34 protein-coding genes, 1 tRNA gene and 2 pseudogenes are annotated in these 43,734 nt (G+C 63.9%); 21 read left to right on the forward strand and 16 right to left on the reverse strand.

Going from position 1 to position 43,734, the window contains the following annotated elements; genetic code table 11:
* The 3 genes from YWC_RS32435 to YWC_RS0124690 form a co-directional block, all read right to left on the reverse strand.
* A partial coding sequence (locus YWC_RS32435) for a helix-turn-helix domain-containing protein (protein ID WP_156923885.1) occupies positions 1-188 on the reverse strand: 188 nt, incomplete at its 3' end.
* A 207-nt stretch (positions 189-395) separates the two neighbouring features.
* Entirely contained in the window at positions 396-1,802 is a 1,407-nt protein-coding gene (locus tag YWC_RS0124685) for a class I adenylate-forming enzyme family protein (RefSeq protein WP_027867774.1), read from the reverse strand.
* A 39-nt stretch (positions 1,803-1,841) separates the two neighbouring features.
* Complete coding sequence (locus tag YWC_RS0124690) at positions 1,842-2,921, reverse strand: substrate-binding domain-containing protein (RefSeq protein WP_027867775.1); 1,080 nt, start codon at positions 2,919-2,921, stop codon at positions 1,842-1,844.
* Between the two features lie 122 nt (positions 2,922-3,043).
* On the opposite strand from YWC_RS0124690, the pseudogene YWC_RS30760 reads away from it, so the two are divergent.
* From YWC_RS30760 to YWC_RS30770, 7 genes and pseudogenes are all read left to right on the forward strand, one after another.
* Positions 3,044-4,680 (forward strand): annotated as a pseudogene (locus tag YWC_RS30760) (OFA family MFS transporter).
* 83 nt (positions 4,681-4,763) lie between these two features.
* Entirely contained in the window at positions 4,764-6,467 is a 1,704-nt protein-coding gene (locus tag YWC_RS0124700) for an NAD(P)H-dependent oxidoreductase subunit E (protein WP_027867776.1), read from the forward strand.
* Positions 6,464-9,265, forward strand: coding sequence for a formate dehydrogenase subunit alpha (gene fdhF, locus YWC_RS0124705; RefSeq protein ID WP_027867777.1), 2,802 nt, complete (start codon positions 6,464-6,466; stop codon positions 9,263-9,265). The genes YWC_RS0124700 and fdhF overlap by 4 nt, the downstream gene beginning before the upstream one ends.
* Positions 9,262-10,152, forward strand: a complete 891-nt coding sequence (locus YWC_RS30765) for a formate dehydrogenase accessory sulfurtransferase FdhD (RefSeq protein WP_051306736.1) — start codon at positions 9,262-9,264, stop codon at positions 10,150-10,152. The genes fdhF and YWC_RS30765 overlap by 4 nt, the downstream gene beginning before the upstream one ends.
* On the forward strand, positions 10,152-10,859 hold the full coding sequence (locus YWC_RS0124715) for an ABC transporter permease (RefSeq protein WP_027867778.1): 708 nt from the start codon (positions 10,152-10,154) through the stop codon (positions 10,857-10,859). The genes YWC_RS30765 and YWC_RS0124715 overlap by 1 nt, the downstream gene beginning before the upstream one ends.
* Complete coding sequence (locus YWC_RS0124720) at positions 10,856-11,509, forward strand: energy-coupling factor ABC transporter ATP-binding protein (RefSeq protein WP_027867779.1); 654 nt, start codon at positions 10,856-10,858, stop codon at positions 11,507-11,509. The genes YWC_RS0124715 and YWC_RS0124720 overlap by 4 nt, the downstream gene beginning before the upstream one ends.
* Before the next feature lie 60 nt (positions 11,510-11,569).
* Positions 11,570-13,660, forward strand: a complete 2,091-nt coding sequence (locus tag YWC_RS30770; protein WP_051306737.1) for a putative bifunctional diguanylate cyclase/phosphodiesterase — start codon at positions 11,570-11,572, stop codon at positions 13,658-13,660.
* An 81-nt stretch (positions 13,661-13,741) separates the two neighbouring features.
* Here YWC_RS30770 and YWC_RS30775 read toward each other — a convergent pair whose 3' ends face one another.
* From YWC_RS30775 to YWC_RS30780, 10 genes are all read right to left on the reverse strand, one after another.
* Complete coding sequence (locus tag YWC_RS30775) at positions 13,742-14,662, reverse strand: CHAD domain-containing protein (RefSeq protein ID WP_051306738.1); 921 nt, start codon at positions 14,660-14,662, stop codon at positions 13,742-13,744.
* Between the two features lie 66 nt (positions 14,663-14,728).
* Positions 14,729-16,201 carry a ribonuclease G gene (gene rng, locus YWC_RS0124735; protein WP_027867780.1) on the reverse strand — a complete coding sequence of 491 codons (1,473 nt, stop codon included), beginning with the start codon at positions 16,199-16,201 and terminating at the stop codon, positions 14,729-14,731.
* A gap of 97 nt (positions 16,202-16,298) precedes the next feature.
* Positions 16,299-16,916, reverse strand: a complete 618-nt coding sequence (locus YWC_RS0124740) for a Maf family protein (protein WP_027867781.1) — start codon at positions 16,914-16,916, stop codon at positions 16,299-16,301.
* 2 nt (positions 16,917-16,918) lie between these two features.
* Positions 16,919-17,389: a 23S rRNA (pseudouridine(1915)-N(3))-methyltransferase RlmH gene (rlmH, locus tag YWC_RS0124745; RefSeq protein ID WP_027867782.1), complete on the reverse strand. Its 471-nt coding sequence runs from the start codon at positions 17,387-17,389 to the stop codon at positions 16,919-16,921.
* A 7-nt stretch (positions 17,390-17,396) separates the two neighbouring features.
* Positions 17,397-18,083, reverse strand: a complete 687-nt coding sequence (gene rsfS / locus YWC_RS0124750) for a ribosome silencing factor (protein ID WP_027867783.1) — start codon at positions 18,081-18,083, stop codon at positions 17,397-17,399.
* Positions 18,083-18,742: a nicotinate (nicotinamide) nucleotide adenylyltransferase gene (gene nadD, locus YWC_RS0124755; RefSeq protein WP_027867784.1), complete on the reverse strand. Its 660-nt coding sequence runs from the start codon at positions 18,740-18,742 to the stop codon at positions 18,083-18,085. The genes rsfS and nadD overlap by 1 nt, the downstream gene beginning before the upstream one ends.
* Positions 18,739-19,662: an oxygen-dependent coproporphyrinogen oxidase gene (gene hemF, locus YWC_RS0124760; RefSeq protein ID WP_027867785.1), complete on the reverse strand. Its 924-nt coding sequence runs from the start codon at positions 19,660-19,662 to the stop codon at positions 18,739-18,741. The genes nadD and hemF overlap by 4 nt, the downstream gene beginning before the upstream one ends.
* A gap of 210 nt (positions 19,663-19,872) precedes the next feature.
* Positions 19,873-21,138, reverse strand: coding sequence for a phosphoribosylamine--glycine ligase (purD, locus tag YWC_RS0124765; RefSeq protein WP_027867786.1), 1,266 nt, complete (start codon positions 21,136-21,138; stop codon positions 19,873-19,875).
* Between the two features lie 79 nt (positions 21,139-21,217).
* On the reverse strand, positions 21,218-21,943 hold the full coding sequence (locus tag YWC_RS0124770) for a YebC/PmpR family DNA-binding transcriptional regulator (RefSeq protein ID WP_027867787.1): 726 nt from the start codon (positions 21,941-21,943) through the stop codon (positions 21,218-21,220).
* A 111-nt stretch (positions 21,944-22,054) separates the two neighbouring features.
* Entirely contained in the window at positions 22,055-22,825 is a 771-nt protein-coding gene (locus YWC_RS30780; RefSeq protein ID WP_051306739.1) for a copper chaperone, read from the reverse strand.
* Between the two features lie 213 nt (positions 22,826-23,038).
* Here YWC_RS30780 and YWC_RS0124785 point away from each other — a divergent pair, with 213 nt between their 5' ends.
* The 4 genes from YWC_RS0124785 to YWC_RS34075 are packed head-to-tail and all read left to right on the forward strand — an operon-like array spanning position 23,039 to position 25,473.
* Positions 23,039-23,959: a DMT family transporter gene (locus tag YWC_RS0124785; protein ID WP_027867788.1), complete on the forward strand. Its 921-nt coding sequence runs from the start codon at positions 23,039-23,041 to the stop codon at positions 23,957-23,959.
* Positions 23,956-24,354, forward strand: coding sequence for a methylglyoxal synthase (locus YWC_RS0124790; RefSeq protein WP_027867789.1), 399 nt, complete (start codon positions 23,956-23,958; stop codon positions 24,352-24,354). The genes YWC_RS0124785 and YWC_RS0124790 overlap by 4 nt, the downstream gene beginning before the upstream one ends.
* A gap of 25 nt (positions 24,355-24,379) precedes the next feature.
* The gene (locus tag YWC_RS0124795; RefSeq protein ID WP_027867790.1) at positions 24,380-25,354 is read left to right on the forward strand and encodes a quinone oxidoreductase family protein; all 975 of its coding nucleotides are present in this window, start codon (positions 24,380-24,382) and stop codon (positions 25,352-25,354) included.
* Positions 25,351-25,473 carry a hypothetical protein gene (locus YWC_RS34075; RefSeq protein ID WP_267872174.1) on the forward strand — a complete coding sequence of 41 codons (123 nt, stop codon included), beginning with the start codon at positions 25,351-25,353 and terminating at the stop codon, positions 25,471-25,473. The genes YWC_RS0124795 and YWC_RS34075 overlap by 4 nt, the downstream gene beginning before the upstream one ends.
* A gap of 34 nt (positions 25,474-25,507) precedes the next feature.
* On the opposite strand, the gene YWC_RS0124805 is transcribed toward YWC_RS34075, so the two are convergent.
* The gene (locus tag YWC_RS0124805; protein WP_027867791.1) at positions 25,508-26,173 is read right to left on the reverse strand and encodes a DUF4136 domain-containing protein; all 666 of its coding nucleotides are present in this window, start codon (positions 26,171-26,173) and stop codon (positions 25,508-25,510) included.
* A gap of 195 nt (positions 26,174-26,368) precedes the next feature.
* Here YWC_RS0124805 and pepN point away from each other — a divergent pair, with 195 nt between their 5' ends.
* The 4 genes from pepN (at position 26,369) to YWC_RS0124825 (ending at position 31,188) form a co-directional block, all read left to right on the forward strand.
* On the forward strand, positions 26,369-29,014 hold the full coding sequence (gene pepN, locus YWC_RS0124810) for an aminopeptidase N (protein ID WP_027867792.1): 2,646 nt from the start codon (positions 26,369-26,371) through the stop codon (positions 29,012-29,014).
* 29 nt (positions 29,015-29,043) lie between these two features.
* On the forward strand, positions 29,044-30,045 hold the full coding sequence (locus tag YWC_RS0124815) for a class 1 fructose-bisphosphatase (RefSeq protein WP_027867793.1): 1,002 nt from the start codon (positions 29,044-29,046) through the stop codon (positions 30,043-30,045).
* Positions 30,046-30,184: 139 nt separating this feature from the next.
* A tRNA-Thr gene (locus tag YWC_RS0124820) sits at positions 30,185-30,260 on the forward strand.
* A gap of 181 nt (positions 30,261-30,441) precedes the next feature.
* Complete coding sequence (locus tag YWC_RS0124825; protein WP_156923888.1) at positions 30,442-31,188, forward strand: hypothetical protein; 747 nt, start codon at positions 30,442-30,444, stop codon at positions 31,186-31,188.
* A gap of 801 nt (positions 31,189-31,989) precedes the next feature.
* Here YWC_RS0124825 and YWC_RS32440 read toward each other — a convergent pair.
* Positions 31,990-32,076 (reverse strand): annotated as a pseudogene (locus YWC_RS32440) (single-stranded DNA-binding protein); the annotation flags it as partial.
* A gap of 171 nt (positions 32,077-32,247) precedes the next feature.
* Positions 32,248-32,508 (reverse strand): hypothetical protein, encoded by a 261-nt coding sequence (locus YWC_RS0124835; RefSeq protein WP_156923889.1) that lies wholly within the window; start codon positions 32,506-32,508, stop codon positions 32,248-32,250.
* A 1,237-nt stretch (positions 32,509-33,745) separates the two neighbouring features.
* On the opposite strand from YWC_RS0124835, the gene YWC_RS0124845 reads away from it, so the two are divergent.
* From YWC_RS0124845 to YWC_RS0124875, 6 genes are all read left to right on the forward strand, one after another.
* Positions 33,746-34,111 (forward strand): hypothetical protein, encoded by a 366-nt coding sequence (locus YWC_RS0124845; protein WP_027867796.1) that lies wholly within the window; start codon positions 33,746-33,748, stop codon positions 34,109-34,111.
* A gap of 2 nt (positions 34,112-34,113) precedes the next feature.
* Positions 34,114-36,609 (forward strand): Hsp70 family protein, encoded by a 2,496-nt coding sequence (locus YWC_RS0124850; RefSeq protein WP_027867797.1) that lies wholly within the window; start codon positions 34,114-34,116, stop codon positions 36,607-36,609.
* A gap of 2 nt (positions 36,610-36,611) precedes the next feature.
* The gene (locus YWC_RS0124855) at positions 36,612-38,066 is read left to right on the forward strand and encodes an ATP-binding protein (RefSeq protein ID WP_027867798.1); all 1,455 of its coding nucleotides are present in this window, start codon (positions 36,612-36,614) and stop codon (positions 38,064-38,066) included.
* Positions 38,067-38,090: 24 nt separating this feature from the next.
* Positions 38,091-39,461, forward strand: coding sequence for a hypothetical protein (locus YWC_RS30785; RefSeq protein WP_036215953.1), 1,371 nt, complete (start codon positions 38,091-38,093; stop codon positions 39,459-39,461).
* Positions 39,458-41,101: a hypothetical protein gene (locus tag YWC_RS0124865; protein WP_036215955.1), complete on the forward strand. Its 1,644-nt coding sequence runs from the start codon at positions 39,458-39,460 to the stop codon at positions 41,099-41,101. Before YWC_RS30785 ends, YWC_RS0124865 begins: the two co-directional genes overlap by 4 nt.
* Positions 41,102-42,437: 1,336 nt before the next feature.
* A protein-coding gene (locus tag YWC_RS0124875; protein WP_229413060.1) for an IS3 family transposase occupies positions 42,438-43,696 on the forward strand; the annotation gives its coding sequence in 2 pieces (ribosomal slippage) (positions 42,438-42,768 and positions 42,768-43,696; 1,260 coding nt in all).
* Positions 43,697-43,734 lie beyond the last annotated feature (38 nt).

Below are 43,734 nucleotides of genomic sequence, written 5' to 3' on the forward strand. Positions count from 1 at the left end.
TGCGGGCGGCGGGACCGGTCATTTAACCCGTCCTTTCCCTGTTCTTTGAACAGGGAAAGCCATTTGTAACCCGTCTTGCGACTGATTCCAAATGCCTGGCACAGGGCGCTGACGTTGGCTTCTGGTGCGCTTGCCAGCACCACAAATTCGAGACGAGAGGCCATCCGGGAACACTCCTTCCAAGGCATCGCACGCTCCAGTTATTGGTCGTGCGCTGATCATAAAAGGTGTTACCTATGTCTCTAGACGACTGTTACCTATGTCCCTGTGCCATACAGGGTCTCCCGCCCACGCGGTGATAGTTAGCAGCAAGATCATCGAGCACGAAACCGGAGCCGATAGCGATCACCGCGTGGGCGTAGGTCAGGCCACTGGCCTGACCTACCCTGCCCACCCTACAAAAGCCGGCTCTTCAATATCTTGCCGCTCGGCGCTGCCGGCAGTGCATCCATGAACACGATGCGCGACGGCCGCTTGTAGGGCGCGAGCCGCGCGCGCAGCCAGTCCTGCAGCGCGGCCGCATCGACTTCCCCCGCTTTCTCCACGAAGGCCACCACCTCTTCCTCGCCGCCGGCAAGCGGCCGGCCGACCACCGCCGACTGCAGCACGGCCGGGTGGCTGTTGAGCGCCGTCTCCACTTCCAGTGGATAGACATTGAAACCCGAGCGGATGATGAGCTCCTTCAGGCGCCCGGCAATGAACAGCGCGCCGTCCTCGCCCCGGTTCGCGACGTCGCCGGTCGCCAGCCAGCCGCCGGGTCGCAGGGTGGCGCTTGTCTGCGCCGGATCACGGTAGTAGCCCGCCATCACGTTCGGCCCGCGCACCCACAGCTCGCCCGTCGCCGCGTCGATGCGCACCTCGACCCCGGGTATCGGATGGCCCACCGAGGTGTCGCCGCGCGGAGCGTCCAGGCGGGTCTGGGACACGGTCGGGCCGCTCTCGGTCAGGCCGTAGCCGTTGTGCAGGGGCAGCCCGAACACGCGTTCGACCTCGCGCTTGAGGGACGGGTCCAGCGGCGAGCCGCCGGCGTAGCAGAAGCGCAGGCGCGAAGGCAGAGGAAATTCGGCCGGTTCGCCCCCGGCGAGCGCCAGCAGGCGCGCATACATGGCCGGGACACCCTGCACGATGCTCAGCTCGCCGGCCCGGATCTGCGCCAGCAGCGCCTCGGCGGAAAAACGCGGCATCAGGTGCAGGCAGGCGCCTGCGTACAACGTGCCGAGCATGACCGAGCTGAGGCCATACACGTGCGAGATCGGCAGCACGCCGCTGGCATGGTCGGAGGGCTGCAGGCCGCGCAGGAGGCTCGAGGTGGCGGCGACGAACAGCAGGTTGGCATGGGTCAGCATGACGCCCTTGGGCTGGCCGGTGGTGCCGGTGGTATAGACCAGGGCCGCCACCTGGGCGCCATCCGGCCGCACGGGCTCCGGCACGGCGGTCGTGTCCGGTGCGCCCGTCGTCACGCCCTCGCTGGTGGCCGTGAGCACGCAGCGCGAGGTGCAATGGGCGCGGATCGCCGCCAGTTCGCCCGCGCTCAGGCGGGCATTCGCCGTCACGCTCCAGGCGTCGATGCTGGCGATCGCGAAGATCAGGACCACTTGCGCCACGCAGTTCTCGCTGACCAGCATGACGCGGTCGCCAGGGCGCACGCCCAGTTCGCGCAGCATGCTGGCCTGGCGTCCGACTTCACGGCGCAGCGCGCCGTAGGTCCAGCTGCGGCCGTCCTCGACCAGGGCGGGTGCGTCGGCGGGATGGCGGAGCAGGATGTCGCTGATGCGCGTGGGGAGGGAGGCGGGATCGATCATGGGGCCTGCTTTATACCCGCTCATCCGCAGTGACGCAAGCTAGAAGACCGGTGGCGCGAATGCGTCCGCAATCTCCACCAGCTCCCCGGTGCCGTGCGCATCGTAGCCGGGCAGGGCGGCCACCAGCTTGTGGTAGGCCGGCGTACGCATCAGCTCCAGCAACTGGCGCATGGCGGGCTCCTCCACTGCATCGCGGCGCACCGCGAAGTAGTACACCTCGTTCACCAGCGGCATGAAATCCAGCTTGAACTGGGCGCTCGCCGCGCGCATGCCGATACCTGCGTCGGCCATGCCGCTGGCGATGTAGGCCGCTACTGCGGAATGGGTGAACTCGGCGTTGTTGAAGCCCTGGATGGCATCGGGCGCAGGGCCGTCGGCGGCGAGCATCATCTCGAGCAGCATGCGGGTGCCCGAGCCGGCCTGACGGTTCACGAAGCGCACGCCGGGGCGCGCCAGGTCGCTCAGCGAATGCAGGCCGAGTGGATTGCCGCGCGCCGTGATCAGGCCCTGCTCGCGGCCGGCGACGCGCACCAGGCAGTGCTGCTCGGGGTCGAGCCAGCGCAGGTACCAGCTTGCGGTCGGCGCCTGGAAGCGGCCGAGCGGGACGTGGAAACCGGCCAGGTCGCATTCGCGCCGCGCCAGCGCGGCCACCGCATCGGTGCTGGTGCGGTAGCGCGAGTCGAGCGGCAGGGCGTCGCGGTCGATGCAGCCCAGCAGCGCGGCGACCGCGAAGCCATGGCTGGCGTCCATGCGCAGCGCGCGGGTACGGCTGGCCGTGATGCGCACCAGCTCCGCTTCCAGTTCCGAGGCCAGGCTTTGCAGCGTGGGCGACAGGCGCGCCGCGATACGGCGGTCGGCCCAGACCAGTTTCTGCGCCAGCGGCGTGAGCTGGGTGCCGCGTCCGCGCCCGGTCTGCAGCAGCTGTTCGCCGAACAAGGTCTCGGCCGTGCGCAGCAAACCCCAGGCATAGCGGTAGGACAGCTTGACTGATTTGGCGGCCTGGGCGATCGAACCGGTGTCCTGGATCGACAGCAGCAGGCCGAGCAGGTCGGCGGTGTCGAGCGGCGGTTCGCCCTTGACGCTGATCTCCCAGTGCGGGCGGATGTGAACGGTAAGCATATGCTAAAAATAGCCTATTTCTTGCCTAAAAACATCATGATACGCTCCGCAAAACAATAAAAAATGACAGATTAATATGCTTTTTAAAGCATATTTCAATACTTAAAACAATTGGAGGGGACATGGCTGGACTCAGTTTTCTAGACAAGGAACACACCATCGCAGGCCCGGGTTTCAACCGCTGGCTGGTACCGCCGGCGGCGCTCGCGATTCACCTGTGCATCGGCATGGCCTATGGCTTTTCGGTGTTCTGGCTGCCGCTGTCGAAAGCGATCGGCATCACCGAATCGGTCGTCTGCCCGGCCGAGATGAGCTTCATGCAGCAGATCTTCGCCACCACCTGCGACTGGCAGATCTCGATGCTGGGCTGGATGTACACCCTGTTCTTCGTGTTCCTTGGCCTGGCTGCATGGCTGTTCGGCGGCTGGCTCGAGCATGCGGGCCGCGCAAGGCGGGCCTGGTGTCGGCGCTGTGCTGGTGCGGCGGCCTGGTGATATCAAGCATCGGCGTCTACACGCACCAGATCTGGCTGATGTGGATCGGCTCCGGCGTCATCGGCGGCATCGGGCTGGGCCTCGGCTACATCTCGCCGGTCTCGACCCTCATCAAGTGGTTCCCGGACCGGCGCGGCATGGCAACCGGCATGGCGATCATGGGCTTCGGCGGCGGCGCCATGATCGGCGCGCCACTGGCCGACAAGCTGATGAAGTACTTCGCCACCCCGACCTCGGTCGGCGTGTGGGAGACCTTCCTGGCCCTGGCCGCGATCTATTTCGTGTTCATGGTCGCCGGCGCGCTGACCTACCGCGTGCCCGCCAACGGCTGGAAACCGGAGGGCTGGACCCCGCCGGCAAAGGCCGCCACGACGATGATCACGGCGCGCCACGTGCACGCCAGCCGCGTCTGGGGCATCCCGCAGTTCTGGCTGATCTGGGGCGTGCTGTTCCTGAACGTCTCGGCGGGCATCGGGATCCTGGGCATGGCTTCGCCACTGTTGCAGGAAGTATTCGGTGGGCGCCTGATCGGCGTCGACGCCGGCTTCAACGAGCTCGACGCCGCGCAGAAAGGCCAGATCGCGGCCATCGCCGCCGGCTTCACCGGCCTGCTGTCCCTGTTTAACATCGGCGGCCGCTTCGCCTGGGCATCGTGCTCCGACTACATCGGGCGCAAGGCGACCTATTTCGTGTTCCTGATCCTCGGCTTCTTCCTGTACGCCTCGATTCCTTCGATGGCGCACAATGGACAGCTGGCCTTGTTCGTCGGCTTCATCTGCATCATCCTGTCGATGTACGGCGGCGGCTTCGCGACCGTGCCGGCCTACCTGGCCGACCTGTTCGGCACCCAGATGGTCGGCGCCATCCACGGCCGCCTGCTCACGGCCTGGGCTGCGGCGGGCGTGCTCGGTCCGATCCTGATCAACTACATCCGCGAGTACCAGATCGCCCATGGCGTGCCCAAGGCCCAGGCCTATGACGTGACCATGTATGTGCTCGCCGGCCTGGTGGTGGTCGGCATCGTGCTGAACGCGATGATCCGCCCGCTGGCCGACAAGCACTTCATGACCGATGCCGAGCTGGCGGCGGAGAAGAAGCTGGCGCAGGAACGCGACCTGAGCGCCTCGAGCGGCATGCGCGGCGGCGCGGTCGCCATCGGCGCCGCCAACCCGGCGCTGGCCACCTTCGCCTGGGCGGCGGTCGGCATTCCGCTCCTGATCGGCGTGTGGATCACGCTGCAGAAGGCGGTGGTGCTGTTCCAGTAAGCCGGCAGGCGTGGACGGCCATGCCGTCCACGCCTTGCAGTACCATTTACTTATTCCCCGACGAATCACTACTGGGACCCATCATGAACCACCCTGTCATTCCGATCGCCGTAGCAGGCGCCAGCCGCCAGCGCAAGCGCGAAGCTCCCAAGGGCCGCCGCGTCGACCCACAGGCACTCAGCGAGGTGCAGGCACTGCTGGGCCAGGAATCGCGCCGGCCTGACCTGCTCATCGAGCATCTTCACAAGATCCAGGACCATTTCGGCTGCCTCGGCAGCCACCACCTGGCCGCGCTGGCGCAGGAGATGCGCCTGGCGCAGGCCGAGGTCTACGAGGTTGCCACCTTCTATCACCATTTCGACGTGGTGAAGGAGGGCGAGGAAGCGCCCGCCGCGCTGACGGTACGCGTCTGCGCCGGCTTGTCCTGCGAAATGGCGGGGGCGCGCGAACTGCTGGACAGGATGCCGGCGCTGCTGGGGCGGGAAGTGCGGGTGCTCGAGGCGCCATGCGTGGGCCGCTGTGAGCAGGCGCCGGTGGCGGTGGTGGGGCAGCGCGCGGTGCCGCATGCGAGCCTGGAAACCGTGCTGGCCAAGGTCAGCGCGGGTGAAACGGTTGCGACGATCGGGGCGTACGTAGACTACGCCGCATATCGCGAAGCCGGCGGTTACGCGCTGCTGCGCAATTGCGTGGCCGGCCAGCATGAAGTGGAACAGGTCATCCAGACATTGGAAGCCTCCGGCCTGCGCGGATTGGGGGGGGCCGGCTTCCCGCTGGGCCGCAAGTGGCGCATCGTGCGCGCAGAAACCGGCCCGCGCCTGATGGCCATCAACATCGACGAAGGCGAGCCCGGCACCTTCAAGGACCGCGTCTACCTCGAACGCGACCCGCACCGCTTCCTGGAAGGCGCCCTGGTCGCCGCCTGGGCGGTCGGCATCGAGGCCATCTACATCTACCTGCGTGACGAGTACCACGGCTGCCGCGCCATGCTGGAAGCCGAGCTGGACAAGCTGCGCCTCGATCCGCCGGTGCCGGGCATGCCGCCGATTCATCTGCGCCGCGGCGCCGGCGCCTACATCTGCGGCGAAGAGTCCGCGATGATCGAATCGATCGAAGGCAAGCGCGGCATGCCGCGCCTGCGTCCGCCCTACGTGGCCCAGGTCGGCCTGTTCGGGCGCCCGACGCTGGAACACAATTTCGAGTCGCTGCACTGGGTGCGCGAGATCCTCGAGCGCGGCGGCGAGTGGTTCGCCGGCCACGGGCGCAACGGCCGCCGCGGCCTGCGCTCCTTTTCGGTCTCGGGCCGGGTGCGCGAACCGGGCGTCAAGCTGGCCCCGGCCGGCATCACGATCACGGAACTCATCGACGAATACTGCGGCGGCATGCAGGACGGCCACGATTTCTATGCCTACCTGCCGGGCGGCGCCTCGGGCGGCATCCTGCCGGCATCGATGGGCGACATCCCGCTCGACTTCGATACGCTGCAGCCCTACGGCTGCTTCATCGGCTCGGCCGCGGTGGTGGTGCTGTCGAACCGGGACAGCGCGGTGGCGGCCGCGCGCAACACCCTGGCCTTCTTCAAGGACGAGTCCTGCGGCCAGTGCACGCCCTGCCGCAACGGCACTGCCAAGGCGCTCGATCTGATCAAGCAGCCGCAATGGGATACCGGCCTGCTGGGCGAGCTGTCGCAAGTGATGCGCGACGCCTCGATCTGCGGCCTGGGCCAGGCCGCGCCGAACCCGATCGACTGCGTCATCAAGTATTTTCCTCACGAGCTGGTGCAACCATGAACGCTCCCATCCCTACCGTTTCCTTCGAACTGAACGGCCGCACGGTCGATGCGCTGCCGCACGAGACCCTGATCGACGTGGCCGCGCGCGAAGGCATCGAGGTGCCGCGCCTGTGCTACAAGGAAGGCATGGAGGCAGTCGGTAACTGCCGCTCCTGCATGGTCGAGATCGACGGCGAGCGCGTGCTCGCGCCATCGTGCTGCCGCAATCCGGCGCCGGGCATGAAGGTCACGACCGACAGCCCGCGCGCACTGGCCGCCCAGAAGATGGTGCTCGAGCTCTTGCTGTCCGACATGCCCGAGGCCGAGTACACCCGCAAGAACGAAGTCGACCTGTGGGCTGAAAAGCTCGGCATCAAGAAGCCGCGTTTCGTCCCGACCCGCCGCCAGCCGCAGGCGGACCGGACCCACGCCGCCATCACCGTCAACCTCGACGCCTGCATCCAGTGCACGCGCTGCGTGCGCGCCTGCCGCGACGAGCAGGTCAACGATGTGATCGGCCTGGCCTTCCGCGGGCAAGAGACCAGGATCGTGTTCGACCAGGACGACCCTCTTGGCGCAAGCACCTGCGTGGCCTGCGGCGAATGCGTGCAGGCCTGCCCGACCGGCGCCCTGATGCCGGCGCGCGAGGTGGCCCTCGACATTCCCGACAAGCAGGTCGATTCGGTCTGCCCCTACTGCGGCGTCGGCTGCCAGCTGACCTACAACGTGAAGGACAACAAGATCCTGTACGTGGAGGGGCGCAAGGGTCCTGCCAACCTGGGCCGCCTGTGCGTCAAGGGCCGCTACGGCTTCGACTACGCGCACCACCCGCATCGCCTGACCAGGCCATTGATCCGCCGCGAAGGCGTACCCAAGTCGGGCGACTTCACGATGGATCCGGACCGCGTGCTGGAGGTGTTCCGCGAAGCGAGCTGGGAAGAAGCCCTGGCGCTGGCTGGCGGCAGGCTTGCCGGCATCCGCGATGCGCACGGTGGCGCGGCCCTGGCCGGCTTCGGTTCGGCCAAGGGCAGCAACGAGGAAGCCTACCTGTTCCAGAAGCTGGTGCGTACCGGGTTCAAGACCAACAACGTCGACCACTGCACCCGCCTGTGCCACGCCTCCTCGGTATCGGCCCTGTTGGAAGGGATCGGCTCGGGTGCGGTATCGAACCCGGTGATGGACGTGACGCGCGCCGAGGTGATCGTCGTGATCGGCGCCAACCCGACCGTCAACCACCCGGTGGCGGCGACCTGGATCAAGAACGCGGTCAAGGCCGGGGCCAAGCTGGTCGTGATGGACCCGCGCCGCTCCGAGCTGGCGCGCCACGCGCACCGCTACCTGCAGTTCAAGCCCGACACCGACGTCGCGCTGCTCAACGCGATGATGCACGTGATCGTCAGCGAAAAGCTGGTCGACCAGGACTTCATCGCCAGCCGCACCATTGGTTATGCCGAGCTGGAAGCCAATGTGGCCGAGTACAGCCCGGAAGCGATGGCGCCGATCTGCGGTATCGATGCCGACACCATCCGCTACGTGGCGCGCCTGTACGCCACCTCGAAAGGCTCGATGATCCTGTGGGGCATGGGCGTGTCGCAGCACGTGCACGGCACGGATAACGCGCGCTGCCTGATCGCGCTCAGCTTGATGACGGGCCAGATCGGGCGTCCCGGCACCGGCCTGCATCCGCTGCGCGGCCAGAACAATGTTCAAGGAGCGTCCGACGCCGGCCTGATTCCGATGATGCTGCCTGACTACCAGCGCGTGGACAATCCGGCCGCGCGCGCGCGTTTCGAGCAGGCCTGGGGCGCCACCCTCGACCCGAAGCCGGGCCTGACCGTCGTCGAGATCATGGACGCCATCGATGCCGGCCAGATCCGCGGCATGTACATCATGGGCGAGAACCCGGCCATGTCCGACCCCGACGCCAACCATGCGCGCGCCGCGCTGGCGGCGCTGGAACACCTGGTGGTGCAGGACATCTTCCTGACCGAGACGGCCTACCTGGCGGACGTGATCCTGCCGGCATCGAGCTTCCCGGAAAAGACCGGCACCTTCACCAATACCGACCGCCTGGTCCAGCTGGGCCGCCAGGCGATCGACCCGCCGGGCGAGGCGAAACAGGACCTGTGGATCATCCAGCAGATGGCGAAGCGCCTCGGCTTGAGCTGGAACTATGGCCACGTATCGGAAGTGTTCGACGAGATGCGCCACACCATGGCCAGCATCGGCGGCATTACCTGGGAACGCCTGGAGCGCAACGGCGCGGTGGTGTATCCGTGCATGAACGAGGGCGACATGGGCCAGCCGGTGGTGTTCACCGAACTGTTCCCGCGCGAAGGCGGCAGGGCGCGTTTCGTCCCGGCCGACATCATCCCGGCCGACGAGCGGCCCGATGCCGACTACCCGATGGTCCTGATCACGGGCCGCCAGCTCGAGCACTGGCATACCGGCAGCATGACGCGGCGCGCCACGGTGCTCGATGCGATCGAGCCCGATCCGGTGGCGCTGGTGCATCCGATCGATCTGGAACGACTGGGCATCCAGCCGGGCCAGCCCGTCACGATCGCCTCGCGCCGCGGCGAAGTGGTGCTGTACGCACGGGCCGACGACAGTTCGCCGGTGGGCGCGATCTTCGTGCCCTTCTGTTATTACGAGGCGGCGATCAACCGCCTGACCAACGCGGCGCTCGATCCTTTCGGAAAGATTCCGGAATTCAAGTATTGCGCGATCAAGGTAACGCCCGGCGGCGAAGTCGCGCCGCAGGGAAGCTACGGTGGCGGCCAAATCCTCGAAGGCATGGCACAATTGGCAACATGAACTGCCCAGACCCATTCCCGGCCGCGCGCTACCGTCCCGAGTTGTCCGACGCGCGCGCCAGCCTGACGCACGAGGTCACGGCCCTGGACGAACGCGGCCGCGCTTCGACCATCCACATTCCCGCCGAGCGCCCGCTCACCGTGTACGTGGACAAGCGCGAGATCGTCACCCTGATGACCCTGGGCGGCGCGCCCGAAGCCCTGACCCTGGGCTACCTGCGCAACCAGCGCCTGGTGCGCACGCTCGAGGACATCGTTTCGATCCAGGTCGACTGGTCGGTCGATGCGGTGGCGGTCGTCACCCGCAACGGCATTCTTGATATCGAGGAGCGCACCGCGAAGAAGGTCGTCACCACCGGCTGCGGGCAGGGTTCGGTGTTCGGCGGGCTGATGGATGAAGTCGATCAAATCACGCTGCCAGAGGATGCGCGCCTGCCGCAATCGGTTGTCTACCGCATCGTCGAGCTGATTCGCACCCAGCAGTCGGTGTACAAGCAGGCCGGCTCGGTGCACGGCTGCGCGCTGTTCTCGCACGATGGGGAACTGCTGTACTTCGTCGAGGACGTCGGCCGCCACAATGCGGTGGATGCCATTGCCGGCCTGATGTGGCTCGACGGCCTGGAGGGCGGGGACAAGGTGTTCTACACCACCGGGCGCCTGACCTCCGAGATGGTGATCAAGGGCGCCCAGATGGGCATTCCCTTTCTGCTGTCGCGCTCCGGCACCACCCAGATGGGCCACATGGTGGCGCAGCGGGTCGGCATGTCGCTGCTGGCGCGCTGCTCCGGCAAGCACTTCTTGCTGCTGGCCGGGCACGAGCGCCTGGTGTTCGAGCCGGAGCTGCTGGAACCCCTGAACGCTCCCTACCATACCGCACGGCCGGCCTGATGTCCCTGCTGGACGCAACGATGCACGCCTTCGCGCTGCTGTTCAGTGGCGACGAGGCGCTGTGGCGCATCGTCTGGGTCTCGCTCAAGACCAGCATCCTCGGGCTGCTGCTGGCGGCCCCGCCGGCGGTCTTCCTCGGCTACGTCATCGCCATGCACCGCTTCCCGGGACGGCGCATCGCCATCTGGCTGGCCCAGGCCGCGCTGTCGCTGCCCACCGTCCTGATCGGCCTGCTGCTCTACCTGCTGCTGTCGCGGCGCGGCCCGATGGGCGGTCTCGAATGGCTGTTCACCCAGGAAGGCGTGATCCTCGGCCAGATGGTGATCGGGCTGCCGGTCCTGCTGGCCTTCACGCTGGCGGCGGTGCAGGCGGCCGACCCGCGCTATGCCGAGACGGCGATCGCCCATGGCGCATCCCGCTGGCGCGTGATGGTCACGGTGCTGCACGAGGCGCGCTACGGCGTAATGGCCGCCGTCATCAGCGGCTTCGGCCGCGTGATCTCGGAAGTCGGCTGCGCCCTGATGGTGGGCGGGAATATCGAAGGGCAGACGCGCACCATCACCACCGCCATCGCGCTGGAAACCAGCAAGGGCGAGTTCGCGCAAGGGATCGCGCTTGGCATCGTGCTGGTCTCGCTGGCGCTCCTGATGAACGGCGCGCTGGTGCTGCTGCAAGGCGAGGCCCACACGGCGGGAGGACGCCGGTGACCCCGCTCTTGACCCTGCATGGCCTGCGCAAGCGCCACGGCGAGCGCACCCTGTTCGAGATCGAGCAGCTGGCCATCGAGGCGGGAACGGCCTACGTGCTGACCGGCGTGAACGGGGCCGGCAAGTCGACGCTGCTGCGCATGCTGGCCGGCCTGGAACGCGTTGACGCCTGCACGGTCGACTTCGACGGCCGCAGCATGCCGCTGCATCCCTATCCGCAAGCGCTACGGCGCGCCATCGTGTTCGTGCACCAGCATCCGATCATGTTCTCGACCAGCGTTGCCCACAACATCGCCTATGGCCTGCTGGCGCGCGGCGAGAGCCGGCGCAGCGCGGCGCCCAGGGTCGAGGAGGCGATGGCCTGGGCCGGCGTGGCGCACCTGCGCGACACCGATCCTGCACGCCTGTCGGGCGGCGAAAAGCAGCGCGTGGCCCTGGCCCGGGCCCGGGTGTTGCAGCCGCGCCTGTTGCTGCTCGACGAACCCACGGCCAACCTCGACGGCCCGGCGCGCGAGCAGGTCATCGACCTGATCCCTACCTTGCTGGAGCAGGGCAGCAGCGTCGTGATGGCCTGCCACGACCGCGACCTGATCGGGCTGCCCGGCATCCACCGCCTCAAGCTGCGCGACGGGCGCCTGGAATACCGCTGAACCCCGCGGAAGCCCCGCTGGTGCGATATACCGACTACCGTGTGATATGTTAACGCTGCTATGGCCTTCCACCTCGACAAAAACCTGTTCGACAAGGTCCCCGCCGGCATCGTGGTGCACGACAGCCGCTCGGCGGTCATTGCGGCCAATGCCATGGCCCAGCGGCTGATTGGCGAAGACATGACGGAGATTCGCGGCCGCCATGTGGATCATCCGGGCTGGTCGTTCGTCTCCCCGGGCGGCGGCGCGATCGACGTCGAAGACTTGCCCGCGAGCCGCGTGCTGCGCGAGCGCGCACCGGTGACCGACCTGGTGGTCGGCGTGAACCGTCCCGGCGCCGCCGTGACCTGGGTAATCTGCAATGCCTATCCGGTGTTCGACGGGGCCGGGGAGATCGCTTCCGTCGTCGTCTGCTTTACCGATTGCAGCGAACTGGTGGCTACCCAGCAGGCGCTGGAACACTCGCAGCGGCGCCTGCAACTGGTTCTGCGTGGGATGAACGACGGCTACTGGGACTGGGACCTCGACCGGCAAACGATTTTCTATTCCGAGCGCTGGTGGGAAATGCTCGGCCGTGTCCCCGGCGCACAGCCCGACGATGTCGACACATGGCAGCGGCTGCTGCATCCGGAAGACCGCGAGCGCGTCAACGGTTTTCTCGCGGACCTGCTGGCCGGCCCGGAGGTAAGCTATGCGATCGAGTTCCGGCTATGGCACCGCGACGGGCATCCGGTCCCGGTGCTCAGCCGCGGATTTGTCCTGCGCGACGCCGCCGGACGCGCAATGCGCATCTCCGGCGCCAACACCGACCTCAGCGAGCGCCAGCGGCTCGAGCGGCAGCTGCAGCAGAATGCCGACCACGACTACTTGACCGGCTTGCCGAATCGGCGCTACCTGCTGCGTGAGCTCGAGCGCCGGCGCATGCACGCCGCGGCGGCCGGCACGGCGAGCGCGGTCCTGCTCATCGACCTGGACAATTTCAAGTTGCTCAACGACACCGAAGGACACCCCTTTGGCGACCGCCTGCTGCAGGAAGTCGGCCAGCGCCTGCAAGCCGCGCTCGGACCAGGCGATTTCGTGGGCAGGCTCGGGGGCGACGAGTTCGTCGTGCTGCTCGACTGCGCCGCGTCTCCCGAGCTCTCGTGCGCCGCGCTGGCCCGGCAGGGTTGCCGGCGGCTGGGCCAACTGCTGGGCCGCCCCTACGCGATCGAGGAGCGTCACTTTTCGATCACCCCCAGCATCGGCGCCGTGCTGGTCGATCGCGGGGACACGGACGCCGACCTGCTGCTGCAGCAGGCCGATATCGCCCTGTATGCGGCCAAGTCAGCGGGGCGCAACGCCATCCGTTTCTTCGATCCCGCCATGCAGCGGCTGATCGACGAGCGCGCCCGGCTCCAGGACGAACTGGCGCAAGCGGTGGCGCGCGGCGAATTCGTCCTGTACTACCAGCCCCAGTTCGATGCCGACCAGAAGATCCTTGGCGCCGAAGCGCTGCTGCGCTGGCAGCATCCGATGCGCGGGATCCTGGCGCCGGGCAGCTTCATCCCGCTGGCGGAAACCTCGGACCTGATCGTCAGGCTTGGCGACATCGTCCTGCGCCAGGCGAGCGAGCGCCTTGCGGCTTGGGCGGCGGTACCGGCGCTCGCCAGGCTGGGCGTCGCGGTCAACGTCAGCGCACGCCAGATGCACGACGAGGATTTCGTTGCGCGCTCGCTGGCGATCGTGCGCGCTGCAGGCGCCGATCCGGCCAAGCTGTCGATGGAGCTGACCGAGTCCCTGCTGGCCACCGATATCGAGGCGACCATCGAGAAAATGCACAGCTTGCGGCGGGACGGGGTGCGTTTCTCGATCGACGATTTCGGCACCGGGTTTTCCTCGCTGAGCTACATCCAGCGTTTCCCACTGAGCAGCCTGAAGATCGACCAGTCTTTTGTCGCGAGCTGTGTCGAGAATCCCCGCTCGGCAGGCATCGTCGAGATCGTCATTGGCCTTGCGTCCAAGCTGGGCCTCGAACATATCGCGGAAGGGGTGGAGACGGCGGCGCAGCTCGAACACCTGAAGTCGCTCGGTTGCCGCGCTTTCCAGGGCTACCTGCTTGGCGCCCCGATGCCAGTGAAGGAGTTCGAGGCATTGGTGCTGGCCTGCGGGTGACAAGACCCCTTTCCAATCGGCACGCCGAAGCCAGCCTGAGGATTCGCCCAGCACTGCCGACGGCTGCCGCGTGCGACGGACTTACGCCAGCTTCAAGCACGCCACCTTGTCGAGCGCCTCGCGCAGGCCGTGGGCAGCGGCTGATGCGGATCCGCCAACCCAGCCGCGCGCATACGCGCCGTCGTGCGCGTGTCCATGGTTTTCGAGCTCGGGCAGCAGCCGGCTCGCCACCGCCAGGTCGTTCAGGTGGCCGAGCCGGTCCTGCACGCGGGACAGGCACTTGATATAGGCCTTGACCTCCTTTTTCGGCAGCAGGTCACGGAAGAATTCGGCCGCATAGCGCGCCTTCTTGGCGGCGATGCGCACCCGGTGCCGGGCCGGTGCATCTTTTTCATCGAGTGCTCCGATGCGCCTGCGCAGGCGCTTTTGCGCCTTGCGGATGAGCGGCACCAGGCCGTCCAGGGCCGGCCGTGCCAGCGGGTCGTCCTGTGGCAGGCCGGCGCCAGGGCGCCACTGGCGGCCGTGCAGCCAGCCGTTCATCTGCAGCATCAGCTGGGTATACCGCTTCGAATGCAGGGTGGGCAGCAGGTTCTTGTGCAGGGCGCGCGCATGGTCCTGCGCGGCCGCCTGCAGGGCGTGGGTAGCGATGCCGGTGATCGTGGGCAGGGTGGTGCCGGCCAGTACGTCCCAGTCGCGCGTGGCGCCCAGTTCGCTCGCCAGCCAGTCGAGTTCTTCCCGGAGTCCGGGCGGCAGCGGAGCCAGTTCGTGGAACATGTCAAGCAGGGCGCGCAGGCGGCGCAGGCCGACGCGCATCTGGTGCAGGCTCTCGCCGTCCTGGGCCAGCACGCCCGGGACGTTGGCCTCGATTTGCGTCATGCAGTTCAGGCCGATGCATTGCAGCGCGTCTTCCATGCGCATCTTGCGCTTCAGGCGCACCCGCGCGGCTTTCACCGGCGCCGGGGCCTCGTCTTTTACCAGTTTTACTGTGGATTCGGTGTTCATCGGGCGTCCTGATGTGCTCATGTGGAGCACATCATACCCGCCTCGAGTTTGGGAGCCGCCCGATTGTTACATCAGGATCACGTCGTATTGTTCCTGGTGGTAACCCTTCTCCACCTGCAGCGAAATCCGCTTGCCGATGAAGTCCCCCAGCATGGCCAGGTGCTGCGATTCCTCTTCCAGGAACAGGTCGATCACTTCCTGCGAGGCGACGATGCGGAACTCGCGCGGGTTGAACTGCTTGGCTTCGCGCAGCAGTTCGCGCAGGATCTCGTAGCAGATCGTGCGCGAGGTTTTCACCTGTCCCTTGCCGGCGCAGGCCGGGCAGGGTTCGCACAGGATGTGTGCCAGCGATTCGCGCGTGCGCTTGCGGGTCATCTCGACCAGGCCGAGGGCCGAGAAGCCGCTCACCGAAACCTTGGTGCGGTCGCGCGCCAGGGTCTTCTTGAGTTCCGCGAGCACGGCGTTGCGATGCTCGTTGTTCTCCATGTCGATGAAGTCGAGGATGATGATGCCACCCAGGTTGCGCAGGCGCAGCTGGCGTGCGATGGCGTGGGCCGCTTCCAGGTTGGTCTTGAAGATGGTGTCGGCGAAGTTGCGTCCGCCGACGTAGCCGCCGGTGTTGACGTCGATGGTGGTCATCGCCTCGGTCTGGTCGACGATCAGGTAGCCGCCGCTCTTCAGGTCGACGCGGCGGCCCAGCGCGCGCAGGATTTCTTCCTCCACGCCGTAGAGGTCGAACAGCGGGCGCTCGCCGGTGTAGTGGGTGAGGCGCGACAGCACGCTCGGGGTGTAGACCTGCGCGAACTCGACCAGCATGTTGTAGTTCTCGCGCGAGTCGACCTGGATGGTCGCGGTCTCGTCGTGCACGAAGTCGCGCAGCACGCGCTGGGCCAGGTTCAGGTCCTGGTAGAGCAGGGAAGTCGGCGGCCGGGTGCGCGCGCCCTGCTGGACCGCGGCCCAGGTCTTGCGCAGGTAGTCGACGTCGGCCGCCAGGTCGGCGTCCGAGGCTTCCTCGGCCTGGGTGCGCACGATGTAGCCGCCCCTTTCATCCTTCGGCAGCAGGTCCGTCAGACGGCTGCGCAGGTGTTCGCGGTCGGCTTCCTTCTCGATCTTCTGCGAGATGCCGATGTGATGGTCCTGCGGCAGGTAGACCAGCATGCGGCCGGCAATCGAGATCTGGGTCGACAGGCGCGCACCCTTGGTGCCGATCGGGTCCTTGATGACCTGCACGGTCAGCACCTGGCCGTCGAACAGCAGCTTTTCGATCGGCGTGGGCGCGGCCAGGGCGCCGTTGGGTCCTTCGTGGTTGCGCGCTTCCCAGATATCGGCGACGTGCAGGAAGGCCGCGCGCTCCAGGCCGATGTCGATGAAGGCCGACTGCATGCCCGGCAGGACGCGCACGACCTTGCCGAGATAGACATTCCCCGCCAATCCGCGCGTGAGGGTGCGCTCGATGTGCAGTTCCTGCACAGCGCCCTGCAGGATCAGCGCCACGCGCGTTTCCTGCGGGGTGATGTTGATGAGGATGTCTTCGTTCATGGCCGGCCGTGCAGTATTGTTCAGAGCGACATCATACACGGGCGGCGTCGTTCGCAGGGCGGGCGGTGCGCCGCCGGCCCGACGGAAACCGGGAGGTTCAGATGTGGTAGCCGGCTTTGCGAAGGAGATTGGCGGTCTCGAAGATCGGCAGGCCCATGATCCCAGAATGGCTGCCTTCGATGTGCTCGACGAACAGCGCGGCCAGGCCCTGGATGCCGTAGCCGCCCGCCTTGTCGTAGGGTTCGGTCGTGGCGCAGTAAGCCCGGATCTGGGCCGGGGTGAGCGTAGCGAAGCGCACGTTCGACACCTGGGTGACCTGTTCCGCCACCCGCTCGGCATGCACCGCCACCGAGGTCAGCACCTGGTGGGTGCGGCCGGACAAGCGCTCGAGCATGGCCACGGCTTCCTTGTTGTCGGCCGGCTTGCCGAGGATCTCGCCGTCGATGGTGACGGTGGTGTCGGCGGTCAGGATGGGGCGCAGCGGCTGGCGGCGCTGCTGCAGGATGTTCCAGGCGAACGCGCCTTTCTCCTTGGCGACGCGCGCCACGTAGGCGTGCGGATCTTCTCCAGGCAGCACGTCTTCGCTGACGTCCACGCCGCGCGCCGGGTCGCTGCGCAGCATCAGCAGCTCGAATTCCACGCCGACCTGGCGCAGCAGTTCGCGCCTGCGCGGGCTCTTCGAGGCGAGGTAGATTTTCTTGTCGGTGAGTTTCATCGTCAAACCCGGTGATACGGGTGATTCTGGGTGATCGACCAGGCACGGTACAACTGTTCCGCCAGCATGACGCGCACGATTCCGTGCGGTAGCGTCATGCTGGAGATGCGGATCATGCCTTCGGCGCGCGCCTTCAGTTCGGGATCGAGCCCGTCGGCGCCGCCGATCAGGAAGGCGGTATCGCGTCCGTCCTGCTGCCAGTTTTCCAGCATCTGCGACAGGCCGACGCTGGTCAGGTCCTTGCCGCGCTCGTCCAGCGCGATGATGCGCACGCCTTTCGGCAGAACAGCCTCGATGCGCTCGCGCTCGAGGGCCATCGCGGTGGCGGCGGTCTTGCTGCCGGAGCGCTCGACCGGCTTGATTTCCTTGAGCACGATGCGCAGCTCGGGCGGCATGCGCTTCGTGTATTCGCCGAACCCGGATTCGATCCAGGCCGGCATCTTGTGCCCGACTGCGGCAATGATCAGCTGCATAAAAGGCTTACTCTGCAGCCTTCTTCACGCGGCGGATCACTTTTTTCACCGGCTCGGCGTCGGCTGCGGCGGCTTTCGGCGCACGCTTCGGCGGCTTGGCCTTGGTGGCTTCGACGGCGGCGACTTCGCTCTTGCTCGGTGCGACCTTCACGGTCTTGCCGGTCGGGACCTTCTTGGCGGCCGGCTTCTTGGCGGCAGTGCTCTTGGCGGCGGTCTTGGCGGCGGCCTTGCGCGCGGCCGGGCTGCGCTCGTTGACCGGCTTGGCTTCCGGCTCGTCCTTGTTGGCGGCCAGGTGCTTCGATTTGGTCTTCGATTCGGCAGCTTCCGCCGCTTCCGGCGTCGACTTGCGCTTGGCCGCGCCCAGCTTGACAGGTTTTTCGCCCCAGATTTCTTCCAGGCGGTAGTACTGGCGGATGGCCGGCTGCATGATGTGGACGATCATGTCGCCCAGGTCGACCAGCACCCATTCGCCGGTGTCTTCGCCTTCCATGCCGATCACGTCGCCGCCTGCTGCCTTGACCTTGTCGCGTACCGAAGCGGCCAGTGCCTTGGTCTGGCGGTTCGAGGTGCCCGAGACGACCGCGATGCGGTCGAACAGGCTGGTCAGGTGCGTCGTGTCGAACAGGACGATCTCCTGGCCCTTGACGTCTTCAAGGGCGTCAACGACGAGGGTTTGCAGTTTCTTGATATCCATTAGCTTTTATATAAGTTATGTTGTTGAATATAGTCTAGCACTTGCGGCGGAACGAGCGCGCCAAGGTCGGTGCCTCGGTCCGCGCCAGTCCGCAAGGTGTTTCGGACTTGGGTGGCGGAAATATCAACCGCCAAAGTGTGAGCCAGGCAAACCTTGCCATGCGGCGTGGCGCGCACTTCCGCGGGTGTCGCCAGCCGCCCCGCGAGTGCCGATGCCACACCAGGGGGCAGCTTGTCCTGGTCCAGTTCATAGCCCGGGCGTGCCGCCACGCCCAGGTTCGCGAGCGTGAACAATTCCTTCCAGTCGCGCCAGGTGTCGAGCTTCTGCAACTGGTCGGCACCCATCAGGAAGACGATCGAGGCGGCCTCGCCGAGTTCGGCGCGCAGCCCGCGCAGGGTCTCGACCGTGTAGGTGGCGCTGCCGCGTTCGATTTCCTGCAGGTCGATCGTCACGGCGAACGCCTGGCCGCAGAAAGCCAGTTCGAGCATCTTGACGCGCTGGGAATCGCTGGCCTGCAGGGCGCTCTTCTGCCACGGCCGCGCAGGCAGGATGCGCAGCTGGTCCGGCTGAAGGAGTTCGGCAAACAGCGCGGCCAGCGCGACGTGGCCGTGGTGTACCGGGTCGAAGCTGCCACCCAGCAGGGCAATGCATCGGCTCACGAATGTGGTCCCGCTGCCAGCCAGTCGCGGTGGACGAGGAAGTCGGTATACAAGGCCGCTTCCGGGCTGCCCGGTTCCGGGCGCCAGTCGTAGCGCCATTTCACGATCGGCGGCATCGACATCAGGATCGCCTCGGTGCGGCCGCCCGATTGCAGGCCGAACAGGGTGCCGCGGTCCCATACCAGGTTGAACTCGACATAGCGTCCGCGGCGGTAGGCCTGGAAGTCGCGTTCGCGCTCGCCGTAGGGCATATCCTTGCGGCGCTGCAGGATCGGCAGGTAGGCGTCCAGGAAGCCGTCGCCGACCTTGCGCACCATGTCGAACGCATCGTCGAAACCGGTCTCGTTGAAGTCGTCGAAGAAGATGCCGCCCACGCCGCGCGGCTCCTTGCGGTGCTTCAGGTAGAAGTACTCGTCGCACCACTTCTTGAAGCGCGGGTGCAGGTCTTCTCCATAGGGCGCCAGCGCGTCGTGGCAGACCTGGTGGAAGTGGCGGGCATCATCCTGGTTGCCGTAATAGGGCGTCAGGTCCATGCCGCCGCCGAACCACCAGACCGGGTCTTTTCCTTCCGCCGTGGCTTCGAAGAAGCGCACGTTCATGTGCACGGTCGGGGCGTAGGGGTTGCGCGGGTGCAGCACCAGCGACACGCCCATCGCTTCCCAGGCCCGGCCCGCCAGCTCCGGACGCGCGGCCATGGCCGAGGGCGGCAGACTGGCGCCGGTCACGTGCGAGAAGTTGCAGCCGCCGCGTTCGAACACATTGCCTTCCTCGATCAGGCGCGAGATGCCGCCGCCGCCTTCCGGGCGCTCCCAGGTATCGACCAGGAAGGGTTTGCCGTCGATGTCTTCCAGGGTGCCGACGATACGGGACTGGAGGTCGAGCAGCCAGGTCTTGATGGCGGACGGGTCGGGGATGGTCATGCGTTCAGGGTGGGCGGCGAAAAATGGGCAGATTGTACACCTGCGCCGGGCGGTGTACTTATTCTTGTGGTGAATGCGAAGCGAGTGGGATGCTATGGAATTGGGTTCCGGCCTTCGCCGGAACGACGGTTTTACAGTTAGCGGTACAAGCCAGAACAACGTCATCCCGGCGAAGGCCGGGATCCAGTTTTGCATGCAAACCCGCAGCGCTTACTTCAACCCGCGCCAGCCGATGTCGCGGCGGTACTGGGCGCCGTTGAAGTGAATCTTCTCCACCGTCTCGTAGGCCTGCTTCTGCGCCATCTTGACGCTGTCGCCCAGGCCGACCACGCACAGCACGCGTCCGCCGCTGGTCTGCAGGCTGCCGCCCACCTGCTGGGTGCCGGCATGGAAGGTAACGCATTCCGGGGTTTCGGCCGGGATGCCGTCGATGACGTCGCCCTTGCGCGGGCTGTCAGGATAGCCGCTGGCGGCCATCACGACGCCCACCGCGGTGCGGCGGTCCCATTCCAGCTCGACCGCATCGAGGGTGCCGTTGCAGGCGTGGTCCAGCACGGTGGCGAAATCGCTCTTCAGGCGCGCCATGATCGGCTGCGTTTCCGGGTCGCCCATGCGGCAGTTGAATTCCAGTGTGCGCGGGTTGCCTTCGGCGTCGATCATCAGGCCGGCGTACAGGAAGCCGGTGAAGACGATGCCATCCCTGGCCATGCCCTGGATGGTCGGGTTGATGATCTCGCGCATCACGCGCGCGTGCATCGACGGGGTCACGATCGGAGCAGGGGAATAGGCGCCCATGCCGCCGGTGTTCGGGCCTTCGTCGGCGTCCTTCAGGCGCTTGTGGTCCTGGCTGGTCGCCAGCGGCAGCACGTTCTTGCCGTCGCACATGACGATGAAGCTGGCTTCCTCGCCGGCCAGGAATTCCTCGATCACGATGCGGGCGCCGGCGTCGCCGAAGGCGTTATCGGACAGCATGTGGTCGACCGCGGCGTGCGCTTCGTCCAGGCTCATCGCCACCACCACGCCCTTGCCGGCCGCCAGGCCGTCGGCCTTGATGACGATCGGGGCGCCGTTGGCGTCGACGTAGGCGTGCGCCTGCGCCGCATCCGAGAAGCTCTGGTATTTCGCAGTCGGGATGCCGTGGCGCTGCATGAAGGCCTTGGCGAAGTCCTTCGAGCTTTCCAGCTGCGCCGCTTCTTTCGTCGGTCCGAAGATCTTCAGGCCGCGGGTGCGGAACAGGTTGACGATGCCGGCGGCAAGCGGCGCTTCCGGGCCGACCAGGGTCAGGGCGACGCCTTCGGCCACGACGAAGTCGGCGAGAAGCGCGGGATCGGTGATCTCGACGTTGACCAGGCGTGCGTCGAGGGCGGTGCCGCCGTTGCCCGGGGCGACGAAGACGGTCTGGATACGCTCCGATTGGGCCAGTTTCCAGGACAGGGCGTGTTCACGGCCGCCAGAGCCGACTACGAGGATTTTCATACGGGCGCGTTCCTACTTGGTTGCTACGGGGGATCCGGCTGGCGTGCCAGCCGGTTTTCAACAGCTTACAGGCTGCTGCTTACTCGTCGATGACAGCGTTGGTGTAGACATCCTGGACGTCGTCCAGGTTTTCCAGCGCGTCGAGGATCTTCTGCATCTTGACGGCGTCTTCGCCGGTCAGCACGGTCTCGTTGTCCGGCTTCATGATGACTTCCGAGACCTCGGCCTTGAAGCCGGCCTTTTCCAGCGCTTCCTTCACGCCGGCGTAGGCGAACGGGTCGCACAGCACTTCGAAGCCGCCTTCCTCGTCCTGCACCACGTCGTCGGCGCCGGCTTCGAGTGCGGCTTCCATCAGCCCGTCCTCGTTCACACCCGGCGCGAACTGGAACTGGCCGACGTGCTTGAACATGAAGGCCACCGAACCCTCGGTGCCCATGTTGCCGCCGTACTTGTTGAAGGCGTGGCGCACTTCGGCCACGGTACGCACGCGGTTGTCCGTCAGGCAGTCGACGATGATCGCGGCGCCGCCGATGCCGTAGCCTTCGTAGCGGATCTCTTCGTAGTTGACGCCTTCGAGTTCGCCGGCGCCGCGCTGGATCGCGCGCGTGACGTTATCCTTCGGCATGTTGGCGTCGGCCGCCTTCTCGACCGCCAGGCGCAGGCGCGGGTTCGAGTTGACGTCGCTGCCGCCCATGCGCGCGGCCACGGTGATCTCCTTGATCAGGCGCGTCCAGATCTTGCCGCGCTTGGCGTCGGTAGCGGCTTTCTTATGCTTGATGTTGGCCCATTTGCTGTGTCCAGCCATTTCCAAAGTTCCTTAGACGGTATGGAACCTGCGGGGTTCCTGTATGCAAGAGTGGCCGACATTTTAGCATAGGCCCCCCTTGCAAAATCGCCCAGGCTGGTGAGCAAACTGTCATGGAAACAACAGCCAGGTGCCTCCGGCCACCATCGCCGCCCCGGCCACGCAGCCGGCCAGCGGGCCTTCCTCGAGCCGCAGTTCGGCCAGCACCAGCAGCCCTGCCGCCGCGACCAGGGCGGGATTGCCCGGACCGCCGCCCAGCAGCAGGAGAACCAGCAGCCAGCAGCAGCCGAGGCAGGTGCGTCCGTGCTCCGCGCCCTGCCACAGCGCGCCCAGGGCGCCGCCGCGCCAGTCAACCAGCACGCCCGCCAGCGGCACCCGGCAGTGCTGCAGGCAGGCGTGCTTGGCGGGGGTCCACTGCCAGGCCCCGGCGGCGACCAGCGCCAGGCCCAGGGCCGGCTGGGGCGCCGCCAGCGCGGCGTCGAGCAGGCCGGCGTCGTGCAGGGCCCAATGCAGCAGGGTGAGCAGGGCCGCGAAACCGGTCCAGGCCAGCAGGCAGCCGGTCGCGAACAGGGCGGTTGCCAGGCGCGGCCAGCGCACGCCTGCGCGGCGGCGCGCGACGCGCAGGTAGACGAACAGCGCGCCCGCCGCGGCCGGCAGCATCAGGGCCACGCACAGGCCGGCCCACATCGCGAACAGCAGCATCAGTTCGGTGGCGCGCAGCGGCGCCGGCGGGGGCCGGTCGGGGGCGCCGGCCAGGGAAAGGGGCAGCGCCCCGCCCTGGAAGACGAACGGGGCGAGGCTGGCGCAGGCGAGCAGGACCATCCAGGCCAGGCCCAGCGCGACCGGCCGCCCGAGGCGTTCATCGATGCCGGACAGGCTCATTGGCGGCTCCCGCGGTGGGCGGGCAGGGCGGCTGCGTGCACGAAGCTTGCGTCCGCCCGGTGCCGGCCCGCGCGATGGTTTGACGAGTTCGTCATTCGGTCTCTCCTCGATATGGTTGATGTGCGCTGTTCGACAGCGCCGCACCGGCCGCGTTCTGGGGCGCCGTCCGGCCCGCCTCCAGCGAGCCCGGCCGAAGCCTCGTACAATCGTCGGATGAACGAAAGCATCCCCGCCAACCCTGCTGCTCCTTTACCACGCGCCGCCCTCGTCGCCGGCCTGTCGATCGCCGTCGCAGGCGCCGTCCTGTTTTCCACGAAAGCCATCGTGGCCAAACTGCTGTATCGCTACCACATCGATGCAGTTACTTTGATCGCGTTCAGAATGCTGTTCTCGCTTCCGGTGTTTGCCGCCGTTGCGCTCTGGAAGATGCGGACCCAGCCGCCGCTGTCGAAGCAGGACCGCTGGCGCATCGTCGTGCTGGGCCTGCTCGGCTACTACCTGTCGAGCTACCTCGACTTCCTCGGCCTGCAGCACATCTCGGTGGGGCTCGAGCGGCTGATCCTGTTCCTGACCCCGACCTTCGTGCTGCTGGCGAACGTGATGATCTTCAAGCGGCGCGTCAAGGGAGCGGAATGGGCGGCGCTGGGACTGGCCTATTGCGGCATCGTGCTGGTGTTCGTGCACGACCTGGCCGGCGGTTCGGGCAGCACCATCCTGGGTTCGCTGCTGGTGCTGGGCTCGGCGATCTCGTATGCCGTCTACCTGCTCGGCACCGGCGAGATGGTCAGACGCATCGGCTCGCTGCGCCTGGTGGCCTACGCGATGTGCGTGTCGAGCGCGGCCTGCATCGCCCAGTTCTTCCTGCTGCGCCCGGCGAGCATGCTGGTGCAGCCGGCCGAGGTTTACTGGCTCTCGCTGGTGAATGGGGTATTCTGTACGATCTTCCCCGTGTTCATGACCATGGCCGCGGTCCAGCGCATCGGCGCCGCGACCGCCTCGCAGGCCGGGATGATCGGTCCGGTATCGACGCTGTTCCTCGGCGCGCTGATCCTCGGCGAGCCGGTAACAGGCGTGCAGCTGGCCGGCACCGGTCTCGTGCTGGTGGGGATCTATTCTCTCTCGCTGAAAAAATGACGACAATGACCAAGCCACGCATTGCACTGATCGCGCACGACAGGAAGAAGGACGACATGATCACCCTCGCCAGGGAGTACCTTGACTTCCTCAAGGGCTGCTCGCTCTCGGCCACCGGCACCACCGGCGGGCGCCTGGCCAACGAGCTCGGACTCACGGTCGAGCGCAAGCATTCCGGCCCGGTCGGCGGCGACCTGCAGATCGGCGCCCAGCTGGTGCAGGGCGAGATCGACTGCGTGATCTTCCTGCGCGACCCGATGACGCCGCAGCCGCACGAACCCGACATCAACGCCCTGGTACGCGCCTGCGACGTGCACAACATCGCCTGCGCCACCAACGTCTCGACGGCGCGCCTGGTGCTGTCGCAACTGCTGCGCGCCCGCGCGCACGCCTGAGGAGCCGCATCTGGAGAATCCCATGCTGGTCAAAGCCATCCGCATCGCCGCCACTGGCGGACCCGAAGTGCTCGAGTACGTGGACGTCGACGTCGGCGAGTCCGGGCCGGGCGAGGCGCGCGTGCGCCACCACGCCATCGGCCTGAACTACATCGATACCTATTACCGCAGCGGCCTGTACAAGATGGCCCTGCCGTCCGGCCTGGGCCAGGAAGGCGCCGGCGTGGTCGAGGCGGTGGGCGAGGGCGTCACCCACATTCAGCCGGGCGACCGTGTCGCCTATGCCGGCGGCCCGGCAGGCGCCTACAGCGAGGCGCGCGTCATGCCGGCCAACATGCTGGTGCGCCTGCCGGATGCGATTTCCTTCGAGACTGGCGCCGCCATGATGCTGCAGGGCCTGACGGTGCAATACCTGTTCCGCCAGACCTACCAGCTGCAGCCCGGCCAGACCATCCTGTTCCATGCGGCGGCGGGCGGCGTCGGGCTGATCGCCTGCCAGTGGGCGAAGGCGCTTGGCGTGAAGCTGATCGGCACCGTCGGCTCCGAGGAAAAGGCGGAACTGGCGCGCGCCCACGGGGCGGCCCACGTCATCAACTACAACACCGAGGACGTGGTGCAGCGCGTGCTGGAGATTACCGATGGCGCCAGGGTGCCGGTGGTCTACGACTCGGTCGGCAAGGACACCTTCATCCGTTCGCTCGACTGCCTGCAGCCGCGCGGCCTGATGGTCAGCTTCGGCAACGCCTCGGGTGCGGTGCCGCCCTTCGCGCTTTCCGAGCTGGCCTCGCGCGGCTCGCTCTACATCACGCGTCCGACGCTATTTGCCTATGCCGCCACCCGGCCCGCGCTCGAGGCGATGGCGGCGGAATTGTTCGAGATGGTGGAAAGCGGGAAGATCAGAATCGAGGTCAAGCAGCGCTTCATGCTGGCAGATGCAGCCGAGGCGCACCGGGCGCTGGAAGGGCGCCGCACGACCGGCTCGACGGTGCTGCTGCCATGAGGGACACGGACAAGGAAGAAAGCGGCGCGCCGAAGTTCGGGCGCCTGTTGATCGTGCTGGCGTTCGCGCTGCTGCTGGTCGTGGCGCTCACCTTCGGTTCGGAAGCCTACTTCTCGTAGGGGTGGACGGCAGAGTCGTCCACCCTATGGTTTGCTAGCCGTTCTGCTGCTTCAGTTCCACCCTGCGCGCCACGCCCGACGGTCCCGGGAAGCCTTCAAAGGCGCTCTGCACCAGTGCCGGCATCAGCGCCGGCGTCGACAGCTCGCGGCTCATGTTGTGCACGGTGACGTCGAACAGGCGCTTGCCGTCGCTGGCCGACTTGATCCCGACCTGCAGTTCGCGGCGGTAGCGGTGCTCGATCGAGACCTGGTAGGCCGGGCTCCAGAACGGATCGTAGAACGGGCTGCTGTAGAAACCGCCCCAGTACGGACGGTGCAGGCCGCGGTAGCCGAAGCGCCGCGCCGGATGGTAGTAGGGGCGGTAGAACGGCGAGGCGAACGGGTGGGCGAAGGGCGTGATCGGCTCGACCACGCGCACCGGCACTTCGGTGGTGGTGAAGCGCATCGATACCGTCAGCGCCGGCTTGCCGCCTGCGGCATCGCGGAAGCCCAGGCGCGCCAGCTGGCCGCGCACCAGGTCCTGGTAGGCGCGGTATTCCAGCGTGTCGTCGGCTGCCGGCGGCGCTTCGAACACGTAGCTCTTGTCCTCGATCTGCGCCGGCCACTGGTGAAAGGTGGTGACATCGCTGCGGATCGTGGTGGCGCACCCGGTCAGCAGCATCGTGAGCGCCGCTCCGGCGACGATCATCAGGCGTTTCATTGCTTTCTCCCTCGTGAATACGGACTTTTCCTATGCTCTAGATTACCTTCTGTTCAGCAAGTCCGACAATTAATTTACACGCGGTTACGGCATGCACATTCTGATACACGGGAAACGTGGCGGGTGCGGCGAAATCTTGTTGGTAGAATAAGCACTTCAGTACGATCCACAACCCTTGCCTTTTGCGGACTTCCTATGCGCACCGATACGCCCCAGACGATTTACCGGAGTGACTATACCCCGCCGAGCTACCTGGTGGAAACTGTTGAGCTTGGCTTCGACCTCGATCCTGCCCGTACCGTCGTCGCCAACCGCATGACGGTGCGCCGCAACCCCGACAGCGCCCAGCGCGAGATCGAACTCTACGGGGAGGACATCGAACTGGTGGCGCTGCGCCTGAACGGCCGGCAGCTGGAAGACCGCGACTACGCGATCAACGGCAACCTGCTCACCATCCCGAACGCGCCCGAAGAAGCCACCCTCGAGATCGAGACCGTCTGCGTGCCGGAGCAGAACACCACGCTGAGCGGCCTGTACACCTCGAACGGCAACTTCTTCACCCAGTGCGAGGCCGAAGGCTTCCGCCGCATCACCTATTTCCCGGACCGCCCGGACGTGATGGCGAAGTACACGGTCATGCTGCGCGCCGACAAGGAACGCTATCCGGTGCTGCTCTCCAACGGCAACCTGCTGGAAGAAGGCGAGCTGGGCGACGGCCGCCACTACGCCAAGTGGGAAGACCCGTTCAAGAAGCCGTCCTACCTGTTCGCGCTGGTCGCCGCGCGCCTGGTCTGCCAGGAAGAGACCTTCCGCCTGGCCGACGGCCGCGACGCCCTGCTGCAGGTATGGGTCGAAGAGGGCAACCTCGACAAGACCGACTACGCGATGCAGTCGCTCAAGCACAGCATCCGCTGGGACGAGGAGCGCTACGGGCTGGAACTCGACCTCGACCGCTTCATGATCGTCGCCACCAGCGACTTCAACATGGGCGCGATGGAAAACAAGGGCCTGAACATCTTCAACACCAAGTTCGTGCTGGCCAACCCGCGCGTGGCCACCGACATCGACTTCCAGGGCATCGAGGCGGTGGTGGCGCACGAGTACTTCCACAACTGGACCGGCAACCGCGTCACCTGCCGCGACTGGTTCCAGCTTTCGCTCAAGGAAGGCCTGACGGTGTTCCGCGACCAGGAATTCACCGCCGACATGATCGGCACCGAGACCGGCCGCGCCGTCACCCGCATCGACCAGGTGCGTACCCTGCGCCAGGCCCAGTTCCCGGAGGACGCCGGACCGATGGCCCACCCGGTGCGCCCGGACTCTTTTGTCGAGATCAACAATTTTTATACCGTCACCGTGTATGAGAAGGGCGCCGAAGTGGTGCGCATGTACCAGACCCTGCTGGGCCGCGAAGGCTTCCGCAAGGGCATGGACCTGTACTTCCAGCGCCATGACGAGCAGGCCGTCACCTGCGACGACTTCCGCAAGGCGATGGCCGACGCCAATGGCCGCGACCTGACGCAGTTCGAGCGCTGGTACGACCAGGCCGGCACCCCGGTGCTGCGCTTCGAGGCGCGCTACGACGAAGGCGCGCAGACCTACGGCATCACGCTGTTCCAGTCCTGCCCGCCGACCCCGGGTCAGCCGGAGAAGCGTCCCTTCCACATCCCGGTGGCGGTCGGCCTGCTCGACCGCGAGGGCAATGACATGCCGCTGACGCTGGACGGCAAGGAGCTGGGCACCACCACCGTGCTCGAACTGACGGAAAACGAGCAGACCTTCGTGTTCACCGGTGTGAAAGAGCAGCCGACCCCTTCGGTCCTGCGCGACTTCTCGGCGCCGGTGATCCTGCAGCACGGCTACAGCGACAGCGAGCTGCTGCACCTGTTCAGCCACGACAGCGACCCGGTCAACCGCTGGGAAGCCGGACAGCGCCTGGCGATGGGCCGCCTGCTCAAGCTCACCGGCGAGGCGCCGGTGTCCAGCCGCCTGAGCCTGGACGACACCTTCATCGAGGCGATGCGCAAGATGCTGCTTGATGAGTCGCTCGACCCGGCCTTCCGCGAGCAGGCGCTGCTGCTGCCGACCGAAACCATGATCGCCGAGCAGCTCGATACCGTCGATCCGCTGGCCGTGCACATGGCGCGCCAGTTCATGCGCGCCAACATCGGCGCACGCCTGCGGGACGAACTGCTGGCCCAGTACGAGGCCAACCAGACCCCCGGCCCCTACAGCCCGGATGCGCAGTCCGCCGGCAAGCGCGCCCTCAAGAACCTGGCGCTGTCCTACCTGAACGCGGCGCCGGACGACGAGACCATCGCGGTGGCCCTGCGCCAGTGCCAGGGCGCCGACAACATGACCGACCGGGCCGCCGCCCTCGGCGCCCTGATCCATGCCCGGGCGCCGCAAGCGGAAGCCGAGCTGGCGCGCTTCTACGACGAGTTCCAGGGCGAGGCCCTGGTGGTCGACAAGTGGTTCGCCATGCAAGCCGCGGCGCCGACCACCGACATCGCCAAGGTGCGCGAGCTGATGCGCCACCCGGCCTTCAACCTGCGCAACCCGAACCGCGCGCGCAGCCTGGTCGCGACCTATTGCATGAACAACCCGGTCGAGTTCCACGCCCCGAACGGCAGCGGCTACCTGTTCTGGGCCGAGCACGTGACCTTGCTCGACGCCCTCAACCCCCAGGTCGCCGCCCGCCTGGCGCGCGCCATGGACCGCTGGCGCCGCTATACGCCGGCACTGCAGCAGCACATGAAGACCGCGCTGCAGCAGGTGGCGGGGCAGCAGCGGCTGTCGAACGATGTGCGCGAGATCGTCACCAAAGCGCTCGCTAATTAAAAGAATTTAAACCAAACCAAAGGAAGTCCATGAAACGCGTAAGTCTGACGCAGTACCTGGTCGAGGAACAGCGCCTCCACCAGACCATCAACGCCGAGCTGCGCCTCCTGATCGAGGTCGTGGCGCGCGCCTGCAAGCGCATCAGCTATTCGGTCAGCAAGGGTGCGCTCGGCGAGGTGCTGGGCAGCGCCGAGACCGAGAACATCCAGGGCGAAGTCCAGAAGAAGCTCGACGTGATCTCGAACGAGATCCTGCTCGAAGCGAACGAGTGGGGCGGTCACCTGGCGGCGATGGCGTCGGAAGAGATGGAAACCATCCGCCAGATCCCGAGCCGCTACCCGAAGGGCGAGTTCCTGCTGATGTACGATCCGCTGGACGGCTCGTCCAACATCGACGTCAACGTCTCGATCGGCACCATCTTCTCGGTGCTCAAGGCCCCGGAAGGCATGAAGGACCCGACCGAGCAGGACTTCCTGCAGCCGGGCACCCAGCAGGTCGCGGCCGGCTACGCCGTCTACGGCCCGCAGACCATGCTGGTGCTCACCACCGGCAACGGCGTGCAGTGCTTCACCCTGGACCGCGAAATGGGTTCCTGGGTGCTGACCCAGAGCGACATGCAGATCCCGGAAACCACCAAGGAATTCGCGATCAACATGTCGAACAAGCGCCACTGGCATGCGCCGGTGCAACGCTACGTGGACGAAATGCTCGCGGGCTCCACCGGCCCGCGCGGCAAGGACTTCAACATGCGCTGGATCGCCTCGATGGTGGCCGACGTGCACCGCATCCTGAACCGCGGCGGCATCTTCATGTACCCGGCCGACATGCGCGATTCCAGCTCGCCGGGCAAACTGCGCCTGATGTACGAAGCCAATCCGATGGCCATGATCGTCGAGCAGGCCGGCGGCGCGGCCACCGACGGCAAGGGGCGCATCATGGAGATCCAGCCGACCAAGCTGCACCAGCGCGTGCCGGTGTTCCTCGGTTCGAAGAGCGAGGTCGAACTGGTCACCCGCTATCACGCGGAGTGAGGCAGCGGAATTTGACCATCTGGTAAAAAATGCGGCGGACTTCGATACACACTAGCAAGTTTGCCGCATTGTTTGCTAAAATATGGTTCTTTCACCAGTCCGGCTTCCGCTGGACGGCGGCAGGTGAGAGCCAGGTTTCGCCGCTGTAGCTCAGTCGGTAGAGCAGCGCATTCGTAATGCGAAGGTCACCAGTTCGATTCCGGTCAGCGGCACCAAGAATTAGTAGTCAGATCAAAGGGTTACAAGCTTCGGCGTGTAACCCTTTTTTCTTTTTTACGGCCTCCATCCGATTGTGTAACCGCTGTGTAACCCAGCTTCGTGTACGTTTTTGTCTATTCGCCCTGAGGCGGTACTTGGTCTTTGCTCATGCCCCAATTGTGGCGGTACGATAGCGCCATGACTAGCTACTCTGCTCCCTCTGTCCACGTGTGCCCCGGCTGTGATGCTTTCTTTCTTCGCCGGCGGCTTCGCACCATCAATTTCTTCGGCATGCGCGACTGGTCCGATGGCGCACCAAGCATGTGGTGGCGGCAGGAGCCCTTGGTCCAGTGTGAAGCTTGCGCGGCGCTGTTCTGGCTGGACGATATCGAGCCTGTCGGAATCATGCCCGACGCGGCGAGACCCATTGGTCGGTTGACGAGGGCTTGGCTGCGATGGCGGGGCGACCCAGCAGGGCAACTTCAGGCTCACGAAGAATGGACCAAGGCCATGAAGTCATGGGGACACGCGCAGCATGTCGGCCGCGTCAATTTTGACGACGTGGTGTATGTGTTGTCGCGCTCGAAGGGCGTGGGCAGGGACCGGTTGCTCTGGCTCAGGAATCGCATCTGGTGGGGTTTGAACGACCGCTACCGCAGCCGATCCGATGGGTCCCCTGTCCCCGACGCGCCGAGCTGGCCAGCGGCCGCAGAGCGGTCTAACATGGAGGTCATCCTGGACATTCTGCGGGATGGCGAGCAGCAGCCGGGTAGCATGATCCAGCAAGGGGAGCTGCTGCGGTTGCTGGGCCGTTTCGACGAAGCGATCGCTCTGCTCAAGGCTGTGCCGGCGGACGGACATAGCGAGGTCCGAGCGGTGAAGATCGAAAGACTGGCGCGAAGCGGTGACACGCAAGTGCGGGAGCTAAGCGCTCCGACTTGGTAAGGCTATGCTACCGCGCTCCGCGCCACTACCGACTCAGGGCTGGACGAGCGGCTCCAAAACACTAACATCGGTAGCCCCAGCTTGCGTGCCGATACAGGAATTATTCGGACGGTCCTTTGCGGCCGGCCAGGCCTCGCGTACTCGGGTTGTCATAGTGCGGCGCGGACTTGTTGACTCGTGAACACAGGTTTCGCCCGAACGTCTGACTGGTGTGTTCACTCTTCTGTAAGTGCTACTCGTGCATATTGCGGGCGTCGGCGACACTTCTCGTAAGTCGGTTGGGGCGGCTCCGGCGCCAGATTTTGCGGGAGATATAGCAGTTATCGCGCCCTCCCTCTCGCCGGACGGTAGCCATCCTGGTGGAGTAGGGAGTATCAAGACAGGTTTGTACCTTAGCATCTCACTGGCGAGTTCAGGGTGCCCGACCCGAACAAATAGCAAGGCGAAGCCCGGCGGGCCTATATAAGCCAAAAGTAGGGCGAGCGCAAGCAACCACGCGAAGGCGCGGCGGGTCAACGGTTTTGGGAAATTTGGGCGCCAGTGGGCGCGATGGGGAAGGTGTGTAGCGGGGGAGTGGTTGGACTGAGAAAGACGTCGAGGCCCATCGCTGTCGCCGTCGCCATCTCCGTCGTCATCGTCCCCGGAACCGCTTGCATCGTCTGCACCTGGTGCGGCAGTACCAGCAGAAGTGGTGGTAGACGCCATTTCCTTGGCCTTTTGTTTTAACTCTGGACCAGCGAACCCAGCTTTCTTTTTGTATGCAGCCGACGCCCGGCTAATTCTGTAATCAGCATAAATTGCTGCGATAGCGTCGCCCGACGGCGTATAACGGATCTCTGGATCACGGCCGAGATTGCCGACGGCAATGACTTTGTTGACAATAGCCATAATATTCCTTTCAGTGGGTAGTGCTGAGCCATTCTAATGACATTTGAGCTATGACTGAAAAAATCGTGGCGATGAATTAGGTGCTCCATAAAGGCGCTACTGGGCAAAGGCGCCGTACCATGCCAGCGTGGACCAGAAGTGCTCCTCGACCAAGGGCGTAGCAAGGGGCTGCTAGCGCTGGCGGAACTCGATGACGAAGTTATTGCCGTCGAACACCGTCACCTTCCCGACCACGTTCTCCTTGATGTAGAACTCCTTCTTGAGGCTTGCCGCCTCCTCCCCGCGCTCAACGACCTCGGGCCGGTTCGTTTTGGCGATGACCAGCCTGACGTCTAGGTCCTCGTCATGGGCCTTCCGCAGGTGCTCCGTGAGTAGGTTCTTCCCGGGCGCGTTCAGGTGCCAGCGAGAGAGCCGATCAGTGTAGGTGAGCACGCGATTCGCGAGCTTGGGCTTGTGAGCCCAGCAGCTGATCACCATCGATCCCGCCGACCAATCGGTTTCGCCTATATGTACGCCGAAGAAAATTTTGAGGATCGAACCTATAAGGCAGCGCGAGACGGGGGTATCGCTTTGGTCTCCCCCCGGTGGGGTGGGGGGAGGCTAGTATGCTCGCCTGACCTCGCCACAGTACCTCTAGGGCGACCATTGGATCAAGCCGGAGGCAGTAAGCGGCCTGACAGCGCCCAAGCGGCCTTGTACTTGTAACCGATTCTGTCGGCCATGCCCGCGTCATGCAGCTGTCCAAGAGCGCGAATCGTGGCCTTGTCAGGCAAGCCAGCCAACTCGGCCATGGCACGGCCCGATCTGGAGCGCATGTTTGATCGGCAGCGAGCGAAGCAGACATGGAGCCAACCGACTCATGTGTACGAACTCCATCGCGCGCGTGCGAAGCCTACGGTCAGGACACAATGGTCTTCCAAGGGCATTTTTGTGAGTGGTCACTAACCAGCACTGCGTTGAACTAGCTCTACCTTCTCATAACATTCTCTCCAAGGTAGAGAAGGCTGAAACCCGCATGGATACTAGGTTTTAGAAGATTTATATGTATATCTTCTCTCCTTCTCCACCCCCCCGCCCTTTGTGAAAAATTCAACCGCTATCTGCATTGAGCACGCTGTCATTCGATTGATGTGGATATTCATGCTCGAAATCACGCAAACCCACTGTTTATGCGGGTTACAAGGAATTCGGTGCGTGGACATTGTGTGGATGTTCGTGGAAGTTGGGGATCTTCAAAAGTAAGGGCTAAATGGCAGTGAATAACAAACATGACCAGAATGCGTCCTTCCTTGGCTTTCATAAAATGGCTTTCACCCTAGTTGGTAACCCTAACTCCGCCCCCCTCTGGCACACGGGTTAGCCGGGCGCCTATAGATCTCCGAGTGCCTGATAAAACTCAATAGTTTCTTAAATTGCAATAAAAGGGTGCGCTGAGCCGTGCTGAGCGTCCGCAATTGACCAAGACCGGCTAAAGCACCATCACATTGTCTAAGGCTTTTGATTGTAAGCAGGACACTATTGTTGTATTTGGGCCATTTGTGATTTTGTGTGTATATCTCGAGGATACCAGCTATATACAATTGGAAAATTTCATTTGGTTAACACGACTGCGGCCGGCAGATTGGCGTTTAGAGCGCTTTCGATGGTCGCACGATAAAACACATAAGCAATGACCACTCCTTCAACTGCGGCAGAAGAACAACAGGTGTTAATTGATGTGTGCGTCGAGGGATGGCGCTTTGCCAGGATTTTCGAGCGCGCCGTTCTAAAGCTGCCACCCTCGGAATCTCCTCGTCATATCAACCAAGCCCGCTATTTCCTCAAGAAAGTTGACGACGGGCTGGAACGCTTCGGTCTACACATCGTCAACCTCACCGGACAAGCCTACGACCCTGGCATGGCTGTCTCCGCATTGAACATTGGCGACTTCGGGGCGGATGATGTCCTGTATATCGAACAAGTAGTTGAGCCCGTCGTGATGGGGCCAGAAGGTCTTGTCCGCGGTGGTACCGTGATCCTAGCGAAAGCCCCTTAACCGTGAAGAACTACATCGGCATTGACCTCGGAACGACGAACAGCGCCATCAGCACGTACGACGGTGAAACCTTGCGGCTTTTTAAGAGCCCAGATCAGAATGACGTTACCCCGTCGGCCATCTTCATCGACAAGCGAGGCAATAAGTATGTCGGTAAGCGCGCTTACGACAACGCCGCCCGCGCGCCCGAGAACGCCGCCACCCTGTTCAAGCGCCTGATCGGCACCAGCACGCCAATCCGTCTGCCAGCCGTCGATCTCGAAATGACTCCGGAAGAGTGCAGCGCCGAGATCCTGCGCGTGCTCTTTGGCTACCTGCCCGAAGAAGTCCGAAACAATCCAGACACCGGCACCGTCATCACCGTCCCTGCAGCCTTCAACCAGATGCAGAAGGACGCCACCATGGCCGCCGCTGAGATGGCTGGTCTCGGGCGCGTCGCGCTGATGCAGGAGCCGGTTGCAGCCGTCATGAGCGTCATGCGCCAGCGCGCAAGCGATGGCATGTTCCTCGTTTATGACCTGGGCGGCGGTACGCTCGATATCGCGATCGCGGAGAGCATCAACGGCCGCGTGAGCCTGCTGGCGCACGGCGGGATTGCGATGTGTGGCGGACGCGATTTCGATCGTCTCCTGCTTGACCGCGTCATCAAGCCCTGGCTGCACAAGAACTTCGATCTGCCTGAGGATTTTTCCACTGACAAGCGCTACGCGATCTTGCGCCACATGGCCACCTGGGCGGCCGAGAAGGCCAAGATCGAGCTGTCGTCCGGCGAAGAGGCGATCATTACGCTCGATGACAGCGAACTGCGCGTGCGCGACGAAAGCGGCACCGACATCTATCTGGACATCGCGATTACTCGCACTACATTCGACAGCTTGATCGCCGAGAAGGTCGAGGAATCGGTCGGCGCAGCGCGCGACACAATGGAAAAATCTGGCCTGAGCCCACACGACATTGGCCGTATTGTGTTCGTGGGCGGCCCTACCCAGTACAAGCCGCTGCGCGACAAGGTGGCGTTCGAGCTTGGCATCGCCGCCTCGACGGACGTGAATCCGATGACCGCTGTCGCCGAGGGCGCCGCCCTGTTCGCCGAATCAATCGACTGGTCGAGCCACAACCGCTCCCGCAAGAGTGGCCGCGGTGCACTGGCCACGGGCGGGCAGCTGGCACTGTCCTTCAATTTCCAGGCTCGCACACCCGACCACCGCGCGAAAGTTGTCGCCAAGCTGGGTTCTGGCGCTGCCGATGGCATGGCGTTCCAGATCGACAGCCTCGATAATGGCTGGTCATCGGGCCGGATGGCGCTGCGCGACGGTGTTATCGTCGACGTCACGCTCAGCAAACCTGGCGAGAATGTCTTCAAGATATTCGTTTACGACGCCGCCGGTGGCGGCATCTCCCTGCCGCACGACCGTATTGTCATTGCCCGTACCGCAGCCCAGATCGATGCTATTCCGGCGTCGCACTCGATCGCAGTCGAAGTACTGGACAAGGTCGGTGGCCGCACCATCCTAGACTTCCTTGTGAGGGAAGGCGATCAGTTGCCCAAACGTGGCAAGAAGACCTTCAAAGCTGGCGAAGCGCTTGCCGCCGGCAGCCGAGGCTCGCTCAAGTTCAAGGTTTGGGAAGGAGAGATTGACCATCCTGTCTCTGACAACCGTTTCGTCGGGATGTTCGAGATCAAGGGCACAGATATCGCCGACGGTGCGATCGCCAGAGGGGCTGACCTAATCTGCGATTACGAAGTACTCGACTCCGGTAACATCATTCTCGACGTGACTGTCCCGTCCATTGGTGGCACCTTCCATAGTGGGCGCAACTTCTATTCACGTGACGAAGGGCAGGTCGACTACACGAAGGCCGCTAAACGTATCGAAGAGGAGGCCGAGCGGGTGAGCACTCGCGTGCAAGAGATCGTAGATAAGGTCAGCGACCCGCGACTTGAACAAGCGCAGGAACGCCTCGCGCGAGTCCAGAAAGACGGCACTCGGGATGCCGATCCGGAAGCGGCAAAGCAGGCAATGGACGATGTGCAGGAGGCGAAGCGGCTCTTGGCTCTCGCGCGCAAGGCCAACCAAGAATCGATCCGTCAAATCGACCTCGACAAGGTGATCGACTTCTTCGACTCGCACCTGCGTAACGACGCCCGTCCGACCGAGACCAGTGCTTTCGACAACCTCTCAAGAACCGCCCGCCGTGCCATCGACAAGGCCGGACCGGAATTTGACGGCCTCTTGGACGAGATGCGCTCGAAGAACATCGAAATCCTGTGGCGCCAGGACTGGTTCATTGTCGATAAATTCAAATGGCTAGCGCAGAGCGCACACCGGTTCCCGGACGCGAGCGAACACGCAGCCCAATGCGCTAAGGGCAGGCGTGCGCTGGAATCTGGTGACATCGACTCACTGCGCCAGATCGTGCTCGAACTCGATGCGAGCCGATTCAACACCGGAAGCGAAGACGACATGATGATCAGTTCGAACATCCTGGCCGGGTAATCGTGCTGCTCGAGAACTGGTTACCAATCGGTTTCGTGCTGCCCGGTGGCGCTTCATGCGGCCGTGTGCTGCACGGCGGAGCCGACTGGCAGATCATCGCCACCGACCACGGCACCGCCTTGCTGGCCGCCGCATCGCTGGCTCAGCGCTGGCACGCTGCCGGCATCGTGACGGATGAGCAGATCAAGACGGCTACGTTTGGCGATGCTGAGTATGGCGTGATCGAATGCGCCAATGATGCTGTGTTGGCGCCGCTCTCGCGCTGCAGAACGCCAGACAGCCAGAAGGAAGCACTTGCCCTTGCGCGGGCATTGCAGTTGACACGCGCGTGCGACCTCACCGTTTCCTTGCATGACGCGCTGTATGTGGCGCAAATCGAGCGCCTGTTGCCTGCGTATGGCCTCGATTTTCAAGACGACAGGCTAGTTCTCGGCAGATGGCTCTCCGGGGGCGTGGGCATTAACGTAGCGTCGATCGACCGCTTGTGTGGTCTATCGTCCTGGTTGAGGCCGAAGGATGTGGAAGAAATTATCGAGGCCGCAGGACTTACCGCCAGTGGCGAGACCCGACGTCTGCACCGTAGTACTGATGTCGGGATCGACGCTCAAGGACATGAGCAGGACATAGAAGAGGGCACTGCGCTAAACAGTGGTTCTATGAGCCGCAGTGCGTCGAAATATGCGACACCATTTGTCCTCGCTGGTCGCCCGCGTCTCGCTGCATTCTTCAACGAGCACATCATCGACATCGTTGCCAACAAGGAGCGCTACCGATTGCTCGGCATCGACTCCCCATCGGCATTGATTCTGCATGGCCCACCTGGCTGCGGCAAGACCTTCGCCGTGGAGGAGCTTGTGAAGTACCTTGACTGGCCGTGCTTCGAGATCGACGCATCGAGCGTTGCCAGCCCTTACATCCACGAGACCAGTAGGAAGGTTGCGGAGGTATTCGATAAGGCGGTGAACAGTGCGCCGTCGGTTCTGGTGATCGACGAGATGGAAGCCTTCCTCGCTGACCGGGCGGCTGCCGGCAGTTCTAGCCATCACCGGGTGGAGGAGGTGGCCGAATTCTTGCGCCGAATTCCTGAGGCCATCAAAAATGGCGTGCTGATCATCGGTATGACCAATCGTCCTGACATGATCGATCCGGCCGTTCTGCGCCGCGGGCGGTTCGACCACATCATCGAAGTGGATTATGCGAGCGCCGAAGAGGTCGAAGGCCTTTTGCTGCACCTGCTAGAGCCGCTGCCAAAGGATGAAACCGTGAACCCGGTCGCCCTTGCTTCCTCGCTGGCCAGGCGACCATTGTCTGACGTTACCTTCGTGGTGCGCGAGGGCGCGCGACTGGCAGCAAGGGCAGGGAAGAACTACCTGCGCCAGCAGCACCTGCTCGACGCGCTTGAGCTCTGCCCATCCCGAGTAGAAGCGTCCGGCGAGCGCAAAATCGGTTTTACCTGACGTATGAGTTGAAGTGGCATCCACATGAAGAATACAAACAAGGGCTTTGCCGGTCTCGGCAACAAGGTTTCCGATGTATCGGACGTCGACGCCGCGCGGAGCACCGTTCCGGCGACCCCGTCAGCGCCGCAGTCGGAACCACTGGCCAAGCCCGCCCAGCCAGACACGAACGCTTCGGCCACTTCGGTGCCACCTTTCCAGCCGCGCAAGACGCACGAAACAGCACTAAAAGACGACTCTAAAGCGACGAAAACGGCTGCCTATTTCTGGGGAACGGTTGCTGTCATCGTTTTGGCGTTTTGGGTCTTGGGCGACGGATCAAGCAGTCGTTCACCTGAGCGCATAGAGCTGTCGTCCACTGACACGTCGAACTCGCCCACAACCGAGGAAATCGGCCATACACCAGCGCCAGCCCCGGAACCTGTCGAGTCCAATCCTAGCCGTCCGGAGAGCAAGCCGGCAGTAGCGCAAGGCGCTGTTCTGAACGTGCCGGAAATTCGGTGGTGCAAGCGACGCCAGATCGAACTCGAGTCGATCCAAGGCATCCTGGACGGGGAGCGCCAGAGCGAGGTTGCAGCCTTCAATAGCATGGTCGAGGACTACAACTCTCGCTGTTCGAACTTCCGCTACCGCCGCGGCAACGTCGAACAGGTGGAACGCGAATTTGCCTCTGAAAGTGCCATTATCAAGAAAGAAGCCCAATCGGTTTGGGTGCGCACAGTTCTGGGGCTGGATAAGGAGGACGACGCGGATCTGGATCTGGAACCGGAGATGGACTCGGAGCCTGACGACCGTAGCGCTTCCCGCGCGCCCGCAAAGCCCAGTGTGCAGAACAGCACCCTGACGATAGATTCGCTCAACTCTGATGAGCGTGAATCGCTTGAGAGTGCTTGTTCTAGCGCGAAAGTACTGGAAGGTCCTGCCGCTTTTGCACGCTGCCAGAAAGGGCAACTCGCCAAGCTCGCATCATCTCCCCGCAACATCGACCTGTCGGCTTTGAATCGCGACGAGCTCGAATCGATAGAAAGTTCATGCTCGCAACAGAAGGTGCTCTACGGCCCTGCCGCTTACAACAAGTGTCTTGTTACGAAGCTGGCCGCCTGGAAGACTGCGCCCCACAATATCGATCTTTCCGCCTTGAATCGCGACGAATACGATTCGATTCAAAGCTCATGTTCTCAACAAAAAGTGCTGTACGGCCCCGCCGCCTATAACCAGTGCCTATCGTCGAAGTTGGCCGCCTGGAAGACCGCTCCTCGCAACATCGACCTGTCCACATTGAACCCGGACGAGCGTGACTCGATAGAGAGCGCATGCTCAACGCCTCGCGTGCTCGAAGGCCCAGCCGCCTACAACCGGTGCCTGACAAAAAAGCTCAAACAGTTGCAATCATGACGTCTACCACCCAACTTCACACCAATCCGTTCAACCTGCTGGAAGTTAGCTCCAGGGACAATCGGCACGCCATTGTCGAGAAGGCGGAGGAGCGGGCGCTGCATCTCGATCACGACCTATGCCAGCAAGCCCGGGCGGAATTGACCAACCCGAAATCCCGCCTCCTGGCAGAAATGGCATGGCTGCCCGGCATTGCACCCTCCACAGCGCAGAAGCTGCTCGTCAACCTTGCTCGCGCCCCGATGGACATTCGCACCGCAGGGCGCCTCCCAGCGCTGGCTAAAGCGAATCTGTTTGCGGCCGCTGCCGAACTGGTCGGGGAAACGTATGACTCTCGGCTAGTTACCGAATTCATCCTCGACTTTGCTAATGTGGTCGAGGAAGTCGATCTTGAGGTCGTCCTACGCGATATTAACGAGGACCGTGCCATCGCCGGCTTCCCAGAGATCAAGGGCGCGGAATTCCTCAAGGAAGGGCTGACCGCACGCAGGAAGGCTTATCGCGGCGCCCTGAAAGGGCTGCTCGACTCGTTCGAGTCGGACAAGCTAATTACCATCATGACGGACGTGGTGGCGCTGGCCACTGAAGATGGAGACACCCACGCGCCATCGCTGATCGACGAACTGGTGGATGCGTACGAGGTTGAGACCCAGGCCTTCCTCGCCCAGGAAGCGGAGAACATTGATAAGCTGATTGATCGCATTCAACAGGCGGCCGCGCGCGGAGCGCATGCGGTTGATCCACTACTAGAGAAGCTGGAGCAGGTTGCTCGTAACTGGGATAGCGTCGCCCAGCCGATCCAGGTCAGCGCTAAATCGCGCGGAACAGATCACGAGCCGAGCACGGAAGTCGCTCGATCCATGCGATCACTTGGCATCGACTTATTCAACGAACATGAGATGCTCGAGCAGGCACAGCGCATGACAGCCCTGCTGCAAGAGCTGTTTGCCGAATTACCTGAAGTTGTCGAGCGCCTCGAAGCCGATGCCGAAACGCTTGACGACTTGCGCGAACAAGCTCGCCAGGCGGAAAGCTCGCGCGCGCAGTATGCCCGAGACATTACCTTCTCAGCCAAGATTGGCATGCTGGTCAAGAATGAGCTATCGATCAGCCCCGAAGGGATCCAGTGGAAGGGTTCTACCTATCCGCTTGAGGACATCACGCGGATTCGCTACGGCAGCATCTCAAACTCGGTCAATGGTATCCCGACCGGCACGAACTATACGATCGGCTTTGGCACCTTGCGCAGATCAGAAGTGATTGAACTGCGCAAGGCTCCCACGTACACCGGGTTTGTCTCAACCTTGTGGAAGGCTGTCGGTCCTCAGATTATGATCGATCTGCTGCAGAAGCTGCGATCCGGCGAGCAGTATAGATTCGGTTCCATAACGGTCAAGGATGATGGCGTAATCCTGTACCGGCACCGTTTCCTGGTGTCGAACGAACAGGTAAGCGTTGGCTGGGACGACATTGAGGTTTGGAGTGCAAACGGCCAGTTCGTCATCGGCAAGAAGGGCGACAAGAAAGTGTATGGGATGAGCAGCTATATCGAGGAATGGAATACGCACGCACTGGAGCAAATGGTGCGGTTCGGCTTCAAGAAGGGCGTGCGCCGCCTGAGCGACGTATTGTCAGATTAGAAGCATTGGAACATCATGCCCTTCGGCGCAGCTTGAACCGTACTTCGAGCCGGTCGCGCGACTCCACACTGTAGCTTGTGATCCGTGCTGGGATACCACGCCAGCGGAGCCAGACTTGCTGTGCCCGAGAAGCATACGCTCGATTAGCGTACAGTTTGCCTGGACGTTTGCGAGCGCGGCGCGACAGCCCGTTAACAGCTGGGATCGACTCTACGAGGGATGAGCAGGCGCGAATCATGGACCTGTGCGCCTGAGATTTTGGCTACTAGAGGTAGCTCACGTTGATCTTCCTGTAGGTGATATTTGTAGCCGAGCTTGCCGCGATCAGTTAGATTTTGGCCACTATGGCGCCTATCAGCCGGTATTGGCACGCTAGCAGCGTTGACACTGGCTCGGTGACATGATCTGGTCATGCTCGCAAAGGCGCCCTAATACCGCTTCATGGACACGCTGCCAAACGCCTGTTTGCATCTATTCGTGAAGGCGTCGCCAGCGCGTCACATTGCTGTCGGAGCTGAGTTCACGAAGGTATTCCAGTATTGAGGACGAACAGGATGCCGGTCAGCGCTTCGCGGTTATTGATACGAGGCCATCCGCCTCTTGGTGATCGACGATGAGTAGAGAGATGTGCTGCTATAAGTGAGCAAAGGTCTTTGGGCGGAAGTGCTTGGGCAACGGCATCAATCTGTCTGCGAACACGGCCATATTAGTACCAAGAGTACGGTCGTGTACGTCCACTATTGAACCGAAGCCGACATGGCTTTATGACCGGCAGTCCTCTGCTGCGCTGCAGATGGTCAGGATTCCACCGGAAAGTAGAATCGACCAAAGCGCACTAACTTTACCGCTGGAACGTTGTCCACACGGCCCCCTGCACCTTGCCTTATGTTCTTGGCCGAGTCGGCAATCCCGTGAGTCCCGCTTTCCGAAGAAGCTCCTAGATTCTCTCTTTACGCTGTTTCGCTTCCATCAGTCTTTGTGAAAGGTGCGCATCGCTGAGTCTTTCCAGGATAGCCTCGATGGCTTCAGACTTTGGCAGTCTCGCTTGGTAATGTCGCCCCTGATGAGCGGCATGCCGAACACGCTCTGCTTCTGAAGCAAATACCATGCAGAACTTGGCGTACGCACGCATCAACCAAGTGATAGGACCTTCTACCGCTGCAAGAACGGTGGCTACATCCGGATCAACAGGTCGCGGTCCACCCATCCCTTGGACAACTTTGTCGATACGCGCTTGCTCGGCATGGCAGATGCCCCTTCGGGTCGTGAGATAGCCCCTTGAAGTACCAGACACAGTCAATGCTGTATCCTTACGGATAGGAATAAGACTGTGAGTATGACTAGAAACAACCAAACCATCGAAGTCGTGACGGTGTCCGAAGAGCGACGCCGCCGTTGGTCAGTGCAGGAAAAGGCTGCGCTGGTTAAGGAAACGTACGAGCCGGGCATGAGCGTGTCGCTGGTGGCCCGCAAGCACGGCATCAGTGCCAGCCAGCTGTTCAACTGGCGCAAGCTCGAGCGGGAAGGCGCCCTGGTGGCGGTGCAATCAGGTGAATCGGTCGTGCCAGCGAGTGAGTTGGCGGCGGCGCGCGCCCAGATCGCGCAACTGCAGCGCATGCTGGGCAAGAAGACGATGGAGGCGGAGATCCTGCGCGAAGCGGTCGAGCTGGCTCGCGAAAAAAAGTGGATTGCGCGCTCACCCTTATTGGACAAGGACGGGCAGTAAAGCCTGTCTGCGTTGTCCTTGGTGTAGCGCGCTCGCACGTGATTGACCTTCTTGCCCGACCCGCGGACTGGGTCGACAAGCGCACCGTGGCCAGGCTCGACCCGGTCGCCGACGCGATGATTGCCGACGCGGTACGCGCCGAGATCACGGCGCTGCCGACCTATGGTTACCGTCGTGCTGGCGCCCTGGTGAACCGTACGCGAAGCCTGATGGGCCTGCGTCCAGTGAACCACAAGCGCATGTACCGCGTGATGAAGGAGCAGGGTTTGCTGCTGCCGAAATCGCCTAGGCGTAGTGACAGCGGCCGCCCTCACGACGGCAAAGTGATGGTCGAAGAGTCGAACCAGCGCTGGTGCTCGGATGGCTTCGAGATCGCCTGCGACAACGGCGAGGTGGTGACTGGCGTGTTCATGAAGGACTGCTGCGACCGCGAGATTATCGCCTGGCGTGCCTGGATCGGACGTGGCCTGCCCGGTGAGCCGGTGCGCGACATGATGATTGAGGCCGTGGAAGCACGTTTCGGCAGCACCGACGAGCGGGCGATCACAGTGGAATTCTTGAGCGACAATGGCGGCGCTTTCCGGGCTATCGAAACGCACGCTTTGGCCCATCAACTGGGCATCAGGCCGGTGCATACGCCAGTGAACAGCCCGCAGTCGAACGGCATGGCAGAGAGCTTCGTGAACACGTTTAAACGAGATTACGTCGGCGGCATGGACCGCAGCAGCGGCGCTGTCGTGCTGACTCAGTTGCCCGACGCATTCAAGCATTTCAACGAGGTGCATCCGCATTCAGCGCTCGGCTACAAATCGCCGCGGATGTTTAGGAAAGAGCGACGCCGTCAGGCTCTGGAAACTGACGCTAACTAAGCATCAGGCTGTGTCCGGGAAAAGCGGGGCAAGATCAG

Source organism: Massilia alkalitolerans DSM 17462 (assembly GCF_000427785.1).
Lineage (GTDB): Bacteria > Pseudomonadota > Gammaproteobacteria > Burkholderiales > Burkholderiaceae_D > Telluria > Telluria alkalitolerans.

What these genes read in the sequence shown, in the direction of transcription:
- YWC_RS0124685 (WP_027867774.1), bottom strand. Translation starts at nt 1,802, where the DNA reads ATGATCGATCCCGCCTCCCTCCCCACGCGCATCAGCGACATCCTGCTC.
- YWC_RS0124690 (WP_027867775.1), bottom strand. Translation starts at nt 2,921, where the DNA reads ATGCTTACCGTTCACATCCGCCCGCACTGGGAGATCAGCGTCAAGGGC.
- YWC_RS0124700 (WP_027867776.1), top strand. Translation starts at nt 4,764, where the DNA reads ATGAACCACCCTGTCATTCCGATCGCCGTAGCAGGCGCCAGCCGCCAG.
- fdhF (WP_027867777.1), top strand. Translation starts at nt 6,464, where the DNA reads ATGAACGCTCCCATCCCTACCGTTTCCTTCGAACTGAACGGCCGCACG.
- YWC_RS30765 (WP_051306736.1), top strand. Translation starts at nt 9,262, where the DNA reads ATGAACTGCCCAGACCCATTCCCGGCCGCGCGCTACCGTCCCGAGTTG.
- YWC_RS0124715 (WP_027867778.1), top strand. Translation starts at nt 10,152, where the DNA reads ATGTCCCTGCTGGACGCAACGATGCACGCCTTCGCGCTGCTGTTCAGT.
- YWC_RS30770 (WP_051306737.1), top strand. Translation starts at nt 11,570, where the DNA reads ATGGCCTTCCACCTCGACAAAAACCTGTTCGACAAGGTCCCCGCCGGC.
- YWC_RS30775 (WP_051306738.1), bottom strand. Translation starts at nt 14,662, where the DNA reads ATGAACACCGAATCCACAGTAAAACTGGTAAAAGACGAGGCCCCGGCG.
- rng (WP_027867780.1), bottom strand. Translation starts at nt 16,201, where the DNA reads ATGAACGAAGACATCCTCATCAACATCACCCCGCAGGAAACGCGCGTG.
- YWC_RS0124740 (WP_027867781.1), bottom strand. Translation starts at nt 16,916, where the DNA reads ATGAAACTCACCGACAAGAAAATCTACCTCGCCTCGAAGAGCCCGCGC.
- rlmH (WP_027867782.1), bottom strand. Translation starts at nt 17,389, where the DNA reads ATGCAGCTGATCATTGCCGCAGTCGGGCACAAGATGCCGGCCTGGATC.
- rsfS (WP_027867783.1), bottom strand. Translation starts at nt 18,083, where the DNA reads ATGGATATCAAGAAACTGCAAACCCTCGTCGTTGACGCCCTTGAAGAC.
- hemF (WP_027867785.1), bottom strand. Translation starts at nt 19,662, where the DNA reads ATGACCATCCCCGACCCGTCCGCCATCAAGACCTGGCTGCTCGACCTC.
- purD (WP_027867786.1), bottom strand. Translation starts at nt 21,138, where the DNA reads ATGAAAATCCTCGTAGTCGGCTCTGGCGGCCGTGAACACGCCCTGTCC.
- YWC_RS0124770 (WP_027867787.1), bottom strand. Translation starts at nt 21,943, where the DNA reads ATGGCTGGACACAGCAAATGGGCCAACATCAAGCATAAGAAAGCCGCT.
- YWC_RS30780 (WP_051306739.1), bottom strand. Translation starts at nt 22,825, where the DNA reads ATGAGCCTGTCCGGCATCGATGAACGCCTCGGGCGGCCGGTCGCGCTG.
- YWC_RS0124785 (WP_027867788.1), top strand. Translation starts at nt 23,039, where the DNA reads ATGAACGAAAGCATCCCCGCCAACCCTGCTGCTCCTTTACCACGCGCC.
- YWC_RS0124790 (WP_027867789.1), top strand. Translation starts at nt 23,956, where the DNA reads ATGACGACAATGACCAAGCCACGCATTGCACTGATCGCGCACGACAGG.
- YWC_RS34075 (WP_267872174.1), top strand. Translation starts at nt 25,351, where the DNA reads ATGAGGGACACGGACAAGGAAGAAAGCGGCGCGCCGAAGTTCGGGCGC.
- YWC_RS0124805 (WP_027867791.1), bottom strand. Translation starts at nt 26,173, where the DNA reads ATGAAACGCCTGATGATCGTCGCCGGAGCGGCGCTCACGATGCTGCTG.
- pepN (WP_027867792.1), top strand. Translation starts at nt 26,369, where the DNA reads ATGCGCACCGATACGCCCCAGACGATTTACCGGAGTGACTATACCCCG.
- YWC_RS0124815 (WP_027867793.1), top strand. Translation starts at nt 29,044, where the DNA reads ATGAAACGCGTAAGTCTGACGCAGTACCTGGTCGAGGAACAGCGCCTC.
- YWC_RS0124825 (WP_156923888.1), top strand. Translation starts at nt 30,442, where the DNA reads ATGACTAGCTACTCTGCTCCCTCTGTCCACGTGTGCCCCGGCTGTGAT.
- YWC_RS0124845 (WP_027867796.1), top strand. Translation starts at nt 33,746, where the DNA reads ATGACCACTCCTTCAACTGCGGCAGAAGAACAACAGGTGTTAATTGAT.
- YWC_RS30785 (WP_036215953.1), top strand. Translation starts at nt 38,091, where the DNA reads ATGAAGAATACAAACAAGGGCTTTGCCGGTCTCGGCAACAAGGTTTCC.
- YWC_RS0124865 (WP_036215955.1), top strand. Translation starts at nt 39,458, where the DNA reads ATGACGTCTACCACCCAACTTCACACCAATCCGTTCAACCTGCTGGAA.